Genomic DNA, 57671 nt, shown 5'->3' on the forward strand with positions numbered 1-57671 from the left:
CTGGTCGGCGCCGGCGACGGTGCCGAGCGTCCAGCGTTCCTGCGCAACGCCGTCCGCGTTCGTGTTCGACGAGCCGGCAAAGACGCTTCCTCCACCAGCCGTGACGTGGAAGTTGACTGCCTGGCCTTGAACCGGCGTCCCGTTTGCGTCGACCACGCGGACGACGAGCGCGGTTCCGAGCTCTTGCCCGACGACACCCGACTGCGCGTCGCCCGAGACGATGACGACCTTCGAGGGAGGGCCAGCTTGGTGAGGTCCAGTCGATGAGTCTTTGCTGCAGGCTGGCAACGCGAGGAGGAGAGTTGCCAGCGCGATGCGGCCCAGGCGATACGCCAAGGTTGCCCAATGCTTGCCAGGCAAGGTGAAACGGTGCTGCGCATGTAGGTGCATCATTTGGGATCCTGCTCAGCGACAGCGGCAGCGAGGTGCCTCCGCGAAAACCGGCGCGCTAGTGCAACCTCGATATCGCGGAGACTCTATTAAAACGGCCGTTTCCTGAAGCCGCCAGGACCGTGCCGTATGGTGGGGGCAGTCCCTCCCCCACCATATCGACCTTCACATGAGCTGCGGCGGCTCGAGAATGCTCCCCTCTCCGCGCGACTCGATGTCGACCGCTCTCCAGAGTCGTGCGGAGACGCGCTCGATGTCCGCTTCGTTCACGGCGACGCCTTCACCGAGGCGCTGGCCTTGTGGCCCGCACGCGACGAAGAGACGTCGACCGCTCAGGTCGAGGTAGGGAGCTTCGATCACGGTGTTACGATATAACCCATCTGGGCCCGGCTCCGGCGTGGGCGGGGTGGCGGCATTGGCGTGCGCGCCGCCATGGAGCTTGCTCGAGCGCGACGCAGCACCCCTCGGGAATTGAAGGACGCGCGTCATGGCCGCACCTCCTGCATGCCGTACCGGTCCCGAAGGGTGATTAACCAGTGAAGCGCCTCCGCTTGCAGCGTGCGGTCACCCGTGGTATGGACGCGGAGCACGAGTCGCCCCTCCGCATTTCGTAGATCCAGCGTGAGTGCGTCGTCACCTGGGCAGAGGGCATAGAAGCCACTGACACCAGGCGCGATCGGTTCGCCATCGCGTTCGGGGGTCCCGTGCTCGTTCGTTCGGCACTCCCACCCAAGTGACGGGTCACTCTTGGGCCCTTGGCCACAACCGAGTAGCTCATTCGCATAGTCGCGGCGCTCCTTCTTGAGTGCCGCTCTTTGAAACCGATTGCGCTCGTCGATATCAGGGATCTGGCGCGCCCGCGCTTCGATCTCACTCAGCCGAATAAGGCACTCGGCGTTGACGCCATCCAACGATTTCTGCACCTTGGCGTCCCGACTGCCACGCAGCTCATCCAGGAACTGACCATACTGCCTAACGGTAGATCGCGCCTGTTCGTCAGGAGGCAGAGTGATCGTCCGCACGGGCGCGGCGAGCAGTTGCTGGCGACGCGGCATTAGCTGGCCCTCCGCACGTCCTGCATGTTCTGGGACGTCTCGGCGAGCGCGCTCCTGCCTTGCTCCGTTACGGCGAAACGAAGCGCGCAGCGATCGCGGTAGTCGTTCTCGCGCAGCGCCTGACGATGGTCGATCTCGATGAGGTGCCGCTGTGCACGGCGCGCTGTTTCAGCGTCGGCGACGTAAACACCGGCCGCGTAGAACATGCCCCACCACGGCTGGCCATCGCGGAAAATGACCGCTCCGTCGAAGGGCTGATAGAAAGGCGACTGATGGACTGCAGGCGGAATCGCCGCGACACAGATGCGCGCTTGGTCGAAGGCGAGCCGCTGCGCTCTCGCAGACGCGGCAGCCATTTCGCGGCGCACGTGCTCGGGCTGTGGGCCGTCAGTCGAGATCGGAAATGCGTTGGGCGCGATCTCGTTGACGCGATCGGCGAGCTCGAGGTCTTGCTCAGTTGGATCGTGCATGGCTCCTCCTCGGTTGCGCCCGAGGCCGGGAGCGCACTACGTTGCGCGTGCAGGCCTTCGGGTCTGTGCGAGGGGCAGTCCGGAGACTTTCCAGGGTAGCCGGCTGCCCCTTGGTCATATCTGCGTATTGCCGAATCTAGGCAATACGTCGGCTATTGTCAAGATTCGGCAATTGCCTATATTCGGCAGTATGCGACTTCGCGTTGCCGAGATCCTCGATGAGCGCGGAATTACCGCCTACGAATTGGCGCGGCGCTCTGGCGGCCGCATAAGCTTATCAGCCGCCTATCGCTTCGGCCGAAACGAGTGGAAGTGTTTGTCCGAGGCCGTGCTCGAGGCGCTGTGCGACGTCCTCGACGTGGATCCGGGTGAGTTGCTCGAACGCGAAAAGAGGAAGCGGCGGTGACAACATGGATTCAGAGCGTGGCTTCGCTGGGCGTCCTTCCATGGTGGTGGGAGATTGTGCGTTCAGTCTTGCCCGGACTGTTCGCTCTCATCGGCGCGGCCGGCGGCGGCATTTTCGCTTTGCGACGTTACAAGGGTGAGCGGGCAATCGACCGACGTCTCGATTGGCATGAGCGGATCTGTCGCGCGCTTTATAAGCTGCGTTGGCATCTCGAGGTGTCGCTCAGCCTGGGACGCGCGAGCTCATGACGCGCTGGGGCGTCGGCCGTGCGACCGTCCTAGCGCGCCGGTTCAGAGCCGATCTTGGTTGGCCACGACTTCCTGATCGGGTCCCTTCGGCCTACGCCGACCAACCGAATATCCCTGAGGTCAAGAGCCAACTGCCGTCGGCACTCGCTGACGCTGGCGTGACGCGACAGCACGAGTAGTTTCGCGGCATGTCGACGATCGAGATCGCGTTGGCGCTGGCGCCCGAGGAGTGGGCGCAGCGGCGTGTGGCTGCGTTGCGATTGACGGCGTCGGAGATCTCGCGCCGGCGCGCAGGTTCGCGTGTGATCGACGTAGTGACTTCCGACCAGGTACTCAACGGTGAGTGATTTGCCAGCTTGGATCCAGGCCGGCGCTGCTGGCGTTCAGGCGGTCGCGGCGATCACGATTTACGTTGTCACTCGGCAATACGTGGCCCTTACTCGAGAGCTTGCCGGCGCTGCGAACGAGCAATTGAAACTGAATCGCCTTAGCCAGCTCGCCGAGGATAAGCAGCGTGCTGGCGCACTTCGCGGCCGGGCAGCGGGCATTGAAGCGCGCGTTAGCGACTTGCCGGAGCAGCCGGACGATACGGCATTCCGCACGCGCGCACTATGGACTGCCGATGAGATTGATGGCCTTCAGACTGCAGCAGCTCAGGTTTTCGGATTGGCCGCTGATGCAGCAGGCAAAGCGGCCGTCGAACTGACATGGTTGCGAGACCAAATCCAAGCGATCAGGGACGTTCCGATCAACATGGGGTACGATTACCCTCGATCCTTCCCAAACGAAGAGTGGCGCACCCGCCGCGCAGCCGCCCTTACGAGCCTCCGTGAACTCATGCAGCACGCGCTGATCTCTGCCGATCTCGCAGACAGTCAGGGAAAGCAGCTATCAGCTGCGAGCGCATTGCCGGGCAGGAGCGGATGAAGGATAGCCCTGGCGGATGTGGCGTCGTGTCGCGAACAAAACACCGATCGCCGGTATCGACCGCCGCGCTGTAGCTGAAACCATGATCGAGGTTTGGTGGACGGATGACGAGGGCCAGCGCTGGCGCGTGACCGACGTCGTCGCCGAGACGCGAGACGGCAAGCGTGTGCCCTGGCCGGTGCAGCTCGGCGACTCCTACGCGAAGTGGCGCGTGTTCACGCGAGATGATGGGAGCGCGCGCCGGGTCTATCGATTTCGCGACGAGCAGCACGGCGTGACCGGGCCAACGAGGCGGCGGCAGTTCCTGGCGAGCGAGCCGCAGTGAAGATGAGAGCGCTCTAATCTTGTACGCCTGGCGAAGCTATCCGCGGCGCCACATGTTTGGGGACCCACCTCATCGGAGTTCGCTGCAGTATGCGTCGCCGTCTCGCTATCACGTTTCTGCTGCTGCTGGCCGCTTGCGTCCTTCCCCAATACTCGCCACCGGCGCCGGCCGCGCCGCGAACCGGCACTACCGTCTCGGCGTCGTTCGGCAAGACGTGGGATTCGATGATCGATGTCTTCGCGGCCCGCAACATCCAGATCAAGACGATCGACCGGGCATCTGGCCTCATCGTAGCAGAACGCCAACGGGTCAGCGACGCCAACCCCGATGCGCTCGCTGACTGCGGCACGATGTCAAATGGCGGCGCGCATCTCTATCCGACTAACGCCGTCTGGAATGTGCTCGTCCGCGGCGACAGTAGTTCAGCAACCGTGAAAGCAACAGTGCGCTTCGCGTGGATCAATTCCGCTGCGGTTTCCGCACTTCATGTATCCGAGACTGATGCGACAAAGGAATGCGAGTCGCGCGGCGTGTGGGAGAGCGCGCTCGAACAACGCGTGAAGGCAACAGCCGAGGCCAAAAGTGCTAGCCGATGAGCGAGTTCACGTTGGATACGGGAGCGCCCTCGCAGAACTCCGCGCCGCCGCATCGCAACACGAGAGCCAGCTCCAGGCCGCGAGCTGGCTTGGGACGCGCGAGCTCATGACGCGCTGGGGCGTCGGCCGTGCGACCGTGCTCAGAATCCCGCGCGAGCAGTTGCCGTACCTGGAGTTCGGCTCGTCGAAGATGCGTCGGTATGCGCCCGACGATGTCGCGCGCTTCGAGGCCGAGCAGAAGTGCCCGGCGCAGGAGAAGGATTAGAGCGCTCTCATTTTCGCTCTCCCTCTCGCGCTGCTCCGGGTCGACAGCGTAGGTTCTCGCGACCGTCGACCCGGAGCTACTCGAGATCATGCCTGATGCGCACGAGGAGTTTTACCGCAGACAGCGTCAGGAAGATGAGAAAGAGAATGCATTCGCTCGCGAGCTATTCATCCGTGGGGTCGCCTTCATCCTGGATCTTCCAGGCGGGGTAAGCGCGCTGCTCAGCCGAGCGTTCGGCGAAGCGTCCAGTTATCTGGCGACGAAGCAAACCGGCCAGCTGGCGAGCCGCGTAGAGGACGTCGAAAGTCGTCTCGCTCGTTATGATGGCGGGTCGACGACGAGAATTAGCGGTGCGCGGGTTCAGCTCCTCGAAGTGACTCTGAACGCTGCGCTCCAGAAAATCTGGGACGGGGTTGACTCTGGTGAGGCAATGATAGCGCTGGGTCTCACTCCCGATGAGTATGGTGAGGCCGCGCACGAGCTCGAGGAACTCGGCCTCGTCTACGCGGATCCGAGCGCGACCCATGCGGCCGGCATTGTTCGCACGCGGATCCGCGAAGCCGCAGCGCTGCAAGTCGGTCCGACGCTACGACCGGATATCGACTGGGAGCGTGACGTTGCGAAGATCCTGATTTCAATCGTTCGCGATCGCACGGAGGGTTACCAGTTCGCGGTGCAGACCCTCGCTGAAAAGACTGAGATCCCGCCTCCAAGGCTCAGCCTTCTACTTGATGCGCTCGAAGCGTTAGGTCTGATCGAGGGAGGCGGGCCCGGGAGCTATGAGTTTGGCTCCTTCCATTTCGTTGACCTCACGATACGCGGCCGCCGTGTCCTCCGCGGCGACGCCTCCGTCCTCTAGCGGCGCGAGACCTGATGCGCAGATGAGACCCGCACAGTCGTTGGAGTTTTGGGCAAAAGCTGAGCATGTCCTCTGTGGGAGCTAACCCTCTCGACTATTCGGCGCACTGACTTCTGATGGTCTCGGGCGCCGCCTGTCGCGCGTCGTCTCGAACAGCTACGACGTTCGCGCGCATAGGCACGATCATCGATCGATACTGGCGCTCCTTGCGCGTTGTCTTCGGATTGTAGCGCGCGAGCCCCCGCTCTGTCCACGCATCGAACCGCGATCGGAACCACGCGACGCTCTTTCCGGACCGGAGACTTGCCTCACCCTCTGATAGGAATTCTCTATACTCACCACTCGCGTTCTCGATTTCGCGAAGCATGCGCTCGCGGGCGTCCGCCTCGGCGACGTATCCGTTGCGGCGAAGCATCGCAGCTTCGGCATGATGGTCGCGCAATACTTCCTCGAGAGTCTTCATGGACCTGTCAACGCTGGGGTGCAGGGATGCGAGTGCCGTCGTCGTTGTACCACGGCGAGCGCGCGAAGCCCCACGCCTGCCACATCACGTGAAAGAGCGTCCGCGCCACTGCTGGCGCTTCATCCCAGCCTGAAAGGAGCATCGGTTCGATTGGGACTTCGCCGAGACTGCTCGTCTTTTGCCCTGCTCTTCGCCCTGAGACGAGCATGACGCCGCTGACTCCGTGCAACCGCAGGCTTACGACAAGTGGCGTAGTGAGCAAGTCCTCAGCCGCGAGCTGTTGAGCTTCATCTAACGCATGGAGCACGTCGATCTCGACGCCGAGCCCAGACAGAGAGCGATTTCCTTGGCCATCGCTCTCTGTGTTGTCGATCTGAACGCATTCGATTCCGCTTTGACGAAGCAACATCGTCCATGCGTGAGCGCCGCCTTCAACGAAAGACCCGTACTCGGCCGCCAACCCATCAAGGCCGATACGAACATTGTTCGTCGTCCATCGAAAGGCACTTACATTGTTCCATCGCTGCTGGATCGCTCGAGGGGAAAGATCCATACCGCCGATCGGCGGGAAGAGTGGAATAAGATGAAGTGCGATGAAGTCTGCGCCTGCGCTTCCCTCCGGTTTCGCTGTGCTTAGAATGTTCGCACGATTCTCTGCGTACTCTCGAATTGCTCCCACGCGTTGCGCGATAACTTCCCGGGCGCGATCGTAGGCGGTCTCGCTTCTCATCGCGACCTCTCGGATCTGCTGGGCGTTCATCGGATCGTTGGACACCGTCCCGCGCATGTAGAACCGAGGACGATGGCTCTTCATGGTGATCATGTGCGGAGCTCGCGGACTCGCCGGCACTCGTATCACGTAGAGATAAGTGCCGTCGCCAGTAGGAATCGCTCGGTGTTGAACGTTCAGTATCCGCTCGTCGACACTGTCGCGGAGCAGATTCGTTACAGTCAGCTCGATGCGATCAGGCTGGAGCGGCATACCGCGAAGGTCGACGATTAGCCCGCGGTCTTCGCCCTCTCCCTCGACGGCGCCGTAGAGGATCGTCCCGCCCGAAGCATTTGCCATCGCGGTGACGTCCTGAAGGAGATCGAGCTTGCCAGAGTCGCTCACGTCGAGAACCTCCTTGTAGTCGAGCGTCCGATCCTCGCGCACTCGGCGTTCGATCATGTTCCGCGCGTGCTCAACCTTCAGTTCCGTGATGGGTACGGTGCGGATTGGCATTCGAGAAATTTACCCACAGCGTTACTCCGAACGCTGTGGGTGAGTCGAGTGGATAAGCGAGTTCTCACCCGACGAAGACGGCTGGAGAATGCCGTACAGCGAAGCTGCGATCACCAGTCGGCAGTGCACGGCAGCTCGAGAGGATGGTAACAACTGTCGCGCCTGGGCCTGCTGGGATGACCCTGAGCAGCGATTGTCAACACCGGAATAGAATTGCGCACTTTCACCGGGAAGAATTGCACACTTGGGGTCGGGGGCGAGCCTAGTTCGCTGTGACCTCCTGAGTGGCGTTCCGCCGTTTGAGAGCGGAGCGATCTGGTACATTGTGCCGGGGGTGAAGCGCCGACCGGAGCTCCGCATGTTGTCGCATCCGATAGCTGTTGCCGCGGATGTTGACGATGTGACAGTGATGTACGAGGCGATCGATCAGCGCCGCCGCCATCACCTCGTCCCCAAAGATCTCGCCCCATTCCTCGAAGCCCTTGTTCGACGTGAGTACCGTCGACGCGCGCTCGTAGCGCCGCGCGATCACCTGGAAGAAGAGCATCGCGCCGGTGCGCGTGATCGGCAGATAGCCAATCTCGTCAACGATGAGCAGACTTGGAAAGCTCAGCGTCTTGAGCCGGTGGATGAGGTGCCCCGCGGTCTGCGCCTCCTCAAGCGACGCGATCAGATCGCCTAACGTGCCGTAGTAGACCCGCCGGCCGCTCTCCGCCGCCGCAATCGCGAGACTGATCGCGAGGTGCGTCTTGCCGACCCCGGGTGGTCCGAGAAAAACGACATTCTCCTTGCGCTCGATGAAGCCTAACGTGTGCAAGCTCTCGAGCTGCTCGCGTTTGACGCTCGGCTGAAAACTGAATAGCTCGTTAGGCCCCGGCGCTCGACCGTAATGCCCGGGAGCGCCGAGAGCATCTCTGGCAGGAGCGGCCGGACGAGACTGCGCCGGGTCGTCCGCTCCACGGGTAGCACGAGCGGCTGGTATCCATGCGGGGCGAGCGGCTGCAGCGTCCCGCGCTCGTCCGCGTCAAAGCGCTCGCGCGGCACCGCGTTGAGCGTGCGGTGCACGCGCACATTCGCCACCTCGTCGAGCCACCGGCGTCGCTGCTCTTCACTCAACCGACCGGGCGATCGCCCGTCTCCGGGCAATTACGGCGGTCGCTTTTCAGCACAAAGCCCTATCAACGCTTACTGCACCGCTGGTCGGCGCGAAGTCTCACCCGAGTGTGCAATTCTCGCCGGTGATTCCGTGCAATTTGAACCCGGTGCTAACAGCGATGCGTCGCGCACGCTGGCCGCGGCCATCGCGGGCCGCGCTTGGCGATCACAGAGCGGAAAAGCGAGAAGACGCGCGCGGTCGCTTGCAGCTGCTCGGCCTTCGACTTCCCGCATCGGCCTGGCAGCGGCGCCTGCACGTGGCCGCACGAGTCTCCCGCCGTGGTCGAATCAACCACAGCGGTAACTGCGGAAACCACGGTGAAAACCACGGTCGTTATTGAGAGTGATGCTGAGGTCGCACGTGCTCGAGCAGCGCGACGCGAGCGGCTGCTCCGCTTCGTGCGTCAACCGGCCTCGGAAGTCATCTAAATAGTCAACATCTTCGCTGCGAAAACACCGTCGAAAACACCGTCGGCAAGCTGCAAAAACCTGCGCGAAAAGATGCGGGTGGCCCATGAAGGAGCGGTGAGCGTCGCGAACCCCATGGGCTTCGATCCAGTCAACGGTCAGCTACCATCCGCAATTACGTGTTGGCGTCTGTGGTACTGCACCGAGGACGACGTTGGGACTTAGGACGATCCCATCTGCGAACACACAGCCAATCGCGTATTCAGTTGCGCCTCCCAACTTCGCGTAGTCGAGGCACACGTTAATGGACCAACTCTTCGGAACGACTAAACCGTCGGCAAAGTGATAGGGCCAGTCGACGTGACATAGCTTTTGGCCTTCTTCCAAAGAACCGAGCGAGCGCTTATTCGCCGCTTCGGTTTGGATCACGCTGACGGCAATTGAACCGAGCGCCCCTATCAACGCCGCAACAGCCACCCAGTACGCACTGTCGCGACCCCTTTCGTTTGGCATGGCTGTCCTCCTCCGAATTCGCTTCCAGCGCACGAGGGCGGCGACCGTTCCGAGCGCGCCGTGCTGGTATAGACCTGCGCGAAATGAGTGCATTAAACAAGGGCAGAACCGCTAGGTCGACAGTGCATGAGAATTTTCTTAATCTGTTGTCGCACTCAAGGCGCCAGCGGCGCACGCGCCACCGGTGGCCCCATGCAGCGCGCCGTTACAGGGATTTTCTCCCTTTCTTCTTGGCCGCTGGGCCGCTGGCAGTCGGCGCACCAACCGCGATTCCGTAGAGCGAGTACTCCCAGGCATCTCCGGTCGCCGGCGCGGCCTATCGAGCACGTGAGTGCGAATTGCGCGTCCTCGACGACGAAATGCCGGCGACGTCGTGTGAGGTGGCCCATGGAGAATAGGAGATCGCGCCAGGACCCTATGCGTTGGGCACGACAAGCCAACGAGCTAACTCACCGGTAGCGCGCTCAAGCAGATTATGCACAGCCTATGTGTGCAGGCTTCTGGCCGCGCGATAGGGCAGGCTTACTTGTGCCTAGGCCCTATCAGCCGAATGGTTGCAGCTGGGGAATAGGACCGCGTTTTCAAGAAGCGCCGCACATGCGTCGCGAGTTCACGGCTCTGGGCAGGACTAAATCCGCTCAGCATTGCCTGGTGGATCAGACTCTTCTCCGCGATGAATTCGCGCTGGTCTTGAGCCGTCAGGAGCTCCAGCACTCGCTCGCCACGGCGCTCATTGAGCTTTCGCGCTATGCGCTCCTCCCACCAGTAGCGGACGAAGTCACTCAGCAATTCTGAGGACTCCGGGATTAGAGAGACGGCGAGTTCCTCGTCGCCCGATTCTGCCGTGCGCTCGATCTCATCAAGCACGTGACGTCGTAGGGCATCTGATAGCGCGGCTTGCGGGCGATCAGCCGAATGGTTCTCCGGACCGCCGCCGGTGAGCAGCCAATTGATGCTCAGACCCGCGCGAGCGAGTTGCAAGAGGGCCGGCGATGTTGGGGTGCTCGGATTCTTCGCGAACCAAGTCGATACGGTCGCCTTGCCCACGCCGAGTTGTTCAGCGAGGTGTTGTTGCGACTTGTAACGGGGATTCGCGCCCCTCAGGCACCACTCGCGCAGACGTTCGCGGATGGCCCTCGCCTCCTTCACCGGCAGCGACTTGATGCCTCCCTTGAGCTGCGTGCTCGAGGGCGTCCTCCGCGTTCGTGTCATTGGTTCGGTTAATTAGTCAGTCAGGTTTAGTGATCTGTCCGACTAATCTACATTTTGTCTTTCTTTCTACAAGCGTAGCTTTGCTCCGTTCGATCTTCACACGGAGGAGATATGGCAGACGAGAGAGTGTCGATCATGCGCGCGGCCGCCGCGCTGCGCCGGTCCTACAACCAGACCCTTCGTCTCGTGCTCGTAGGCGAGTTGCGGGGCGAGCAGGACGATCGGGGCCGCTGGTGGATCGACGCCGACGATCTCGCTCGTTATCTCCGCGAGCACTCGCGGCCCCAGGCCGCTGCTGTGGCCTAACGGAAACGCCATCTCGGGCGGAGATGGCGTTTCGCCATTCACAATTTGGTCGGCGTGCTCTGTCGAGGGCGAGCGCCGAAGGAGCAAAGATCGTGCGGAATACTACCAGCAAGGCTTTACGCTCGCAAGCGAAGCCTCACAGCGCCACGCCACTTTGGCCTCAGCACTCGAATCCGAAGTGTCCTTTCACAGAACTCTATCGGCGCCAGAGCGGACCAGCCTCTGAAGCTCTACGCTGGCCCGATCACACGGACCCGTTATGCACCTTCAGCGAGTTATTTCGTACCACGCGCCGACATCCCCCCAACCAGCGCCGCAGCTCGGTTCGCACGCTGCGCGAACTGCTCACCGAATCGCCTGTAGTCTCGAAGAAGCGTCGGCGCCGATCGCTGCGGTTGACGGTCGGCGATCTCCTCGGGCCCGATGCATTTCCCCTAACGACGACGGGAGCATCGAGTGAGGCGACGACGCCCAGCGCGGACGGAGCCGCTGCACTGCACGTGCGCGGTTCGGCCAGTGGCCCACGAGCAGCACGGAAAGCCGCAGAATCGAGCGGCGGATCATACGAATCCCCGTTGCCCGCACTCCGAACTCAGACGGACCACTCGAGAGAGCGAGCGCAAGAAGAAGACGCGGAATCTCCGGCTCACGTTCGAGGAACTGTTTTGAAGCAAGCGAGAAGTTGATGGGCGAGACGCTCAAGCCCTCGTACCGCTCTACTTTCGAGTCGCTCGCGGATGACGCGGATTTCCAGGAGCTCACGCCACTCGCCCAAGCGGTCTTCTGGTCGCTGAAACTGAAGCTTGGCCAGTATGGCATCGCCGTGTTCTACAAAGAGGCGTTGCCGGCCATGCATCGCCGCGCGACTGACCAGCAGATCCAACAGGCGCTGCGCGAACTGGAAGCGCCCAAGCTGGGGCGTTCGCATGGTTGGATCCGAACCGAGCGAAACGTCGTGTGGATCGTGAACGGGCTCAAGTTCGAACCATCGTTCACGATTACTAATCCGAATCATCGAACCGGCGTTGTGCGATTCGTCCGCAACCTGCCCAGGCTACCCATCGTGGAAGCGTTCATCACGCATTACGAACTTGACGCTACACCGGCGGGGGAATCTCCTTCACCGTCCCCTCCCCCAACCCATCCCCTATCCTATTCCCCATCCCATGGGGAATCACAAGAGAAGACGAAGACGGAGACAAGCCCAGACAACACAAGTCCATCTTCTTCTCCCGCGCGCGTGACGCCGCTGCACGGTCGGCTCGCCAGCGAGAACGACCGCGCGGCGCTCGACCTGCTACTCAGCGCTGTCTCGAATCCCAACACGTGGGTTGCCGACCTTGCGGCGTCCCTCGACGGCATGCCAGGCCACCGGCACGTCACGCCGATCGAGCTCGGAATCGCGCTGCGCGCCTACGCCAAAAATGGCGCCCTCAAGAATCCGAATTCCGCGCAATTCGACGGGTATCTCCGTCGCGCGAAGTCGAGTGAGCCAGATCGCGCGAAGACGCAGAACGGCGCCGTGCCCAGATCGACGGCCGCAGTCCCGTCTGCATACGGAAAACTTCTCGGCGGCTGAACGAATGTCACTCTCTAAGCTCGATACTCACATCGCATCGCGGCCTGCCGTTTGTCCGAACTGCCGAGGTGCATCGGTCGAACTGCAATTCCATCGCGAGTGGCGTTTCATCCCGATGCGCTGTGCGAGCTGCGTGTCGGAAGAGGAGGCTCGGACTGAACGCGAACGGCACGAACAACTTTGCCGCGAACGGCTGGCCGCACTGGTGGTCCCGTCGCTTTACGGGACGGTAACGTTTGAAAACTTTGAGATCCATGGCGACGCCGAATCCAGAGCTGCGCTCGCTCGTGCTCTGGAATACGCAAAAGCTTACGTGGTGTCGTGGCCTAACGCCCCAGTGATCAGCGTGTTCTCGGGTGCGTGTGGAACGGGGAAGGGCCACCTGGTCTGGTCGATCGCGAAAAGGCTTGCCGGTGAACGCGCCGTGCTGAGTCGCGTCGTCGTCCTTTCGGACGTTATTCGCGATCTCCGTGAGGCGTGGGGCACACACGAGAGTGGCCCCAGTGAGGCACAGCGCCTCGCGAAATACCGCTCGCCCGAATTCCTCACCGTCGACGAAGTATCTCGGCACGCCTTCTTTGGTCAGCCGCAACAGCATCTCTATGATCTGATCGCATGGCGCGAGGAACGGCAGAAGCCGACGATCCTAACGACAAACGATCGAGGAGAGGAGCTCGTGGCTCTGCTCGGACCGGCGATCTCGAGCCGAGCGGCCGGCTGGCGTGGATTTATCGATTTCGGCGGTGCAGACTATCGCGTTTCCTACGGGCTCCGCCGATGATGCGCCGCTGGTTACCCCGTCGTCCGAGCCCCACGTTCAAGGATCTTGGCGCGATCCTCGGCGAGCCGATCGACGCGCCCGACAGAAGGGCCGCAGAGCGGCTTGCGATCTTCCGCTACGGCCGTCCCATAATGGTCGAGATGCTCGCGCGCACTGGCGCGCAGACGGCGACCGAATCAGGGGAGCCGCGGCGCTGATGGCCTCACTCGCACAACTTCCGCTCCGATGGCGTGAGCGAGCTGCCGCGCTCGATCGCTACGCGCCTGGCGCCGGTGTCGCGCTTCGCGAAGCGGCCGTGGAACTCGAGTCGGCCTTGCAGACCGTCGAGGAGGTCCGTAGCGCGAGGGTTGAACGGGCCGAAGAATTCGTACTATCTCAACTCGCAGATCCGACGAGAAGGCACACAACTTCTGAGCTGCGCACGGCTGCACGCGGTCGCCGGATCTCGAACGCGGCACTCGCGCGCGCGCTGAAAGTGCTTGGTGCACAGTCCACAATTCGATTCGACTTGGAAGCGCGCGGCGCCAAGCACTGGCATCTCGCGCGGAGTGGCGAATGACGACACTCACGCTCGAGCAGGTCCTTGCCGACGCGCGCGAACACGCGAGCACGTTGAAAATCACTGGGAACTCGGGTCAGGCGGCGTATCTCGAGCAGCTTCTCGATTGCGTCGCCAGCCTCACTGAGGACGTGCGGATGTTCGTCGGCGAATCGGATGCGGCGCTCGCGTCGGGCCTGGCCGAGAGGACGCTGCGGCGACGCTTCAACGAGTGGCTCGAGACGGGGCACGCGCGCTACAATGTGCGCAATGAGCGCGAGTACCGGCTCGATATTGTGCGGAGAAAGCCGGGTCGTGAACGCGCGATCCGCGCACGCGTGCGCCGTCGCCTAGGCCGGAGTGCGGTGACATGAGCCCGAACCGGAAAGAGCTCGAGCGATTCGGCCGCCGCGGCCGCAAGGATTACGTGCGCGTCGTGCGCGAGCCGGTTCGTCGCGTCTCGCATGTGCGCGTGCTCTGGAAGGATGCGACCGGCCGGAAGGTTGAGTCGTTCCCTGATAACCGCGCGGGCATTGCCGACGCGAAGCTATTCGCCGAAACGCTTCACGAGGAGCTGCGCGCCGGCCCGTGGCAAGCCGCGCCAGCAGCGGCCGCTGAGCGACCACGCCTAACGAATCGCCAAATTCGCGAAAAGTACGAGGATGCGCACGCCGCAGACTGGCGGTCGAAAACGCTCGTCGGATTCCGGCGACAGTGGTCGAAGTACGAGCTCTTCGCCGATCGCGACGCACCGGCCGACGCCACAACGCGCGAGTTGCTCGACCAGTTCAAAGCGCAGCTCGTCGCGCGCGGCCATTCGGTGAATCAGGTGCGGCATATCTTGCACGCGGTCATCCATGTATTTCGTTGGGCTGTCGATCGCGATCTGATCGAGCCAACGAAAGTCACGAATTACGTCGTGAAGTTCGGCCGCGATGCGCAGCGCCAGCGCGCGGTCATGACGGAATTCAGCGCGGGCGAGCGAGAACGGATCCTCGCCCAGCTGTCGCCGCGCGAGAACCGGTTATGGCGACCGCACGTTGCGAATACACTCGTCGGCTACTGCGGCGTTCGGATCAATGCCGCCCTCCACCTGACATGGCCTGACGTCGATTTCGCGGGCGAGCAGATCCGCTGGCGCGCGGAGACCGACAAAATGGGGAAGGAGCGCTGGCAGCCTATGCCGACGCCCGTGAAAGAGGCGCTCTGGATCGCGTATGGCTGGCGGTGCGCCGAGGAGTACACGGGACCGTTTGTGCTCTTTGGCGTCCAGCGCCGCACGCGCGGTCACGCGCTCAAGCGGCGGGACACGCATCATGCGGTCGCCAGGACGACGCTGGAGGGCGTGACGGTGCGGGAGAAGCCCTGGACCTACTCCGCGTATGTCGCGGCCCTCCACGCGGCCGAGCGGCGCGCCGGGATCGATCCGGTGAAGTGGCGCGGTGCCCACGGATTCCGCCGCGGTATCGCCGGCGACCTGTTCGCGCGGACCGGTTCAGAGAAGACCGCAGCAGAGTGGTTAGGCGACAAGGATGTGCAGATCGTCCGCGATCACTACTTGCTCACGCGCAAAGAGGAGATGCGCAAGCTCGCGGCGCTCGTGAGCGCGCCGGCGCCGAGCCCCGAAACAACCCGAAAGGGCGAAGCTCAAACGCTACCGAATGCAAACACCCTCGCTGTGGACGAGGGCGGAGCAGGGTTAACCCCTGAATCGACCACCTTAACAGAGAGCCAGCGGTCGGGATTGAACCGACGACCGCTCGATTACGAATCGAGTGCTCTACCACTGAGCTACGCTGGCGTTAGCAACTGCTCAATGCCCTGGCGCGGACTCGAACCGCGACGCCTTGCGGCACCACCCCCTCAAGATGGCGTGTCTACCAATTTCACCACCAGGGCGCATTGAACATCTTCTAAACATCTATGCTACGGAGCCGACGGGGCTCGAACCCGCGACCTCTCGAGTGACAGTCGAGTGCTCTAACCAAGCTGAGCTACGGCTCCTTGCTCGCTTGCGCTCGCAGGAGCGCTTACCAGCCTAACGATTCCTTATTCCCCATCCATTCCCCTAAATAGCCCGTACGGGAATCGAACCCGTCTTTGCACCGTGAAAGGGTGCCGTCCTAGCCGATAGACGAACGGGCCCTGACGGGCCGCAGTGAAATAGCGGTAACGGGATTCGAACCCGTGTTTGAGCCTTGAGAGGGCTCCGTCCTAGTCCCCTAGACGATACCGCCAGATGCAACCGCCGGAGGCGGTTGCCTCTGGCAGTAGTTGCTCGCTTGCGCTCGCAACAAGCCTATATGGTGTCGCGCGCGCTTCGCTTGCGCTCCTCCCGCTTATCAAACAGCCCTAACCCCTACCACCCTAAACCCTAGACCCTCGTTGACAGGCCGGGAGGGACTTGAACCCCCAACCGCTGGTTTTGGAGACCAGTGCTCTACCAATTGAGCTACCGACCTAAGGGTGACTGAGGGGACTTGAACCCCCAACCCCCGGAGCCACAGTCCGGTGCTCTAACCGGTTGAGCTACAGTCACCATGGCTGCCATTTGCGGCAGTACAGAGACCTGGAATTTTAAGTCCGTCGGAACACCTAATCAACCCAAGTCCTTATCCACCAAACACCAATCACCAACCACTCTACTTCGCTCGCTCCTGATACTCACCCGTCGACGGATTCACGCGAACCCTGTCACCCGTACCGATGAATTCGGGCACCTGGATCGTAACGCCATTCTCGAGCTTCGCCGGCTTTGTCGAAGACGTCTTCGTCGCTGTCTTCATGACCGGCGCCGTATCGACGATCTCGAGCGTCAGGGAATTCGGCATGCGGATGCCGACCGGCCGACCGTTGTAGTACTCCGCCTGGATCTTCATCCCCGGCTGCATCCACGGCGCGTTTTCGCCGAGCGTCTCCTCGTCCATCTCGAGCTGGTCGTAGTTCTCGGTGTTCATGAAGTGATACGTGCCCGCCGCGTCATACATGTACTCGAGCTCGTGGGTTTCCATCGACGCCGGCTCGATCGAGTCGGCGGCCCGAAAACGATGCTCGAACGACGAGCCGTTTCGCAGGTTCTTGAGCTTCGCCTGCACCATCGCGCGCAGATTCCCGGGCGTGTGGTGCCGGAACTCGACCACGCGAACCGGATCGCCCTCGAAGACGATCACCATGCCGCGTCGGATTTGGGTTGCCGGAATTGCCATACGGATGAACTCGATCTGAATAGTTTGCGACTGCCGAGAGCAGCCTTAAAAGCTAGACACGTGCTGGCTTACGGACCAGTGGCGTTGTCATGCTGAGGGAGCAACAGATGCGAGATCGCTCGCGGCTCGAGCTCAATCTCGCAACTCGTTGCTGCCTTCTCGCGGCTCGGAGCTGGGCTCGCCGATGGTGGGTGAGAGGCGTGCGTGCCACATCGAAAAAGCCGGAGCTCATTACTCACCTCTCGCTTCTCGAGCTCGGCCTCGACGCGACTCGTGCCGAAATTCCGCGAAGAATCCATATAAGGGCTTCGCTCAGGATTACGGTTTGGCTCTCAGCACCGGCTCCAGACTCCTCCACACATTGTCAGCCACGATGTGCTCGCCGCGCTGATTGGGATGCATCCCGTCAGCTTGATTGAGACTGCGGTCGCCCGCTACGCCTTGCAGCAAGAACGGCACGAGCGTCGCGCCCGTTTCGCGTGCGACCTCACCGAACAGCGTGTGAAACGCCGTCGTGTATTCCTGACCCATGTTCGGCGGCGCCTCCATCTGCACGAGCATCACGTGCGCTGCCGGACGCGCCGTTCGAATTCTCGAAAGAACCTCCTCGAGGTTCTGCCGCACCGCCGCGATCGGCGTCCCGCGCAATCCATCATTTGCTCCGCTCTCGACGAGTACCACATCGAAGTTGCCGCGAAGCAGCCAGTCGAGCCGGCGAAGCAGCCCCGCCGTCGTCTCGCCGCTCACACCGGCGTTCACCACATCAAACGGCAGGTGCGCTGCTTCGATCTTCTCCTGAATCAGCTGCGGATACGCGCTGTCCGGGTTCAAGCCGAGTCCCGCGGTGAGACTGGTGCCTATGAATAGAACCGTGCGCGCACCAGCGGTCGGTGCAACACTCGACGCCGTGGCGCGTACGGAGTCCGTGCGTGCCGAGGTGCTAGCTTTCGCTACCGTATCGGCAAGCGCGGCGCTGTCATCGCCCTTGGCGCCTTTGCAGCTCGACGCGAGTGCTATCGCGAGGACGACCAGTGGTGTCGTCCAACGGCCTACCAGCTTCGTCATTCTCATGCTCGTTGCTCGTCACCTCACAAAACAATATCGCAGCGGCGAGCATGAGCTCACCGTTCTGCGCGATGTGAACTTCAGCCTGCCGCAGGGCGCCTTCGTGGCAATCGTCGGTCCGTCCGGCAGTGGAAAGACGACCCTACTCGGGCTGCTCGCCGGATTGGATACCCCAACGAGCGGCACCGTGCTCCTCGACGACGACGATTTCTCGGCGATGGACGAGGACGCGCGCGCCCGGCTGCGTGGGGAGAAAGTTGGTTTCGTCTTCCAGAGCTTTCAATTGATCCAGACGCTGACCGCGCTCGAGAACGTGCAGGTGCCCCTCGAGCTCCGCGGCGACGCGGGCGCTGACGTCCGCGCCCGCGAGCTGCTCCGACGCGTCGGACTCGGCGATCGGCTGCACCATTTCCCCACGCAGCTTTCCGGCGGTGAGCAGCAGCGCGTCGCGATCGCGCGGGCGTTCTCCAACGCGCCACGCATTCTGTTCGCCGACGAACCGACGGGGAATCTGGATAGCGACACCGGTGGCCGAATCGTCGAATTGCTCGAAGCGCTCAACCGTGAATCGAACTCGACGGTCGTGCTCGTGACGCACGACGCCGCGCTCGCGGGCCGCGCGCAACGGATCATCCGACTCAGCGACGGCCGCGTGGTATCTGACAGCGCAGCGGAGCAGGCCGCATGAGCGAGGGGAGCGAGGGCGCGGCGCGAGCGACTCCAAACCGCTGGTCCCGGCTCATCGGCCTCGCCTGGCGCGAAAGCCGGACGGCGCGGCGGCGGTTGTTGCTCTACATGTCGTCCATCTCGTTAGGTGTGGCGGCGCTCGTCGCGATCGATTCCTTCGCCGCGAACGTCACCGACTCCGTTCGCGACCAGTCGAGGGCGCTCCTCGGCGGAGATGCTTCGCTCACGTCCGGTGATCGCTACACGCCGAAGCTGCTCCACATCCTCGACTCCCTCAAAGCGCTGGGAATCGCCGAAGCGCAGTCGACGAACTTCGCGTCGATGGCGCTGGTGCCGCGCTCGGGTGGAACGCGCCTCGTGCAGGTCCGCGCGGTGAGTGAGGGCTATCCATTCTACGGCAACATCACGAGCGATCCCGACTCGGCCTGGCCTGCGCTGCAGCGTGGACCGAACGTCGTCGTCGATCCGGCGCTCCTCGTCTCACTCGACGCGCGCATCGGCGACACGGTCACGTTAGGTATGGAGCGCTTCGTCATCACGGGAACGCTCAAGAGCGTGCCCGGTGAAGTCGGCATCAGCGCGACAATCGGGCCGCGCGTCTACATCCCCGAGCGGTATCTCGAGAAGACGCGACTGCTCGTGTTTGGCAGCCGAGCGGATTACGAGACGCTTTTCCGATTGCCTAACGGCGGCGACCAGACGAAGTTCGCGGCGAGCCTTCGCAAAGCGATCGGCGGTGAACGCGCGCGCGTGCGCACGGTGAAGGACACCGAGATCAACCTCACGCAGGCCATCGATCAGCTCCGCGACTTTCTCGGTGTTGTCGGACTCGTCGCGCTCTTGCTTGGAGGCATCGGTGTGGCGAGCGGCGTACACGCCTTCGTGATGCGCAAGATCGACACGGTCGCCGTACTGCGCTGCCTTGGCGCAACCAGTTGGCAGGTCCTCGCGATTTACGTCGTGCAGGCCGCCGTGATGGGCCTGCTCGGTGCGGCGCTCGGCGGTGTGCTTGGCATTGGTTTCCAATTGCTCCTGCCGCTCGGCTTGCAGGATTTCCTTCCAGTCGATGTGTCGGTGCACCTGGCACCGGCGTCGATCGGGCTGGGTCTCATCGTTGGCGTATGGGTCGCGCTGGTTTTTTCGCTGCGACCGCTCGTCGCGTTGCGACGCATCTCGCCATTGCAAGCTCTTCGGCGCGAGGCAGACGCAACCGTGTTGCGGCTGCGGGGACTCGACCCTCTTCGAGCACTCGTCTCGCTGGCGATCGTTGCGAGCGTCGTCTTGCTCGCGCTCTCGCGGGCCGGCAACGTGCGCCGCGGGATTGGTTTCAGCGTCGCCATCTTCCTCGCGGTCGGCGCGTTGTTCGGAACCGCGGTGCTGTTCTCCAGCCTCGCGCGACGGATGGTGCGGCCGCGCTGGCCCTTCGTGCTGCGCCAGGGCATCGCAAGCTTGTACCGACCGGGGAACCAGACGCGCGCCGTGGTCCTGTCGTTGGGTTTTGGTGTCTTCCTGATGAGCACTCTCTATCAGGTTCATCACAGCTTGCTCAAGACGCTCGACGTGAAGCTGACCCAGGCGCGCGCGAATCTCGTCTTCTTCGACGTGCAGCAGGATCAGGAGACGGGCATTGATTCGATAATCCAGGCGAATGGGTTCGGCGTCGTGCAGCAGGTGCCGCTGGTGACGATGCGTGTCGCCGCGATCAATGGGCGCACCTCGGCGCAGCTCATGGGCGATACCGTTGCGACGGCGAGCGGCCGACGCGAGCGCCGGTCGGTCTGGCCGCTCCGTCGCGAATATCGCTCGACCTACCGCGACGAGCCCACACCCTCGGAACGGATCGTCGAAGGCAAGTGGTTCACCCCAACGACCGACTCGACGACGCTTCCGGAGGTCTCGATCGAGGTCGGCGTCGCCCGCGAGCTGCGGTTGCACATCGGCGACACGATCACGTGGAATGTGCAGGGCGTGCAAGTGCCGACTCGCGTAACGAGCTTCCGCGAAGTGAACTGGGCGCGGTTCGAGCCGAACTTCTTCGCGGTCTTTCAATCGCGCGCGCTCCGGAACGCGCCGCGGCAGTTCGTGATCCTCTCGCAGGTTCCGGGGGCCACGGCCGTCGCCCGCGTCCAGCGAGGCGTCGTACGCGCCTACCCCAACGTCTCGAGCATCGATCTCACGCTGGTCCAGCGGACCGTGATGGACGTGCTCGGCAAGGTGACGATGGCGATCCGGTTCATGGCGCTGGTGAGCCTCGCGTTAGGCATCCCGGTGCTCTTCAGCGCCGTCGCCGCAACGCGTCGCGAGCGACTCCGCGAGGGCGTTCTTCTCAAGACCCTCGGCGCCACTCGCCGGCAGATTGGTCGGATCATGCTCGCCGAATACGCGGTGCTGGGTGCGCTCGGGAGCCTCGCGGGCGTCGCGCTGTCATTCGGAGGATCATGGGCGCTCACGCACTGGATCTTCCACGTCGCGTTCGCGCCGTCGGTGATTCCGGTGCTGCTGGTGGCGCTCGCGATGGTGCTGCTCGCCGTCACGATCGGTCTGGCGACCGGTCGCGAGGTGTTCAGGCAGACGCCGATGGTGGCGCTGCGCGAAGCCTAACGATCAAGGCTGGAAGGAAAAGCCGGACGGCGCGCTCGGAAACGACGACGTCGTCTCTGACATGCGCGCCGCGCAGGACAGAAAGAGGCCGGTCGTGAACGCGAGGAAGGCGCGCTGCCAGAACTTCGAGTCGAACTTCATTGTAAGCGGCGAACTGGGGGCGGGAGCGGTGGACCGGACACGAAGATGCCGGGCGGCCGGCGCGTGTGGGAGTGCGCACGGCGAGGACGATCGAACCCCGGTCGGCGAAACCTACTGGCGGGACCACACCCTGTCAGCCGCCGGATAGCCACCGCTGGATGGCATTCAGCAGGAGCGACTCGTCGACGATGGGCTTCGTGATGTAATCGTTGAAGCCCGCGTCGAGAAAGCGTTCGCGGTCTCCTGCCATCGCGTGCGCCGTGAGCGCGATGATCGGGAGATGGCGCATCCGTCCATCACGGCGAATCTCGGCGAGGATCTCGTTCCCATCCATTCCGGGCAGCGAGATGTCGAGCAGCACGAGATCGGGGAGAGCGCGGGCGAGGCCATCGAGTGCTTGGGGCCCATTGTCATACTCGACTATCTTGTACCGATCGCCGAGGATGGCAGTGAGCAGGAGTCGGTTGTCAGCGTTGTCTTCGACGACGGCGATGGTAGGCTTGGACATTCGGTGAGCGGTGAGTCGACATCAAGCAATTCCCGCTGCACCGTCGCGAGCGAGTGAAATTGGTGGTTGGGAAGTCCGATTCACCAACAACCAATAACGAACAACCAACAACCAATCACGCCTAACAAGTCTACTGCTGGCGCGGTCGAAAGCGATTCGGCAGGCCGACCAGATTCTCGCAGCGAATTCCAGGAGCGAGCGTAGAGTCGGCGCGTTTACGATAACAGGTTGCGACGAGATCGCGTATGCCAGCGCCAAGCTCTCGTTGCAGTATCGCGGTATGCTCCGGGTCTGGATCGAGGTCCCGCACGATGGGTAGCTCGCTCGCCGCCTTGGCGAATTCCTGCCGCGCTCCGCGCGCGTCCCCATTCTCGAATCGCTCCTTCATGCGCGCGATGTGCGCGCGAATTTCAGCGGCCGCCGCGCCGGCGCCTATTCCCCTCCGTTCTCCGGCGCGCTGAGCGCGCTCGATGTCGGGCTGGATTTGCGTGAGCATCGAATCCATGCGCGACAGCTCGGCGAGTGGAATTTTGTCGACCATGCGTCTCACCGAATCGGCGAGCTTCTGCTCGAACGTGGCCGGTGCGGAAGGGTGTGTCATGTGCAGCGGAGCCGAGACCGAGGGCGTTGACATGACCGGCGTGCGCGACATCGAGTCGGCATGCACGACCGACGGAGGAGTTGGCGGCGTAGCGACACTGGCAACGGCAGTCGTGTCAGTCAAGCTCGTGGAGCTCGATGCCGAGTCGCGAGATGTCATGACGGCAGCATCCGGATGACGCGCGTACACCTGTGCGACAACGGCGACGGCGACGAGACACGCCGCCGCAATCGCCCACGGAAGCGCACGACGGCGCGCCACTGAATCGTCGACTCGAGGAGAAGCTGACCGCTTCACGTTAGGCGTCTCGGGCGCCACGGCGACGGGCCGAGACACGCCTGCTGTCGTCGCGACTGCCGTCGCCGCGGCTGCCGTCGCCGGTTGCCCGGCCTCGGCGACCCGCAGCACTTCACGCCCAAAGTCGGCAACGCTGTCGTAGCGATCTGCAGCCTCGGGCGCGATGGCGCGGTCGAGGGCCTGTTGCAGGCCCGCCGGCCACGCGACGTCCGGCCGCACCTCGGCGAGCGTATTCGGCCGCGACGTCAATCGCCTGACGAGCGTCTCTTTCGACGTGAGCTTCGGGTACGGCAGCTCGCCGGTGAGCATGTTGAACAGCAAGAGACCGAGCGAGTACACGTCGGTTCGATGATCGAGCTTCTCCCCGGCGAGCTGTTCGGGACTCATGTACTCCGGCGTGCCCAGCGATACGCCGGCCGTAGTCACAGTCTGCGAGCCGGTGCCGTCGCGTTGAATCGTCTTCGCGATCCCGAAGTCGACGACCTTCACCCAGTCGCTACCGTCGAGATGGCGCGCGATCATGACGTTCTCGGGCTTGAGATCGCGATGCACGATTCCGAGATGGTGCGCGGCATAGAGCGCGTCGGCGATCTGCTTCGTGATCTGCGCGGCCCGAACCGGCGGGAGCGCCCCCGTGCTCGCCACGACGCGGTCGAGCGTTTCACCGTCGATGTACTCCATCGCGAGATACAGCGTTCCGTCCGCCATCTCGCCGAAGTCGTAGACCTGAGCAACGTTCGGATGGTTGATCTTGCACGCGTTGGCCGCTTCGCGGTTGAAGCGCGAGATCGCGTCGGCGGTGGTCGCGAGCGCGGGATTGATCACCTTCACCGCACTCTTCCGTCCCATACGCACGTGCTCGGCGAGATACACGCGTCCCATCCCGCCCTCGCCGATCACCGAGAGAATCTGATAGCGATCGGCGATCAGCTGGCCGATGAGTGGATCGTTTGACGCTTCCGGAGTCTCTCTCATTGGCGTGTGGTACACTGTCGTGTCGCCAGTGTGTCCACAAGCGGCAAGCCGAAAATGAAGGCTACTCGCAGCTGAACCCTACCAGGCGAACAACGTCCCGCAGTCCACCTGCGCGGCGAATGGGTTGAGCGTGTCCACGTGCGCGGATTGGCAGGCTTGCATCGCGTCGCGTTGAGCAATACTGAGCATCAAGTTGATGCGCTGGTCGAGCGATCGGTCGCCAAGCGCCAGCCCGCGGCCTTCCTCCGTGGCGTCGCGATACGCGGCGCGCGCGTGCGCCACGTCTCCGCGCGAGGCGTATCGACGGACGAGTGCAAGATGGCCTTGCACCTCCTCCAGGCGCATCTGACGCAGCACGTCTGGCGCGACGCCTTCGTCGGCCAGACGAGGAGCGCCCGAATCACCATTGGCGCGCAGCCACGGATGGCGAAGGAGCGATCGCGACGTCAGCGAATCGCTTCGCGTAGGTGGTAGTGCGGTGGATTGCGTCGCGGTTGGTTGAGCTGTCTGGGCGACGGTCGTGGTCGTGCCCGCAGGTGCCGGCGATATGTTGGGCTTGTCGGCGTTAGGTTGAGGCGCTGAGCTTTGCGTCGTGTTCAGCACGCCGGTCGACGGTGCTCCCGTCGAGGAATCCGTCGCTTCCCCCTGTGGAATGATGGAGGCCTGCTGGAGTGAGTCGATCGGCGGCACCGTTGCGATAGCAGCTGGCTTGGGGCGAGCTCCCGGCGGTTGAATGCCGAGTCGCTGCTCGATCTGGCGCAGGTACACGAAGCCAGTTCCGATCGCCGCGACGAGGATCAACCACGCGAAGATTGGCCAGATTGGCTGACGCTTCGGCTCGGCGCGCACCGTCGGCGCGGGCTGCTCCTGAACGCTCACGGGCGTCGGCGTCGCGACTGCTGGGCGCTGGACGAGCACGGGCGTCCGCTCAGCCGCGCGGACCACGTCCGCGGCGAAATCGAGCACGCGGCCGTAGCGCTCCGAGGCATCGGGAGCGAGCGCACGATCGAGCGCCGTCTGCAAGCCCGGCGGCCACGGACTGTTCGGACGGACCTCGGCGAGCGGCGATGGATTGCTCGTCAGGCGCTTAACGAGCGTCTCCTTCGACGTCACCTTCGGGAACGGCAGCTGCCCCGTGAGCATGTTGAACAGCACGAGCGCGAGCGAGTAGATGTCGGTGCGATGATCGAGCTTTTCACCGGCAAATTGCTCTGGGCTCATGTATTCGGGCGTGCCCATCGAGACGCCGACGGTCGTCACGTTCTGGCCCATCTCGGGCTCCATCGTCTTCGCGATGCCGAAGTCGACGACTTTCACCCAGTCGGTGCCGTCGTGCTTGCGCCCGATCATGATGTTCTCGGGCTTGAGATCGCGGTGGACGATGCCGAGTTGGTGCGCGGCGGCGAGAGCGTCGGCGACCTGCATCGTGATGCCCGCGGCACGAGGCGCGGGAATTGGGCCGAGCCGCTCGATCGTCGTCGCCAGCGCTTCGCCCTCGATGTACTCCATCGCGAGGTAGAGCACGCCCGTGCTCTCGCCGAAGTCGTAGATCTGCGCGACGTTCGGATGATTGATCCGGCTCGCGTTCGCTGCCTCACGATTGAAGCGACTGATCGCCTCGGCGGAGTTGGCGTGCGAAGGGTTGATGACCTTGACCGCGCTCTTTCTGCCTAACGCGACATGCTCGGCCACATACACGCGCCCCATGCCGCCGACGCCGAGCAACTCCTGGATCAAATACCGGTCGGCGATCGTTTTCCCGATGAGCGGATCATCGGTAGCCTTCAGCTGCAGCGCACTGCCGTCGTTAGGGCAGTGGCGCTGCTCGACACCGAATTGCGTACCACACTGAAGACAGACGCGGAACGTGGACACGAAGGAGGGTAGAGGGCGGTGGGCAGAGAGCAGAGAGCAGAGCGTGGAGGCAGAGTGCGGAGGGCGGTTGGCAGAGGGTAGAGGGTGGAGTGCGTTGGGCAGAGGGTAGAGGGTGGAGGTGGTGAGATGCCCAACTCTCAACCCACGACCCTCTGCCCTCTGCTCGTCAACCCACAACCCTCTGCCCTCTGCCCACAACCCTCTGCCTTCTATGACGCTTCGGACGATGTTGAGTTACCAGGCGCTATTCCGCTCTGATTCGGTCGATATTACGCCCGGCGAGGGCGCGATTCAGAGCCTCCACGTCAGTGCTGATCACGTGCTCCAGCTGCTTGAGCTCGACGTCGAGTTGCGCCGAGAGCTCGCGGAACACGGTGTACGATGCCGCCGTTGGGCGTGCGTCCCCCGTGCTGACACTTCGCCCTAGTGCGCCGATCCGATTATTCAGCTTGATCGGGAAGTTCAGGGGATCCTGCCCGCTCCGATTGCGCACCTGATAGAGGTTCTGCTCGACGGCACTGAGCTTTTGGGTCACGTCGTTCGCCGCGGCGACGATGTCCGGCGACTCCGCGTGAGCGAGGCGGTCAGCGATTGCGCTCTTGAGACGCCGGATCCGCAGCACTGCTTCGTCAGCCGCGGAAAGCTTGTCACGAAGCTGCGTCGCGAGGGCGAACTGTTCGCGCAGATCGGCGATGGTGACGCCTTTGAGCCGAGGGTCCATCCGCACGACCAGTGGCTGGGACTGCGTCTGGCCCGCCGCGGTGACGCGCACTCGGTATTGGCCTGGCACTGCGAGCGGACCCAGTTCGGCACTGGCGCCCCACATGATGAGACATGGGAATGTCGTCGCGCCCGGATAGCGGAGATCCCACACGAAGCGATTGAGCCCGGCGCGTCCGCTCGGACGTGCCGCGCCGGCGCCTCCGCGTCGACCGCCACGCGCGGTCTCGCAGCCGGTGGGATTGAGGATCGTGTCGCTCCGAGTCGCGGTTTCGGCGGCGCGCTGCGCGCTGTCGCGCGGCACTTCGGTGCGCCCAGTCGCGGAGTCGGGGCGTGCGGCGCCACCGCCATCGAACTTGCGCACGATCTTGCCAGATGCGTCGAGAATCTCGATGTGGACGGAGTCCGCCTGCTTCGCGAGCGCGTACTGGATCACGGCTTCATCGACGTCGCGCGTCGCGACGCGTGGCTTCATGACCTTGAGGGGCGAACCGGCGAAAGTTGGACCCAACTCGCGAATCGGCGCGATGTCGTCGAGCACGTACAGCGAGCGTCCATGAGTTGCAATCACGACGTCGTTCTCTTGGACGAGAAGATCCGAAACCTGTACGTCAGGCAAATTCAGCGAGAGCGACTGCCAGCTATCACCGTCGTTCCATGAGACGTACGCACCGTGCTCCGTTCCCGCGTAGAGCAGGCCTCGGCGCTTCGGGTCCTCGCGCACAGCGTGCACGTAATCGTCGGCGCGAATACCGGTAACGATCTTCGTCCAGGTTTTGCCGTAGTCGTGCGTGCGATAGATGTACGGCGCGCGGTCGTCGCTCTGATAGTTCTTCGCTGCGAGATAGGCGGCTCCTGGCTCGTTAGGCGACGCGTCGATCAGACTGATGCGGGCGAACTTCGGCAGACCGGCCGGTGTGACGTTCGTCCAGCTCTTGCCTCCGTCGCGCGTGACGTACGCGAGGCCGTCGTCACTGCCCGTCCAGATCAGGTTCACGTCGCGTGGAGATGGAGCAATCGTGAAAATTGTGCCGTAAATTTCGGGGCCGTTCATATCGTGGGTGATCGGCCCACCCGATTCGCCTAACGTCGACGGATCGGCGCGCGTGAGATCGGGACTGATGCGCTGCCATGTCTGGCCCTGATCGATCGTGCGCCAGAGGTGCTGCGACGACGTGTAGAGCATCGTCGGATCTTTAGGCGAGAAAACGATCGGGTACGTCCACTGCCACCGTTCCGGCAACACGCTCGACGGCTCGCCGGAGAAAAAGCGCGGATAGACCTGCACGTCGCGGATCTGACCATTGCTGCGATCGTAGCGCGTGAGAAGCGCGCCCTGGCTTCCGGCATAGATGATGTTCGGGTTTTTCGGGTCGGGCGCGATGTAGCCCGACTCGCCGCCGCCGACGTCGTACATCCAGTCGCCGAGCGTTCTCGTGCGCGCGCCGCGCAAATTGGACCAGTCGTTGGACGGGAGACACAGCGTCGAATTGTCCTGCTGTGCGCCGCAGACGTGATACGGAAAATCGGTGGTGACCGCGACGTGATAGAGCTGCGCCGTTGGGAAATCTTCTTCTGTCCACGTGCGGCCGGCGTTCACCGAGATCGTGCCGCCGCCGTCGTTGGCCTCGATCATGCGCTGATTGTCGTTAGGCGCGATCCAGAGATCGTGGTTGTCACCGTGCGGCACGTTGACCGTACTATCAAAGCGCGCGCCGCCGTCGTCCGATCGAAAGAAGCTCACGTTCAGGACGTACACACGGTTCTTGAGCTTGGTATCAGCCACGATGTGTGTGTAATAAAACGCCCGCTGGCGCAGCTTTCGTTCGTTGTTCACAAGGCTCCACGTAGCTCCCGCATCCTCCGAACGAAATACGCCGCCGTTCTCCGCCTCGACGATCGCGAACACGCGCGTGGGATCGACTGGTGAGACGGACACGCCAATCTTCCCGATCACTCCCTTGGGAAGACCGGGATTGCGCGTGATCTCGGTCCAGGTCTCGCCCGCGTCGGTTGACTTGAATAGACCGCTCCCCGGGCCGCCGCTCGACATCGACCACGGCGTGCGGTACGCCTCCCAGAGCGCGGCGTAGAGCACGTTCGGGTTGCTCGGATCGATCGCGACATCGATGGCGGCGGTCTTGTCGTCGCGATAGAGAACCTTTCGCCACGTCTTGCCGCCGTCCGTCGACTTGAAGACGCCGCGCTCGGCATTGCGGCCGTAGGGATGTCCAAACGCCGCGACGTAGACGATGTCGGCATTGCGCGGATCGACGCGGATCTTCGCGATGGCCTGCGTCTCCGCGAGACCGACGTGAGCCCACGTCTTCCCGCCGTCCGCGCTGCGGTACACGCCGTCACCCTGCATGATGTTCCCGCGGAACTCCGTCTCACCCATGCCGATGTAGACGACGTCCGGGTTCGACTCCGCGACCGCGACGGCGCCAACTGAGCTCGACTGAATCTGACCGTCGGTGACGGGACGCCAGCTGACGCCGCCGTCCGTGGTCTTCCAGAGCCCTCCGCCAGTTGCACCGAAGTAGTACTCGAGAGGTCGGCTCGCGCTTCCGGCGACGGTAATCGAGCGCCCGCCGCGGTTCGGACCGATCGTGCGCCACTCCATGCCGCGAAAGAGCGTCGAGTCGACGCGAGTCTGGGCCAGGGCAGGCGCTGCGACGCCGAGCAGTGTCGCCCCGACGGAAAGAAAATTCTTGAGCTGCATGGTCCCTTTTTGCGGCTGGGGTGCGTGAATGACGGGCGACGGGATTGTATGTCTCGCCTGGACGTGATGCAATCGGGCCAACCACCGCGCTGAAAGGGGTGTCCAACTGCCTGATCGCGGTATAACGTCCGCGCGCAGTCGGCCTGTCTGGAACAATCCCACGGTTCGATATGAAACTGCAAATCCTCTTTGCGATCGGTGTTATCTGCGCCCTGGGTCACCCGCTGGCCGCGCAATCTGCTCGCGCGGGTGCGAACTTCACCCTCCGCGATTTCCATTTCGCCGACGGCGAATCACTGGCCGAGTTACGCATTCACTACATCGCGCTCGGCACACCGCAGCGCGACACGAAGGGAACGGTCCGCAATGCCGTGCTCATTCTCCACGGCACGACCGGATCGGGCAGCGGGTTCATGTCGCGAAACTTCGCCGGTGAGCTGTTCGGACCCGGCCAGCTGCTCGACACGTCGCGGTACTTCATCGTCCTTCCCGACGGCATCGGTCACGGCGGCTCGAGCAAGCCGAGCGATGGCATGCACGCGCACTTTCCGCGTTACACCTACGACGACATGGTGGACGCACAGCACCGATTGCTCGTCGAAGGTTTGAAGATCGATCATCTTCGCCTCGTGATGGGCACGTCGATGGGATGCATGCACGCGTGGGTGTGGGGAGAACGGTACCCCGCGTTCGTCGACGGCCTCGTGCCGCTGGCGTGCGCGCCGACGCAGATCGCGGGGCGGAATCGGATGATGCGCAAGATGATTCTCGACGCCATCCGCACGGATCCGGACTGGCGCGGCGGCGACTACACATCGCCACCGACGCGTGGCCTGCGCACCGCGCTCGCGATGCTGTTCATCATGACATCGAGTCCGATGCAGCAGCAGAAGACGGCGCCGACGCGCGACGCGGCGGATGCGTTCATAACAAAGTATGTGGACGACAGGCTGCGAACGACCGACGCGAACGACATGCTCTACGCCTTTGATGCTTCACGCGACTACGATCCATCGTCCAGGCTCGAGACGATTCGCGCGTCGGTGTTGGCGATCAACTCTGCCGACGACGTCGTCAACCCGCCGGAGCTTGGCCTCATGGAAAAACTGATGCCGCGCGTGGCACACGGACGGTACATACTCATCCCGACCAGCGACCAGACGCGCGGTCATGGCACGCACTCGTTGCCGGCCGTCTGGAAGAACTATCTCGCCGAGTTCCAGCAACAACTCAACCCTAACGATTGACATGCAAGATATGATGCGGCCGTTGCTGGTGGTCTCGTTATGCAGTTCGATATTCGGCATCCCGGCCGCGGCGCAATGCGTCGAACTGCCGCTGCCGACGAGCGCCAGCACGCGCGGCTTGGCGATGGGGAACGCGAATCTCGCTGGCCGCGACGACGACGTGATCTTCTACGGACCCGCGCAACTCGCCGTGGCTCGCGGTACGAGCGTGGCGGCGGAGCGCTATCTGGACGGCCTGGCCAGCGGCACGGCCGCGACGACATCGCGCCTGGCGAGCGGCGGCATCGGCGTGGGCGCGGAGATCGTCGAAGGCAAGAATTCCGACGCCTGCGTCCAGCAGTTCACGCCGAACGGATTTGCCGCGCGCACGATCTCGCGCAGCGAGGCCGTCGTCGGCGCGGCACAGACCTACAAGCGCGTCCATTTCGGCCTCGCGGCGAAGTACGCAACCGAGGACGCGGAGGATCAGCGGTTGTCGCGCTTTCTCATCGATGCCGGCGTCTCGCACGATTTCACGTTAGGCGATTTCGTGCCGCTGACGGCAGTGTTCTCCTTCCAGAGCATCGGCGGCAACCCAACCGATGCGGCCGCGCTCGGCGTTCCCCGCAGCGCTTCGATCGGCCTGGCGTCGGGCGGACCGCTCGGCGCGTTCGATCTCGCGCTGATGGCCCAGGCCGGCGTCGAGCACAGTGGCGCGGGAAATGTCGGCATCAAGAATCGCCCGTTGCTGCGCGGCGGAGTGGAGCTTGGCTACACCTGGCTCGACGGCTACAGCATCGCCCTTCGCGCCGGCGAACGGACCGCCTCCGATTTCGAGCTGTCCCGACACACAACCATCGGCGCGGGCCTCGTCCTCGACCGCTTTGCGTTCGACTACGCGCTCGAGCAGCTCGCGGGCTCACACGTCGCCAACCGCTTCGGCATTCGCCTGCGCTGAATTTTCGACGCCCCTCTCATGAGAAACCTCTCAACTCTCGTCCTCTCGTCGCTGGTGGCAGGAGCGTGCGCCCAGCCACTCAAGCTCACGCCCGACGACTCGAAGGTGGTGCTCGCGCACCAGCTGCTCGACGCGCCGAACCCGGCCGACAAGGGCCCCTACCCAGTCAAGACTCTTTATTACGGTAGCGGCACGGACAAGCAGCGCCGGTATTACCGCGATTCCGTCGCCATCAAGACGAAATCAGTCGATGCTTCACCTTTCGTGTCCATGACGCCGGACCAGGCGGCGGATCGCAAGAAGTACTGGGGATTCGACGACAAGAAGTTCCCGATCAATGGGCGCGTGTGGTACCCGGCGGTGGGAGCCGGACCCTTCCCGCTCGTGCTCATCGTCCACGGGAACCACAACATGAAGGACTACTCGGATCCCGGCTACGAGTACCTCGGGGAGCATCTCGCATCGCGCGGCTTCATTCTCGCCTCGCTCGATGAGAATTTTTTGAACGGCGCGCTACGCAATGAAAATGATGGTCGAGCGTGGATGATGCTCAAGCACCTCGAGGCCTGGCGCGGCTTCAACGACAGTCTCGCCAGCCCGCTGCGCGGGAAGGTCGACATGCATAACATCGCCATCATGGGTCACTCCCGCGGCGGCGAGGCGGTGGGCCATGCGGCCGCGTTCAATCGGTTGTCCCGCTATCCGGACGACGCGAAGGTCAAGTTCAATTTCAATTTCGACATCAAATCCGTCGTCGCTATCGCGCCGGTCGACGCGCAGTACAAGCCCGCGGGACAGTTCACGCCCGTCGAGAACGTGAATTACCTCGTGATTCACGGATCGCACGACGGCGACGTGTCCGCGTTTACAGGGCTGCGCCAATGGCAGCGCGTGAAGTTCACCGACGGCAAGCCCTGGTTCAAATCGGCGTGGTACGTGTACCGCGCCAACCACGGCCAGTGGAATACCGTGTGGGGGAGTACCGACGCCGGACCGCGCAGCGCGAAGTTCCTCGACTTGCGCGGGCTCATTTCACCGGAGCAACAACGGCAGTTCGGGAAAGTCGTGATTGGCGCTTTTCTCGAGGCGACGTTGCACAATCGCCGCGAGTATCTGCCGCTTTTCCGCGACCACCGGGTCGCCGGCGGCTGGCTCCCGAAAACGATGTACATCACCCGATTCCAGGAAAGCGGGTACAAGACGCTCGCGAATTACGAGGAGGACGTCGACGTCACCACGGGCAGCGTCGCTGGCGTGAGCCTAACGGGAGACAGCCTGTCGACGTGGAAGGAAGACGCACTCAACCTGCGCTGGCAGAACACGCCGATGAACGACAACGCCGTGTGGCTCGGCTGGAATCGGCACATTGCGGGCGACGATACGACGAAGCTCGGCAAGCCGGCCAGCTACACGATTGCGATGACCGATTCGCTCAGCCGCGCGCTCCACATCGACGCCCAGTCATCGGTCTACCTTTCGGTCGCGCCGACCGACGCGAAGCCGGGCCCTCGTCAGGCAGCGCGCGATTCGACGAAAAAGGAAACATCCAAGCCACGTCCCAGACGGTCCGACGACAAGGACAAGAAGGAAGGCAAAGACACGACGACGATCGATTTCACCGTCGAGCTGGTGGACGCGAACAATGTCACGGCGCGCTTGCCGCTCACGCGGTTTGGTGTCCCGCGTCGTCCGCTCGAGACGCACGTGCTCCGTCGGGCCGATCGGGAGCAGAGCCAGTTCGCGAACACCTACGAGCTGGTGCTCCAGACGTATGTGATGCCGCTATCAGACTTCGTCGCCGCGTCGCCGCAGTTTGCGCCCGACAAGCTGAAGGCGATACGCCTGGTCTTCGATCGCGCCGTCGCGGGCACGATCATCCTCGACGACGTCGGCGTCTCGGCGATCGATCCGGCGTTCCTCGCTCAGGCGCGGCCGTGACCGGTTGTCATGGTAGATCTGCCGCGGCTTCGCGCTCGCGCCCGGGCTCCGCGCATTGCAAACATCAACAGCTTTGAAACACGGACAAAGCCGGACAAGGCCGGACACGGCCGGACTAAAGAGCGAAAAACGATTCTCTTAAGAGAAGCTGCGCTTTTTCGTCCGCGCCTTGTCCGGCTTTCTCCGGCCTTGTCCGTGTTTAAACCGTAGATGGCTGTCGCCCCGAGGAATCCAGCCACGGTCTGAGAGAGACATGTCAGAGCCTGTCTGCCGCCGCAACGATACGGGCTGCATAGCTCGATGCGGATTCGTCGGCGAAGCGACCCGGCACGACGAGGCGTCGATCGTCAGGCTGCGACGATTCCGGAGTATTCACGAAGCTGTCTTCGCCAAGTTGAGCGATTCGTGCCTCGAACGTCTCCACCGCATTGACGATGAGCATCACGTCTTCATCCGATTCGTCGCCAGTGAGATCGATGCGCCGCTCATGCAGGCGTGACTCGAGCTCGTCGCGCGTCTGACGCCGCTCTTCGGCCCGGTGAGGATTCCGCTCTTCGTCCGCCGGATCATTCCATCGTGACGTGGTCATGTGACGCTCCTGGCGCGTCGTCGGGTTCGCCCTCTGGTCGGACTACCGAAACAGCATCATCGTATCTGGCACGGGCCGTGCCGCTTACGTAGTGTAGTCGAGCCGAACTCTGGCCGCGCGCTCAACGATCGCATGCTCCTTTCGCTCCTCGTTGCCGGCTTCTCTGCGCTCGCGCAAGGCGGACCGATTCAGACCGTCGCGGCCGCTCGGCGCGACGAAAGCGTGCGCCGTCCAGTGCCCGCGCCAGCGGACTCCCTGCGCGCGCTGCGCTCGGCGCGTAAGGCACAGCAGATCTTCGAGTTCGTCCGAAGAACGTATCTGCCGCGCGAGGCAGGCGTCGGCTCGCATCACTGCGACGTTCGCATCGGTCGCTGGTGCGTGTGGAACGACGAGTCCAACGATCGCAATCCCCCTCCAGAGAATCCGCGTATCAGGGAGGCTCGCGACAAGCTCCTCGCCACGCTCGACTCCGTCGGAACACAATTCCCCGGCGACGAGTGGGTCGCTGCACAGCGCGTACGCTATTTCATCGAAGCGAAGCGATTCGCCGACGCCGCACGCGTCGCCGACCGTTGCACGGAAAGTGGGTCCCCGTATCGATGCAGGACTTTCGCCGCACTGGCGTACCACGATTCCGGCGCTGTCGTCGCCGCGGATTCGGCATTCAATGGTGCCCTCGCTGCGATGCCGGATTCTCTGCGATGCCGGTGGACGGACATCTCCGTGCTGCTCGACGACGACATTGGCGACCGATACGACCACGCGGATTGTGCGGGACGACAACAGATCGCCACGCTCTTCTGGCGCCTAACGACTCCCCTCTACCTCCGCGACCACGACTTTCGCAGCGAGTTCCTCGCACGCGTGACGCGCGGAGACATGCTGCGCGACTCGCGTACGGCGATGGGATCCTCCGACGAATCCGCCTTTCGCGAGACAGCGCTCCGTTACGGATACGACACGTGGTTTGTGCGTGACGACCCGCCACCAGGTTCGATGGGCGAGATTCCGATCGCCGGATATCGCGAGGGAGGATCCGGGTACAACTTCGTCCCGGACGTCGAGGTCTTTAAGTCGCCGGCCGATCTGCACGCCGAGGACTGGGATCTGAGGCAACGGACTGCGCGCACGCTTTATGGCCCGGCGTATGCTCGTCACTTCGAATCGTTCACGCCGCAGATAGCCGTTTTTCGCCGAGGCGACTCGGCGCTGGTCGTCGCCGCATACGAGCTACCCGATGATACGTTGCTCGCGCGGCATGGCCTCGAGGTGGGACTTTTCGCTCTTGCCATCGAGGCCGACACGCTCGGTGCGCCGCACGGCACCATCCTGGGCGATGGCAACCGAAAGGGCGTGCTGGAAACCTCGGCCCCGTGGTTGCCGCTCATAGCGAGCGTCGAGCTGCTCGATGTCAACGCAAGGAACGCTGCTCGCGCGCGCCTCGCCGTGCGGCCGCCCTCGAGCGTCGGGCGCCTCGGCATCTCCGACCTCCTCATGTTCGCCGCGCACAACGGCGATTCGTTGCCACATCGGCTCGATGACGCCCTTCCCGTCGCACTGCATGGCGAGCAGGTGAGTCGAGATCAGCCGCTGGGCCTCTTTTGGGAGACCTACGGCGTTCGTCCGAATGGCGAGTCTATGCTCGTCTCGATCGGCATCGACCGCATTCAGGATGGCTGGATGCGACGCGCCGCCCAACGATTGCACCTCGCTGCGCCGTTCTCGCCGATGAAGCTCCAGTGGACCGAGATTCCCAGCCGTGCCGATGGCGTTGCGGCGCGCGCCGTGAGCCTCGACCTGTCGAGGCTCGATCCGGGGCGCTACGAGGTCACGCTGAGCGTGAGCTCGGCGGAAGGCTTACCCATCGTCTCGAAGCGCGAATTCACCCTGCTGCGTTAGCGCAGTCGTTAGGGCAGGTCAGCGGCGCCGGTGCGTGGATCGAATGTGCTGCCTGCTGGTAGCACGTGCATCTGAATATCCGCAGCGCCGAGAATGGGAGCAGACGCCGACGTCACCACGGCGTGGCGCGCGTCGTAGACGATCGCGGCGCTTTCCCCAATGATGCTCCACGGCTTGCCCGGCTCGACGACGAGCGCCGTCGATTCGTCGATGCCGATGGCCAGAAGCGACGGATGCTCGAGCACGACGCTGATCAGTCGATTGTGACGCTTGCGCCGCAGGAAATGCTGGTCGATGATGGCGCCACTCACGAGCCCGAGGCCGTTCGTCACGACGACGTCCTCGCGTGCAATGGTGATGAAGCTTTGCGTCGTGTCGCGCCGGGCGCCGCCAGGCGCTCGCTCGTCGCCCGTCAGCATCGGCGTCGACATCACGGCCGCTCCCGCCGATGTCCCTCCGACGACAGCGCCCGCCGCATAACGAGCCCGGATTGCCGCGGCGGCTGGAGTGCCATCGAGCACCGCCATGATGCGTACCTGATCCCCGCCGGGAAACCAGATTCCCGTCGCGCTATCGAGCGCCCGAACGGTCTCCTCTCGCATCGCGTCCGCTCGCGTGAGGTTCATGCTCCACGCCCTCACACCGTGCTTTTGGAATTCGTCGACGCTTTCGAGACCGGTTTCCGGGAGCGACGACGCCATCGGCAGCACGACGACGCGGGCCCGACCAGTCCCTCCGGCGAGCGCGATGAACTTCTGTGTGATGGCTTCACCGCGCGGTCCTCCACCGACGATGACGAGACTCCCTCGCGGCGCATTCGTGGTGGATTCCGCGACGGGGTGATCGAGTCGCGTCGTCGATGTCGAGGCGCAGCCGAGGCTGAAACCGAGGATACCGAGGAGGATGCTGCGTCGCATTGGTGGCTGGTGATTGGTAGCTGGTGGCTGGTCGCTGGTGATTGGTAGCTGGTGATTCGGATGGCCGGCGAGAGAAGGTCGCCGGCCTTCATTATTCACCAACCACCAGCGACCAGCCACCAACCACCCGACTCACTGACCACCAACCCCACCAACCACCAACCAGTCACCAATCAAACCTTATTGTCGTTCGCTCTTGAGGGCGTCACGCATTCGCGTCACATTTGCCTCGCCTTGGGCAGCCGTCCTCTCGACCCTGTGGTGCGCACATGCATTTCCTCACTCGCACTCTCGTCGGCGTCGTTCTGTCGAGCGCCATGGTCGTGCCGTCGCCTGCTCGAAGCCAGAGCCCGACGAGCCGCAAGGATTCGATCTTTACCGCCGAAGATGGTCTCGATGTCGTCAGCTATACGGTGCTCGACCTAACGAGAGACGGTCGTTGGGTCGCTTCCGTAGCGGCGTCACGGCGAGACGGCTTGGGCGTCGACTACCGGCGCGATGGCGATCCGACATACGTCCGTCCGGGCGCGGGACGAGTCTGGGTGATCGATACCAAGTCCGGTGCGACACGCGCGCTCTTTCCCGAAAAGCGCATCGTGCACGTTGCACGCTGGTCGCCGGATGATGCGCGGCTTGCGATGTTGGTGTTCGATTCGAAAAGCGCAGCGTTTCAGCCGATCATCTGGGAGCGGGAGAGCGGCCGCCTAACGACCATCGCCGTGCCCGCCGGAACGTACGTCGCCGAGAACAGCGAGCTGCGATGGACCGCGGATGGCAAGCGACTCGTCTACGCGCTACACACGTTCGCGTGGCGCAAAGCCGCGCAGGATTCGTTCGCCGTCATGACGGCGGGTCCCGTGTTCGTGCAATCGAGCGAAGACCCATTTCTGACCTGGGATGCGCTTCGCCGCCGGGCCAATCTGCGCAGCGTCGTCGCCTACGACCTCGCCACGGCGAAGACGGTCCAGCTGTTGCCCGAGACCATGGTCGCGAGCTGGGACGTGAGCGACGATGGATCGACGATCGCCTACACGCAAGACATTACGAAGAAGACGGATTACGACGTCATCTTCGGGACCGAGAACAAGCTCATGGCGCGCGGCATCGCCTGTCAGGCCGCCGACGACACGTGCTCGCATCCGCGCGTGTTGCTGCCGACGCTCAAGAGCACGAACATCGTCTGGTCCGAGGATGGAGCGCATTACGCGTACTCGAAAGAGGGACGCGTCTACGTTGCGGCGATCGGCGACACGGCCTCGCGCCAGGTCGCCGGACCCCCGGCCGATGCGCACCGCGACACGCCGCAGGACACGTCGCGCGAAGCCCGTGAACGGCGCGACCGCGAACGCTTTCGCGTGGTGCGCTACAGCCCCGCGAACGACGCACTGCTCGTCGCAAACTCACAAGGCTACTGGGTCCTCGAGTTGCCGAGCGCGAACAAGCAGCTCGTCGTCGAGAGCTCGGACTCGGCGTCGAGCACCCTGCCCCGCGCCTCGGTCGCCGCCTGGAGCAACGACGGGAAGAAGATCTATTTCACCGTGGCGTCACGCACGAAGTGGGAGCGCGGTGTCGTCCGCTTCGACCGCTCGACGGGAAATAAGCAAACGCTCGTCAGCGACGGCCGCTCCTATTCCGGCATCCGGCTGTCGAAGGATGGACGCGTCGCGACGCTGACGGTTGCAGAGGGCAATCGCCCGCCCACGCCGTTCGTCACGGACGCAGACTTCTCATCGATTCGTCCCCTCGTTAACGCCAATCCGCAGCTGAGCGGGAAGCGATTCGGACCGACGGGCCTCGTGAGCTACCTCGACGCCGACGGTCATCCGAAGTACGCCGTCGTGTACTATCCCGTCGGCTACGAGCGCGGAAAGGCGTATCCAACGATCTTCATCGTCTACGAGGATTTCTTCGACGACACCTTCGATCCGGTTGCGAACGTTCTCACGACGAATGGATACGTCGTGGTGAAGCCGTCAGTCGATTTCGACATCGGCTATCCCGGCGAGGCCTGGATCAAGGGCGTCAGTGCCGCTGCCAACAAGCTGATCGACATGGGCGTCGCGGATTCGGCGCGACTCGGCGTGCAGGGTACGAGCTACGGCGGCTACGCCACGAATCTTCTCGTCACTCAGACCAATCGCTTCAAAGCAGCGATCAATATCTCCGGCAAGGTCGACGTCATCAGCTTCTATACCGATAGCCCGCGCCTGGGGGTGCGCAATGTTCACGCTGCCGAGAAGAGCCAGGATCGACTCGGGGCCACGCTCTGGCAGCAGCCGCAGAAGTACGTGCAGCAGTCCGCGATCATGTTCGCCGATCGGATCCAGACACCGCTCATGCTCATCACGGGCGCGCAGGACTCCAACGTCCCGGCCGACAACACGCGCGAGATGTATTACGCGTTGCGACGGCTCGGGAAGGAAGTTGTCTGGATCAATTACATGAACGGCGGCCACGGCGGCGGAAACGCAACAGCGGAAGATGTGCTCGACATGCAACGACGCATGCTTGCGTGGTATGACGCGAAGTTGAAGCGACCACCGTCGAAGGTTGCGTCGGCGTCACCGTAATCCTTCATTCACTCGACGCTCGCGGCGGGCCCACCCTTGCCTCGCGCGATGCGGCGCCACTAGGTTCGATACATTGACGCCCCATTCAATCAATCCCGAGAGTCCCGACGACACCATCCGCGCGATGAATGCGGTTCGGAGCGTTGTTCGGGCACTGCGCCTCAACACGCGCAGCATCGAAGGCAAGCTCGGCATCAGTCTCGCGCAATTGTTCGTTTTGCAGCAATTGTCCGACAGGCCGGCGGACTCCCTCAATGAGCTCGCTGAGCGCACCGCGACCCACCAGAGCTCGGTGTCGGTCGTCGTGCGACGATTGGTCGAGCGCGGACTCGTCACGCGTGTCGCGTCCTCCGCAGATCGACGGCGCGTGAATATCGCGCTCACTCCCGACGGCGAACGCATGCTTCGTGGCGCGCCGCCGACGGTGCAGAACGATCTCATGCACGGAATGTCGCGCATGCAGCCGGAAAAGCGCGCCATTCTCGCCGAATTGCTGGAGACGTGGGTGCTGGCCAGCGGCATCGATCTGGCCGCCCCACCAATGATGTTCGAGGACGAGCCGGCCGCTCGCATCGCGAGTGGCTGACGAATCACCAACTCCCCTCAACGCCGCCAGCGGGTTACCGGTCGCGCCATCTCTGGCGCCGGCGCTGGCGACGGTCGAGGCGCCGCCCGAATACTCCCCTGTCGATCGACGAGTCGTCGTAATCTCGGGTATTGCCGTACTGGTCGGCGTCGGTGCCGCGCTCCTTGCCATCGTCCTGACGCGGCTGATCGGCCTCATCACGAACGTCGCCTATTACGGCCGCGTCTCGACCGCCTTCTCGCCGCCGAGCATCGTTAGGCTCGGCGCCTTGTCGATCCTCGTTCCGCTTGTCGGGGCGTTCATCGTCGGCATCATGGCGCGCTACGGCGCGGCGGCCATTCGCGGACATGGGATTCCAGAAGTCATGGAGCGCGTGCTGTACGCGCGCAGCCGCATCGCGCTGCGCATCATGTTCCTCAAGCCGCTCTCGGCGGCGATCGCGATCGGAACCGGCGGCCCTTTCGGCGCGGAGGGACCGATCATCGCGACCGGCGGCGCGTTAGGCTCGATCATTGGACAGTACATCCGCATGACGGCCGACGAGCGCAAAACGCTCCTTGCCGCCGGTGCGGCGGCTGGCATGGCGGCGACCTTCGGCAGCCCGGTCTCCGCCGTGCTGCTCGCGGTCGAGCTGCTGCTCTTCGAGTACCGGCCGCGGTCGGTCATTCCCGTTGCGCTGGCGTCTGCTGCCGCGAGTGGGGTGCGGGCCGCATTCGTTGGCTCCGCACCGGTGTTCTCGGTGCCCGGCCTCGCGCAGCCGAATCTCGAGGCGCTCCTCGCGTACACGGTCATCGGCGCGCTCGTCGGCGTCGCGTCGGTGGGGGTAACGCGATTCGTCTACTGGATCGAGGACCTGTACGAGGAGCTGCCGATCCATTGGATGTGGTGGCCGCTCGTCGGCGCGGTGTTCGTCGGCGTCATCGGCTATTTCGAGCCCCGAACGCTCGGCGTTGGGTACACGAACATCGACAACATTCTGTCGGGAGACATCGTCGGCCGCGCGCTCATCATACTCGTCATTCTGAAGTTCCTCTCGTGGGCGATTTATCTCGGCAGCGGTACGTCCGGAGGTACGCTCGCGCCGTTGTTCACGATCGGCGGAGGGATCGGAGCGGCGTTGGGCGCGTTAGGCGTAGCGATCAGCCCATCGATCGGGATCGACGCGAACGTTGCGTCTCTCGTCGGCATGGCGGCGATCTTCGCCGGCGCATCGCACGCGCTTCTCGCGTCGGTGGTCTTCGCGTTCGAGACCACGCGTCAGCCGTTAAGCCTCTTGCCGCTCCTCGCCGGTTGCAGTGCAGCATACCTCGTTTCGTTATTGATGATGCGCAGCTCGATCATGACGGAGAAGCTCGCGCGGCGTGGTGCGCGTATCCGCACCGAGTACGCCGCCGACTACTTGAGTCAGGTGCTCGTGCGGGATGGCTCGTCGCGCGACGTCATATCGCTTCGGTCGTCCGATCGACTCAGTCAGGTGCGCGAGTGGCTCGCGGCTGGTGGCGCTGGCGCCTCGCATCAAGGATTCCCCGTGATCGACGACAAGGGCGAGCTGTGTGGCGTGATCACTCGTCGCGACCTGCTGAGCAACGCGCACAACGACTCGGACACGATCGGCTCCCTCGTGACGCGTGGCGCCGTAGTGGTGTACGACGATAACACGCTCCGCGAGGCGGCCGATCACATGGTGCGCGCTGGCGTCGGCAGACTGCCAGTGGTTTCGCGCGAGGCGCCGCGTATCGTCGTCGGCATCGTCTCCAGAAGCGACCTTCTGTCTGCTCACGAAGACCGGCTCGATGCCGCGCATGTTACTGAAGAAAGCCTTCCCCTCTCCGCACCCTGGTCGCGAGACGGGAAGCCGAAGACGCGCCGCAAGAAGCGCACACCACAGGGTGGCGACTAACCGGGTGTCACTCTCGTTATGCTCGAGATCCTGAATCTCGAGAGCCTCGAGGCGCGCGCCCGCGAGTGCCTCGATCCGATGCTGTTCGACTACATCGCCGGCGGCTCTGGCGACGAATGGACGCTGCGTGAAAACCGTGACGCCTGGTCGCGGCTCCAACTCCTCCCGCGCATGCTGCGGGGCGTCGGCCAACGCGATCAGCGCACGACCGTGCTCGGCACGACGGTATCGTTCCCGGTGCTGGTGCCACCGATGGGCTTTCACGGCTTGTGTCACACGGACGCCGAGCTCGCGACAGCGCGCGCCACGGCCGCCGCCGGCACAATCTTCGTCGCGAGCACCGTGTCCAATCGAAGCCTCGAGGCGATCGCGCAGGCGGGCGGCGGTCCGCGCTGGTTCCAGCTCTACGTCTATCGTGACAAGGTGATCACGCGCGGACTCGTCGAGCGCGCGGCGGCCGCGGGCTACTCCGCCCTCTGCCTAACTGTCGACACGCCCCTCGCCGGACAGCGCGAGCGCGACCGCCGCAATCGCCTGCGCATGCCCGCTCACCTTGGGCTCGAGAACTTTCCCGCGGCGCACGCTGAGCGCAACAAGACGGGCGGCGAAGGCGAGTCGGCACTTGCGCGCTACATCGCGGATATGTGGGACGCAAACCTGACGTGGAAGGACGTCGATTGGCTGCGTTCGATCTCTCCATTGCCCGTGATCATCAAAGGGATTCTCGCCGCGAAGGACGCGTCGCTCGCCGTGGAGCACGGCGCCGCTGCCGTCATCGTGTCGAATCACGGCGGCCGCCAGCTCGACGGTGTACCGGCGCCCATTACGGTGCTTCCGGACATCGTCGATGCGGTCGCGGGGCGGATCGAGATATTGCTGGACGGCGGCGTGCGGCGCGGAACCGATGTGCTCAAGGCGATCGCACTGGGCGCGCGGGCGGTGCTCGTCGGACGTCCGGTGCTCTGGGGACTCACGCTCGACGGCGAGGCCGGCGTTCTCGCGGTGCTGGAGCATCTGCGGGGCGAGATCGATCTCGCGATGGCGCTTGCAGGCTGTCGGACGCTCGACGACATCGAGGCTGCACTCGTCGTTTCCGAGTGAACAGCGCCTGACCGCGAACACGATCTCTCGGAGCGGCACATGGCGAACCGGCATTCGAACAAACATCGAAGCAACGTGGTCGACGTCGTCGACGGACTACGACGTATCGTCCATGCGCTGCATCACTCGCATCGTCTCGCGGAACAGCGATGGGAGCTGAGCGCGGCACAGCTCCTCGTGCTCCAGCGCCTCGCCGAGGCACCCACGCTCTCGGTGAACGAGCTCGCCGATCGCACGTTCACGCATCAGAGCACCGTGTCGGTCGTCGTCGCGCGGCTCGTGGACCGTGGCCTCGTTAGGCGCAGCCGCGCCGACGACGACGCCCGGCGCGCCGAGCTCGCGCTCACATCCTCCGGTCGCGCGCTCTTGCGGCGCGCCATGTCCTCCGCCCAGGCGCAGCTCTTCGACGCGCTCGACGCCATGCCGCCCGAGCGCCTGCGCCTGATCGCCGACGGCGTCCAGGGCGTTGTCGACGCGCTCGGCGTGGCGACCGAGCCGGCGGGAATGTTCTTCGAGGACGACGTCGCCGAGGACGCAGGCAACGGGTCGGTCGCAGCCAAGCGACGTCACGCGCGCTGAGCCTAAGGAAAAATTCGTCGCGGAATTGCGAGACGGAGGTCGCTGAAACCGCTGACACTGCGCTGAAATCGCTGACCGGTTCCGTGTGCGGAGGCAGCTCCGCGCAGTAAGTGTCAGCTTGAGAAGGCGACGAAGGATCTACCGTGCTCGCTCAGTAGCTTGCTTCTAACACGAGTCAGTAGATCCTTCGCTGCGCTCAGGATGACAAGTCTGCTGAGGAGCGACTCAGTGGTCTCAGCGCAGTGTCAGCGGTTTCAGCGAACACTCGTACGGGCTCAGTCTCCAGGATTCTCGACCGGGACCGGATGGTGTGCGACAACACGACGCCCGAACTTCGAGAACACCCATACGCGCCACTCGTCGAGGATCTCGTAAATCGTCGGAATCACGACGAGCGTCAGGACCGTGGACGTGATGACGCCGCCGATGACCGCGCGGCCGAGCGGCGCGCGGAAGTCGGCGCCCTCGCCGAGCCCCAGCGCGACGGGAACCATGCCCGCGATGAGCGCGAGCGTCGTCATCAGAATCGGCCGCAGCCGGATGCGCCCCGCCTCGATCAGCGCTTCGCGTCGGTCAACGCCGCGATCCTTGTATGCCCACTTCGCGAAGTCGATGAGCAAAATTGCATTCTTCGCGACGATACCCATCAGGAGAATCACACCGATGAGGCTCATCAGATTCAGCGTGTCTCTCGTGATGATGAGCGCCAACACGACGCCGATCAGCGAGAGCGGCAGCGAGATCAGAATCGCCAGCGGATCGAGGAAAGACCCGAACTGAATGACGAGAATCAGGTACATGAGCATCACCGCGACGCCCAGCGCCGCGAAGATACTGCCGAACACCTGACTCTGGCTCTCGGCCTGACCGCCAGCCGAAACGCGATAACCAGCGGGCAGCTGCAGCCGACCGACCTTCTTCATCACCTCCGACGAGACGTTTCCGAAGGACGCGCCCTCGACGTTCGCCCCGATCGTGATCACACGCTGTCGCTGATAATGATCGATCTGCGCCGGGCCGAAGCTCGGCGTGATCGTCGCCACCTGGCCGAGCGGCACGACCGGTGGACTGGCCGACGCGGCGTTCGCGCCGGCTGCGGCAGCCGTGGCGGCCGTTGGCGTCACGACAACCGGCAACCGGCCAAGATCGTCAGCGTTCTCGCGCGATTCGGGCATCAGGCGCACGTGCACGTACCGGGAGATCCCCTGTGGATCGATCCACGTGCCCGCATCCACACCGGCGAACGCGAAGCGTAGCGACTGCGCGAGCTGGCTCAGGTTCACGCCTAACGTGCCGGCGAGCCCGCGATTGACGCGCACGTTCAGCTCCGGCTTCTGGCCACGCGTCGACAACCCAACGTCGACCGCGCCCTTGGTGTTGCGAACGATCGTTCCGATCTGGTCGGCCAGTTGCTCGAGCGTGGTCGGATCGGGGCCCTGCAGCTGAAGTTGCAGCTGTTTCTGCGCGCCCCCGAAGCCCGAGGCGAACGTGTACGCGGTCGCGCCGCCTAACAAGCGAAGGCGATTCCGCATCACCTGCCCCAGCGCATCCTGACTCAACGAGCGATCGCTTTTGGGCCTGAGACGAACATAAACGCTCGCGTTGTCGACTTGGCCGGAGCCGCTGCTGCTGCCCACGGTCGTATAGGTGTAGAGCACCTCCGAGCGCGCGCGAAACATGCGCGCGACCTCCTCAGCCTTGAGCGCCGTGTAATCGAGGCTGGAGCCCGGCGGGGTCTCGATCGCGATGTTCAGCTCACTCTGATCGCTCACCGGCACGAATGCGAAGCCACCGGCGACGACTTGCAGTGCAATGGCCAGAACGAACGATACGACCGCCAGCACCACCATCGTCCAACGGTGATCCAACGACCACGCAATGAGGCTCTTGTAGCGATCGGCCTGGTGATCGAACCACACGTTGAACCGGGCGAGCGTGCGCGCAATTGGGTTGCGCCGTTCGTGTGCCTCCAGCTGCGGATCGGGCCAATAGGCTGAAAGCATCGGGTCGAGCGAAAAGGACACAAAAAGCGAAACCAAAACCGCGCACGCGATCGTGAGCGCAAAGGGCTTGAACCACTGGCCGGCGATGCCCGGCATGAAGCCAACTGGTGCGAACACGGCGACGATCGAGAATGTCGTTGCCGCCACGGCAAGGCCGATCTCGTCGGTTCCCTCGTGAGCGGCGGTCATGTGATCGCTTCCCATCTCGACGTGCCTAACGATGTTCTCGCGGACGACGATCGCGTCGTCGATCAGGATGCCGATCGCCAGCGACAGGCCGAGCAGCGACATCGTGTTGAGCGTGAAGCCGAAGAGCAGCAGCGGCACGAACGAGGTCAGCACCGAGACCGGCAGTGCCAATCCCGTGATCACCGTCGAGCGCCAGGAGTTGAGGAAAAGGAACACGACGAGGACGGTCAGGAGCGCACCCTCGACCAACGCCTCCTCGACGTTCCGCACCGAGTGGCGCACCCGGTCGCCCGCGTCACGCACGATCTCGAGCCGCGTGCCGGCCGGCAGTGTCTTCTGGATCTGGTCGATGCGTGCCCTCACCAGATCCGCGACGGCGGTCGTGCTGTTCTCGCGCGACTTCACGATGTCGAGACCGATCGCCTGACGACCGTTGAACAGCGCCGCCGACGTCGGTTGCGCCGCGCCCGCTTCGACATTCGCAACCTGGCCAAGCGTGATGAGGTTGCCGCCGCGTTGCGCCACGACGAGCTGGTTGAACTCCTCCGGATGGTCGAATCGGCCCTCGAGCCGAATCGAACGTTGCTCGAGCGCCGTGTTCACTTGCCCGACCGGCGCGGCGAGATTCTGCGCGCGCACGGCGTTCACGACCTGATCGATGCCGACGCCGAAGGCAGCGAGATCCGTTGGCCGCACATTGACGTTGAGCTGCGCACTGTCGCCGCCGACGACGTTCACCTGCGCCACACCGGCGATCGCCCGGAGGTCGCCCGCGATGCCGGGATCGGCAAGCGCGGTGAGCTGCGGAGGGGATAGCACTGACGAAGTCAGTGCGAGCGAAACAATAGGTAGCTGATTCGGATCGAACCGTTGGATGATCGGTTCGAGAATTTCCGCCGGCAGCTGCGATCGCACCGCGGAGATAGCATCACGAATGTCCTGGGTCGCTTCGTCGACCGGTTTACTATATACGAATTGCACGATGATCTGCGCGAATCCGTCCGTCGATGTCGAGTTGATCTTATCGATGCCGCTGATTCCGGAGATCTTATCCTCGAGGCGCGTGACCACTTCGCGCTCGACGACATCGGGCGAAGCGCCCGGGTACGCGATCGCGACGAACACGATCGGTGCATCGATGTCGGGAAACTCGTCCGTGTCCAAACGTGCTAATGATGCCAAACCAAACACGACGAGCGCGATCATCACCACCACGGTGATGATCGGTCGCTTGATTGCAAAGTCTGATATGAACATGATGTCGCGTTACGGGTTTCGTCGTCGGTTCGTCAGTTTGCAGGTAATACGTCCTACCTTAACTCCCGTTACGCGTCGCCCCCTTCCCTCCCGCGACGCTGACAATGGGCCGTGCCCCACGGTTGGGACGGCACATCGTGTTCCTCCCCACCACCAACGAGAAATCAACATGAAATACGGCAGACTCGGTATGATCGCACTGGCCGCGCTGACCTTTGGCGCAATGCCGGCGCAAGCGCAGTTCCCTCACATGGGCGTCTCGGCAGGCGTCAGCTTCCCCAAGGGCGATTACGGCAACGCCGCCGACATGGGCTATAACGGTGGCCTCCTCCTTGGCTTCAGCGCGCCGATGATCCCGGTGGGCTTCCGCCTCGATGGGTCGATCACCCACTTCCCCGGGAAGGATTACAACGCGGGCGGCACCACGATCAACGCGTCGAGCAACATCTGGATGACGACCGCGAACGTGACGTTCGACCTGCCAGTTCCCTCGCCGATCAAGCCCTACGCGATCGCCGGTCTCGGCTACTACGGCGCGATCACGACCGTGAATGGCGTCCCCGGCAGCTCGAGCACGACGAAGCTCGGCTATAACGCCGGTGTCGGCGTCAACCTGCTTGGGCACTTCTTCGCCGAAGCGCGCTATCACCACATGAACACCGATGGCACGGCGACGACCTTCGTCCCGCTGACGTTCGGAATCATGTTCTAAGCTGACTGTCATCCTGAGCGAAGCGAAGGATCTGCTTTCCAAATTGTGAAAGCAGATCCTTCGTCGCTTCGCTCCTCAAGGATGACAATCCTCATTCCATCACCGAGTGGTCCGCGCCCGCTCCCTTGGTCTGCCGGATCAGGAGCAGCAGCGGTATCAGCGCCAGAATCAATAGCGCGCTCAGCATATAGATGCGTGAATAGGCAATCACGCTTGCCTGCGCCATCACCTGCGCATCGAGCAACGTCAGCGCTTCGCGACGCGCTGCCCACATATCCGCGCCGCGCGCCATCATCCCCTGCGTCAACGCGTACAAGCGACCGAGGCTCACCGGGTCGGTTCTCGTGATGTGCTCGGCCAGCGTCGCGTGCACTTGCGTCGTGTAGCGCGCGAGCAGCGTCGCGATCACAGCGATTCCAAAAGAGCCACCCAGCTGACGAAAGAAATTGTACAAGCCAGTTCCCTGCGGCAGCTCTTGGGGAGAGAGCTCCGCCAGCGTGATGGTCGTCAACGGAACGAACATGAGTCCGAGGCCGACGCCGCGTAGAATGAGCGGCCAGAAGAAGTCGCCGCCGCCGCTGAGCCCCGTCACGCGCGAGAGCTGCCAGGCAGCCGTCGCGAAAATCAGCGCGCCCGCCGTGATGAGCAAGCGTGGATCGAAGCGGTTCGACAATCGGCCAACCACGAACATCGAGAGCGCCGTCGCGATGGCGCCCGGCAGCATCACGATCCCCGTCTGTTCTGCCGTCATATGCAGGTTGCTCTGCAGGAAGACGGGCAGCGTGAACGACATCGCGTACAGTCCCAAGCCCATGACGACGCCGAGCAGTGTGCCGACCGACATCTGTCGGTGGCGAAGCACGCGAAAGTCGATCACCGGATGCTCCGTCGTCAGCTCGCGCCAGAGGAGCACCCCGAGGCCGACGACGCCAGTCACGGTGAGTCCGAGAATGAACGAGGAATCGAACCAATCGTCGCGCTGTCCGTGCTCCAACACGTACTGGATCGCGCCAACGCTCACGGCCAGCAACGCGATGCCGATGTAATCGATCGTCGGTGGCTTCTGTTGATGGATCGAGTCGTGGACGTACGTTGCGATCATCACGCCGGCGAGAATGCCGACCGGCAGATTGATGTAGAAGATCCAGGGCCAGCCGTAGTTGTCGGTGATCCAGCCGCCGAGCGTCGGACCGATCGTCGGCCCGACCATGACGCCGAGGCCGAAGAGCGCCATCGCCATTCCGGCTTCTTCGCGCGGGAACGCCTCGAACAGCACGGCCTGCGACACCGTCATGAGCGCGCCGCCACCCACACCCTGTACGATGCGCCAGAAGATCAACGTCCCCAACGAGTGCGACGCTCCGCAGAAAAAGCTCGCCAGGGTAAAGAGCACGATCGATCCCACGAAGTACCGTTTGCGGCCGAACATCGACCCCAGCCAACCGGTGAGCGGAATGACGATCACGCTGGCGAGGATGTACCCGGTGGACACCCAGGCGATCTCGTCGAGACTCGCGCCGAGATTGCCCATCATGTCGGGCAGGGCGACGTTGACGATCGAGCTGTCGATGACCTGCATCAACGCCGCGAGAACGACAGCGAACGCGATGAGATATTTGTGCGGCGCGCCGCGATCGGGTGCTGCTGCAGGAACAACGCGGAGTGCAGGAACTTCAACCGTCGCGTGAGCGACGGTTTCGCGAACCGGATCAGCCAAGGCGCTCTCTCGCAGTCTGTCGCTTCGCGACCGCCTTTGGCGTGAGACCGCGCTCCTGGCGCGAACCGCCGCGGCGCTCGCGCGATGATGCGGCTTCCCGTTCGCGCTCGCTCCATTCGCGAAGCGCGTCGTCTACCCGGGCAAGAACGAAGGCGTTGACGTCGTCGATGTAGGCGAAGCGATCACGCACAAGACGAGGCAGCTCCTGATCGGCAGTCTGCATCTCGCGCGCGATCCGGTGGAGCGCCGCCCAGCGGCTGAGTCGAAAGCGGATGATCTGGGCGAAGAAGTCGGGAGTGAGACTATAGTAGTCGCGGCGGTCGCCAGGCTTGCCGATGCGCTCGGCGACGCCGCGCTCGACGAGTCGTCGCGCCTCGGTGCTGACGCTGGCTTTGCTGACGGCGAGCTGGTCGGCGAGATCGTCGAGCGATTGCGGCTCGCTATGAAGAGTGAGAGCGCCGAAGAGTCGTCCGGCGATACGGGAGAGGCCGTCGCTCTCGGCGGCGAGTCCCATACGCTCGACGAAGGATTCGGAATCGGTCATGGGTGGGCTGGAAGTATTTGTACGTTCAGTATAAACTGAATGCAAGGAAAAAACGAGTGATCCCAATCACTTGCTTGCAGCGGTTCCAACCGCTATTGCGTATTCTGCACAGCGGACCATGCGATGTTGCAGCCGCGCCACATGCTGCCCCGCACCTGCGCCCGGTATACCTTTGCCATATATGACCGACGCGATCCGCCCCGCTCTCGAACCCGGAGAATGGAAGGTTCGCCGATCAGGCCCCATCTCGCTCGATGTCGTCGACCGAATCGATTACATCGTCATCGAGGGGCCTAACGGCGAGACCGTCAAAGTCACGGGAACCGACGAGATCTTCGCGCTCATCAGCCTCGCGAACGACGCGCTGCCGCCTGATGATCCGCGAAAGATCACGCACGGGTGGCTCGCACGCATCGAGACGATTCGCGACTTGATTCGCGACCTGGCCGACTCCGGCGACGAGCAGCTCGCGCCGCTCCGTCGTGAGCTCGCGACGGGATGGGAACAGATGGCCCAAGTGCTGTCGGCCATCCTGCCGCCGGTCTACGACAATCCGTCTGACGACACGTAGAGGGTAAAGGGTAGAGGGTAGAGGGTAGAGGGTAGAGGGTTTGTGAATACCCTCAACTCTCTGCCCAAAGCACTCATGTGTCGCGCAAGGCAATCACCGGATCGACTCGCGTCGCGCGCCGTGCCGGCAGATACGACGCCAGGAGTGCCACCGCGCCGAGCAACACCGCGATGCCGAGAAAGGTGAGCGGGTCCGAGGGCGTGACCCCGAACAGCAGCGTTCGCATCAATCGCGTGAGGGCGAACGCACCCGCAAGCCCGACGACAATCCCGATCAGCGTCAGCCTTGTCCCCTGGCGCACGACCATGACCAGCACGTCGGTCGCGCGCGCGCCGAGCGCCATCCGCACGCCGAACTCGCGCGTGCGCTGGATGACGCCGTACGACATCACTCCGTAAATACCGACGGACGCGAGCACGAGTCCGACGAGCCCGAACAATCCAAACAGCATCGTGCTCAAGCGGCTCGCGCCTAACGACGTACTCACCAGCTCGTCCATCGTCTCGAGACGCCCCACCGGCTGATCCCGATCGATCGAGTGCACCGTCTCCCGCAGCGAGGTCGCGAGCGCCGACGGGTCGCCCGCAGTGCGAACGACGAGGGTCATCCCCTCGTAGGCGAACTGGGGAAGCGGCCGGTAGATCTCCATGAACGGCTGCTTGTCCACCCCTTCGTGATGCACATCCCCAGCGACGCCAACGATCTGCACGTGCTCTTGCCGATCCCATTGGTAATCGATGAACTTCCCCACTGCGCTCTCGTTAGGCCAGATCGTTCGCGCCAGGGTCTCGCTCACCACGGCGACGTCGGGCATCCCCATCCAATCGGCGGCGGTGAGAGGACGGCCCGCCTTGATCGGAATGCCCATCGCCTGGAAATAGCCCGGCGTCACGGCGCGCATGTCGCCGACCGGCTCGGCCCCCTTGGGCGGTTTCGGCCGTCCCGGCACACTGAAATCGCTCGCCGAGCGTTCGCCCGTGAGCGGCAGGAAGCTGATCGCTCCGACGGCCCGCACCCCTGGCAGCGCGGCAATTCGCGACTCGAGCTCCCGAAAGAATTCCACCTGCGCGGTGTCACTGCGGTACTTTCGCGTTGGGATCGAGACCTTGGCCACCAGCGCATGGCTCGGTTCGAAGCCTAACGGCACGTGACGCAGCGCCGCGAATGACCGAATCATCAAACCCGCACCGGCGAGCAGCACGATCGCCAGAGACACTTCGGCGACGACGAGCGCGGCTCGCAGTCGAGCCGTTCCCCGTGTCGATCCGGCGCCACTTCGTCCACCCTCCTTCAAGCTGCCGTGCAATGCGCCGCGCGAGAGATTGAGCGCCGGAACGATCCCGAAGGCAAGCCCGGTGGCGAGCGCGATCGCGAACGTGAACGCGAGCACAGGCCCGTCGATGCCCACGTCGGTGATCGCCTGCGCCGGGAACGAAGCCGGGATCAGCGCCACGATTGCTCGCGTCCCCAGCGCCGCGAGCCCCAGGCCGAGCAGCGATGCGACGAGCGACAGCAACACACTCTCCGTCAGTAGCTGCCTCACGAGGCGCGTCCTCGTTGCGCCAAGCGACGCACGAATTGCGATCTCCTTCTGCCGTGCACTCGCACGCGCAAGCATCAGGTTTGCCACGTTCGCGCAGGCGATCACGAGGAGAAAGCCGACGGCGCCGAGCAGGACGAGAAGGCCCGTGCGTACGTCGCCGGTGAGATTCTCGCGCAAAGGCTGCGCATTGGCCGTCCAGTTCGCGTCGAACTGTGGAAACTCCGCCGCGCGCCGCTGAGCAACGAGGCGCATCTCCGCATCGGCGCGCTCGACCGATACGCCGGCCTTGAGGCGAGCGATGACCTTGAGGTAACGACCCGACCAGCTGCGATCCTGTGTGCGGAAGCGGATCGGTACCCAGAGTTGCACGGGAGTGAAATAGCGAAAGCCGTTAGGCAGCACGCCGACGATGGTGTACTGCACGCCGCCGAGGCTGAAGGGCTCGCCAATCACGCTGGCCCGCGCGCCAAACCGCTCCCGCCACAGCTCATGGCTGATGACGGCCACTCGCGGCGCTCTCGGATCGTCTTCGGCGACCGTGAACGCCCGACCAAGCTCGGGTTTCACGCCGAGAATCGAGAACACCTCGGCGGAGATATGACGCACGTCGAGCGACATCGGCTCCTGGTCGCCACCCGTGATCGATCCGGGGGTGTCGACCCATGCCGCCATGGCGTCGAAGGAATGCGTCGCGTCACGCCAGGCGAGAAAATTCGCCGGCGAGATCGAGTTGTGAAGCTGCTTGCTGCTGAAATTGTGCTCCCAGAGGAGGACCAACCGCTGTGGATCGCGATACGGCAGCTCGCGTAACAGGACCGTGTTCACGACCGAGAACATCGCGGTGTTGGCGCCGACGCCCAACGCGATCGCGAGCACGGCCGCGATCGTGAAGGCCGGGCTCCGCGAAAGCGCGCGGAGCGCATAGCGAAGGTCCTGATAGAGGAGGTCCATACTCGCGCTCGCAAAGGTTGTGCTGAAATATCAGCAGCAGACGCCGAAAGACAAGCCCTGATGGTGTTCTCACTCGGCGCGGAGCGCGCACATCGGGTCGACGCGCGTCGCGCGCGCCGCGGGCAGATAGCTGGCGAGCACCGCCGCCAGCGCCAGCAGCATCGCAACTCCAGCGAACGTGAGCGGGTCGGTCGGCGTCACACCGAACAACAGCGACGCCATGAATCGCGTCAGCAACACGCTCGCGACGAAACCAGCCGCGATGCCCGCGCCCCCGAGCGCCAGTCCGCGACGCACGACCATTCGTCTCACCTGGCCAGGCGCCGCGCCTAACGCTATACGGATGCCGAGCTCGCGCGTGCGCTGCGTCACGATGTACGACAACACCCCGAACACCCCAAGCACCGCGATCACGAGCGCGATGCCGGCGAACACGCCCAGGAGCGCGGTCGACCAACGCGCCGGCGCGATGGCGGTCGATAATACTGTTTCCATCGTCTGCATGTCGCGCACCGGGAGCGTTGCGTCGATCTCCCGAACGGCCGCGCGCACGGCCGATGCGACCGCAATCGGATCCTGCTGCGTTCGCACGACGAAGGAGAACCGATTCCACCACGGCATCACCGTCGTGGGAATGTAGACCGTAGGCAGAGGGCTGTTCCCGAGTCCCGCGTCGCGCGTGTCCGACACCACACCGACAATCGAGGCGCGCTGAAAGAGGCGATTGTCGGGCGCGCCGAGGTAGATTGGCTTGCCTAACGGCTCCTCATCGCGATAATACTTTCGGACGAGCGCGGCGTTCACGACGACCGCCGGCGCGTCTTTGCTGTCCGTCGACTGAAGCAGACGACCGCGCTCGAGCACGATCCCGATCGTCGAGAAGTACTCTGGCGTCACCACGCGATAGGCCTCGCCCGTTGGATTCACGCCCGCCGGCAATGGGCGATCGATCCGGTTCAACCACGCGCCGATCCCGCGGCCCGTGACTGGCAACTGACTCACGAGAGCGGCGGCGCGCACACCCGGCAACGCCTCGATTCGCGCGAGCGCCCGCGGAAAGAAGGTGGGGTTCGGCTGCGAGAGGCGAATGCTGAAGGTCAGCAGTCCTTCGCGCCTAACGCCGGGATCCACTCGCTGGAGCAACGCGAAGCTGCGGAGAAGCAGTCCGGCGCCGGCCAGCAACACCATCGCCAGCGCCACTTCGGCCACGACGAGCACGCTCCGCGTCCACTGGTGGCTGGAGCTCCCACGCGATCCGTCGCGGAGCACCTCGCTGGACGAGCCCCGAGACAGTTGCAACGCCGGCACGACGCCAAACAAGAATCCCGCGACCATCGATACGACGAACGCAAACGCGAGCACCCTGCCGTCGAGCGCGATTTCACTCGCGCGCGGCAAGTTGCTCGTTACGGGAGCGGCGAGCAGCAGTTCCAGGAACAATTTTCCGATCGAGACGCCGAGCGCTCCACCGATGAGCGCGAGCAAGAGACTCTCCGTCAACAGCTGGCGCGCGACGCGCCCCTGCCCCGCGCCGAGCGCCTGCCGCACGGCAATCTCGCGGCGGCGGATCGCTGCGCGCGCAAGAAGCAGATTGCCCAGGTTCACACAGGTGATGAGGAGAACAAAACCGACCGCGCCCATCAGAACGAGGAGACTCGTTCGCGAGCTACCGACGAGTGTCTCCTGCAAGGGCTGGACGGCGATCTTGAGGTTGGTGTCGAAGACGGGCCAATCGCGACGTAGCCGCGCGGCGACGGTCTCCATCTCGACACGTGCCTCCTCGAGCGTCGCACCATCCGCAAGGCGACCAACCGCTTGAATGAAATACTGATCGCGGTTCGCGCGAAAGCCGGCATCGAAGTGCGCGGGGACGAAGAATGCCGACGGTTCCCCCATGAATGAAAAGTCCGGCGGCATCACGCCGACGATCGTCCGCGGCGTCCCGTCCACGGCGATGCTCTTCCCGAGAACGGTTCGATCCTCGCCGAAGAGATCGCGCCACGTAGCGTAGCTCAACACGATTACCGGCGGCGACGCCGGATCTTCGTCCGCCTCACTGAGGAGGCGCCCAAAGAGCGGGGGCACGCCTAACACCTGCAGCATACCACCAATGCTCTGCGTGCCGTCGAGCAGCTGCGGCTCGCCGTGTACGATCAGAGTCCCGGACCGATCGGCAAAGCCGGCGATGCGCATCGTTCGTGAGCTGCGTTGCCAGTCGAACAGATTGGCGGGCGAGGTCACCGACACCGCGCCTGGCGCGCTCGACGACTGCTCGCCGACAGCGACGAGCCGCGACGGGTCACGAAACGCGAGCGGGCGGAGCAACACGCCGTCCACGACGCTGAAGATCGCGGTATTCGCGCCGATGCCTAACGCGAGCGTCAGTGCGGCAACGATGGTGAATCCCGGACTGCGACGCAGCGAGCGCGCGCCGTAGCGAACGTCCTGGAGCAGCGACTCGAACATGCCCTGGCCCGTCGATCGAGCGCCGGGAGAGAGAGATCGGCTCACTCGTTCGGCTCGCCGCTCGCGGAGCGCGAGTCGCGTGAGGCCGGGCAGCTCGGAAACGAGCGCGCCGATTGCACCCAGGCGGCCGGCTCGCTGGCGAGCCTCGGCTTCCAGCTCGGCAAAGACAGCGATCATCTGATGCGCGAACTTCCGGTGGAAGTCCGCGGGCAGAAGCATCGCGAGAATCGCCCGATACGCGCGGAGTACGCCCGTCAGTCGGTAGTCGGTCATGCGCGTGCCCCCTTGGCGCTGGCGCCTAACGGCGGCAGGAGCCGCTTGGCGCGGGCCATTGCCGCGAGTTGCTCGAGTCTCCGAGCCTCGGCGCGTGCGACATCGCGGCCGAGCCTCGTCAGGCGATAATACCGCCGCCGCGGGTCAGTCGGCGCGCCGGCGGGACGCGTCGTGCGCTCCTCGATCCACCCGCTCTCGAGCAGCCGTTTCACCGCGGCGTACAGCGTACTCGCGGTCAGACGTAGGCCGCCGTCCGTTCGCGAGGCGACGTCCTGGATGATCGCGTAGCCGTGCAGATCGTCGTCGACGAGGGATAACAGGATGTGAAAGACCTGTGTCGAGAGCGGAGCGGGGAGTCGAGAGTCGGTATCGCTCATGGTGTCGTCAGGAGTCGTGAACTAGTGGACGGTGTTCTTCGCGGAATGTCGGGACGAGTCGCGTCGAGGGCGAGCTCCAGAAGCGAGACGTGAGTAATGAGCTCCGGCCTTTTCGATGTGGCACTCAGGCCTCTCACCCACCATCAGCGAGCCCAGCTCCGAGCCACGAGAAGGCAGCAACGAGCTGCGAGATCGAGCTCGAGCCGCGAGCCATCTCGAATCTCAAGCTCACGCCCTTTCCCGAAATTCCGCGATGATCCCAGTGTTGTCATAGTGCCCCGGAGCGACCCCGCTCCTGCTATCGACATGTCGCTGATATACCGTCGCACGGTATATCGCGCCATGCTATAGCGCCGTCAAGAGCCATGTGACAAGTCGGACGCTGGTGGACATTGCCAGGACGCCATAGAATTCTCTGACGGCCGTAAGGGCGGCCGACGGTCCGCGTAAAGGGTCCAACCCACCCGACGACGTGCGTCGACAATTCGAGACCCTGACTTCCAAGCCCGAGTGACGCGGACGCCGGGCGCCACATGGAAGGAAGGCGTCTATGACCAGCCCAGAGCAGCCCCACTCACTGCCCGAGCGCCCCTCGCTCGAGTACCTGCGCAAGGTCGCCAAGAAGCGGCTGCGCGACCTCCGACACACTGATCCGCACGCCAAGCTCGCAACGGCACTCCTCGCCGTCGCGCGTGACTACGGATTCTCCAGCTGGCGGGCCCTCAAAGCCGAGATCGCGAAGCGGGAGAAGGATCGATTCGCTGTCTTCTTCGATGCATGCGCCGAGGGCGACGTCGAGCGCATGCGCCAGCTCATCGCGGAAGATCCATCACTCGTTCGAGTAGCAAACACTAATGAGCCGCACGGCGGATGGACCGCGCTCCACTCGGCGGCCCGTCGTGGCCACCTCGACGCGGTGCTCCTGTTGCTCGAACATGGCGCGGATCCGAATGCACGCGAGGCCGGCGACAACACGTACCCACTCCATTGGGCCGCTGCGGCCAGACATATCGAGACCGTGCGCGCTCTCCTCGACGCCGGCGGTGACGTCCACGGTCTCGGTGACCTGCACCAGCTCGACGTCATCGGCTGGGCCACGTACTTCCATCCCGAGCAGGAGGATGAGCGGCCGGACGTCGTCCCCCTGCTGCTGGAGCGTGGCGCGCACCATCACATCTTCTCGGCAATGTCGATTGGCGATCCCGATCTCATTCGCGCACTCGTCGAGGAGCATCCCGATGCGCTCGACAGACGCATGTCGCGTTTCGAGCACGGCCTCACGCCACTGCATTTTGCGATGAGCCGAAAGCGCTACGACCTGCTCGATCTCCTGATCGAGCTCGGAGCCGACCTCGAGGCCGAAGACGACGGCGGACAGACCGCGCTCGCCGTGGCGATGCTGCGCGGCGATCAGGAAGCGATGCGCCGCCTCCACGCTGCCGGAGCCAAGCAACCACCGACGATCTCGACGCCATCGTTCACACAGGGAATGAGCAAACTCTCAGGCTCGATCACCAGGATCGTCCCGATGATCACCGTGCCAGACGTCGCGACGGCGCTCGACTGGTACACGTCGATCGGGTTCACGGAGGTGGCGCGCTATGGGGATAGTGGCGTCGCCAATTTCGGGCTTCTGTCCTTCGGGGGCGCGCAGCTCATGCTCAACATGCACGGCAAAGTTGGCCG

Annotated in this window: 54 protein-coding genes and 7 tRNA genes (1 of these 61 running past the window's edge); 28 read left to right on the forward strand and 33 right to left on the reverse strand. The window is 63.8% G+C overall.

The genetic code is table 11. The annotated features are described in order from the left end of the window. From VGH98_16620 to VGH98_16635, 4 genes are all read right to left on the reverse strand, one after another. Window positions 1-393: Ig-like domain-containing protein (locus tag VGH98_16620; protein HEY2377605.1), on the reverse strand; the 393-nt coding region annotated here is incomplete at its 3' end. 162 nt (window positions 394-555) lie between these two features. Beyond that, window positions 556-879 carry a hypothetical protein gene (locus VGH98_16625; GenBank protein ID HEY2377606.1) on the reverse strand — a complete coding sequence of 108 codons (324 nt, stop codon included), beginning with the start codon at window positions 877-879 and terminating at the stop codon, window positions 556-558. Beyond that, window positions 876-1445, reverse strand: a complete 570-nt coding sequence (locus VGH98_16630) for a hypothetical protein (protein HEY2377607.1) — start codon at window positions 1443-1445, stop codon at window positions 876-878. The genes VGH98_16625 and VGH98_16630 overlap by 4 nt, the downstream gene beginning before the upstream one ends. Next, the gene (locus VGH98_16635; GenBank protein ID HEY2377608.1) at window positions 1445-1915 is read right to left on the reverse strand and encodes a hypothetical protein; all 471 of its coding nucleotides are present in this window, start codon (window positions 1913-1915) and stop codon (window positions 1445-1447) included. The genes VGH98_16630 and VGH98_16635 overlap by 1 nt, the downstream gene beginning before the upstream one ends. Window positions 1916-2105: 190 nt before the next feature. On the opposite strand from VGH98_16635, the gene VGH98_16640 reads away from it, so the two are divergent. The 8 genes from VGH98_16640 to VGH98_16675 all read left to right on the forward strand — a co-directional run bounded on the left by VGH98_16640 (window position 2106) and on the right by VGH98_16675 (window position 5541). After that, the gene (locus VGH98_16640; GenBank protein ID HEY2377609.1) at window positions 2106-2321 is read left to right on the forward strand and encodes a helix-turn-helix transcriptional regulator; all 216 of its coding nucleotides are present in this window, start codon (window positions 2106-2108) and stop codon (window positions 2319-2321) included. Continuing rightward, window positions 2318-2569 (forward strand): hypothetical protein, encoded by a 252-nt coding sequence (locus VGH98_16645; protein ID HEY2377610.1) that lies wholly within the window; start codon window positions 2318-2320, stop codon window positions 2567-2569. Before VGH98_16640 ends, VGH98_16645 begins: the two co-directional genes overlap by 4 nt. Window positions 2570-2757: 188 nt before the next feature. Next, window positions 2758-2916, forward strand: a complete 159-nt coding sequence (locus VGH98_16650; GenBank protein HEY2377611.1) for a hypothetical protein — start codon at window positions 2758-2760, stop codon at window positions 2914-2916. Window positions 2917-2998: 82 nt separating this feature from the next. After that, window positions 2999-3496 (forward strand): hypothetical protein, encoded by a 498-nt coding sequence (locus VGH98_16655; protein ID HEY2377612.1) that lies wholly within the window; start codon window positions 2999-3001, stop codon window positions 3494-3496. A gap of 16 nt (window positions 3497-3512) precedes the next feature. Further along, on the forward strand, window positions 3513-3821 hold the full coding sequence (locus VGH98_16660) for a hypothetical protein (GenBank protein HEY2377613.1): 309 nt from the start codon (window positions 3513-3515) through the stop codon (window positions 3819-3821). Between the two features lie 224 nt (window positions 3822-4045). Beyond that, window positions 4046-4417 (forward strand): hypothetical protein, encoded by a 372-nt coding sequence (locus tag VGH98_16665; GenBank protein ID HEY2377614.1) that lies wholly within the window; start codon window positions 4046-4048, stop codon window positions 4415-4417. Beyond that, window positions 4404-4682 carry a hypothetical protein gene (locus VGH98_16670; protein ID HEY2377615.1) on the forward strand — a complete coding sequence of 93 codons (279 nt, stop codon included), beginning with the start codon at window positions 4404-4406 and terminating at the stop codon, window positions 4680-4682. The genes VGH98_16665 and VGH98_16670 overlap by 14 nt, the downstream gene beginning before the upstream one ends. A gap of 88 nt (window positions 4683-4770) precedes the next feature. Further along, the gene (locus VGH98_16675; protein ID HEY2377616.1) at window positions 4771-5541 is read left to right on the forward strand and encodes a hypothetical protein; all 771 of its coding nucleotides are present in this window, start codon (window positions 4771-4773) and stop codon (window positions 5539-5541) included. 94 nt (window positions 5542-5635) lie between these two features. Here the strand turns inward: VGH98_16675 and VGH98_16680 are convergent, their stop codons facing one another. From VGH98_16680 to VGH98_16705, 6 genes are all read right to left on the reverse strand, one after another. Further along, window positions 5636-6004 carry a hypothetical protein gene (locus VGH98_16680; protein ID HEY2377617.1) on the reverse strand — a complete coding sequence of 123 codons (369 nt, stop codon included), beginning with the start codon at window positions 6002-6004 and terminating at the stop codon, window positions 5636-5638. A 7-nt stretch (window positions 6005-6011) separates the two neighbouring features. Continuing rightward, the gene (locus VGH98_16685; protein HEY2377618.1) at window positions 6012-7229 is read right to left on the reverse strand and encodes an ATP-binding protein; all 1218 of its coding nucleotides are present in this window, start codon (window positions 7227-7229) and stop codon (window positions 6012-6014) included. 262 nt (window positions 7230-7491) lie between these two features. Beyond that, on the reverse strand, window positions 7492-8046 hold the full coding sequence (gene istB, locus VGH98_16690) for an IS21-like element helper ATPase IstB (protein HEY2377619.1): 555 nt from the start codon (window positions 8044-8046) through the stop codon (window positions 7492-7494). Then, complete coding sequence (locus tag VGH98_16695) at window positions 8034-8345, reverse strand: hypothetical protein (protein HEY2377620.1); 312 nt, start codon at window positions 8343-8345, stop codon at window positions 8034-8036. The genes istB and VGH98_16695 overlap by 13 nt, the downstream gene beginning before the upstream one ends. 609 nt (window positions 8346-8954) lie before the next feature. Beyond that, window positions 8955-9305, reverse strand: a complete 351-nt coding sequence (locus VGH98_16700) for a hypothetical protein (protein HEY2377621.1) — start codon at window positions 9303-9305, stop codon at window positions 8955-8957. Between the two features lie 522 nt (window positions 9306-9827). Next, window positions 9828-10517 carry a helix-turn-helix domain-containing protein gene (locus VGH98_16705; protein HEY2377622.1) on the reverse strand — a complete coding sequence of 230 codons (690 nt, stop codon included), beginning with the start codon at window positions 10515-10517 and terminating at the stop codon, window positions 9828-9830. A 111-nt stretch (window positions 10518-10628) separates the two neighbouring features. On the opposite strand from VGH98_16705, the gene VGH98_16710 reads away from it, so the two are divergent. The 6 genes from VGH98_16710 (at window position 10629) to VGH98_16735 (ending at window position 14095) form a co-directional block, all read left to right on the forward strand. Continuing rightward, the gene (locus VGH98_16710) at window positions 10629-10823 is read left to right on the forward strand and encodes a hypothetical protein (protein ID HEY2377623.1); all 195 of its coding nucleotides are present in this window, start codon (window positions 10629-10631) and stop codon (window positions 10821-10823) included. Between the two features lie 685 nt (window positions 10824-11508). Then, window positions 11509-12402, forward strand: coding sequence for a hypothetical protein (locus VGH98_16715; GenBank protein HEY2377624.1), 894 nt, complete (start codon window positions 11509-11511; stop codon window positions 12400-12402). Window positions 12403-12739: 337 nt separating this feature from the next. Then, window positions 12740-13183 carry an ATP-binding protein gene (locus VGH98_16720; GenBank protein HEY2377625.1) on the forward strand — a complete coding sequence of 148 codons (444 nt, stop codon included), beginning with the start codon at window positions 12740-12742 and terminating at the stop codon, window positions 13181-13183. Next, window positions 13180-13380, forward strand: coding sequence for a hypothetical protein (locus tag VGH98_16725; GenBank protein ID HEY2377626.1), 201 nt, complete (start codon window positions 13180-13182; stop codon window positions 13378-13380). The genes VGH98_16720 and VGH98_16725 overlap by 4 nt, the downstream gene beginning before the upstream one ends. Beyond that, window positions 13380-13742, forward strand: a complete 363-nt coding sequence (locus VGH98_16730) for a hypothetical protein (protein HEY2377627.1) — start codon at window positions 13380-13382, stop codon at window positions 13740-13742. The genes VGH98_16725 and VGH98_16730 overlap by 1 nt, the downstream gene beginning before the upstream one ends. Further along, a complete protein-coding gene (locus VGH98_16735) occupies window positions 13739-14095 on the forward strand; it encodes a hypothetical protein (protein ID HEY2377628.1) in 357 nt (118 codons plus the stop codon). Before VGH98_16730 ends, VGH98_16735 begins: the two co-directional genes overlap by 4 nt. A gap of 254 nt (window positions 14096-14349) precedes the next feature. Here VGH98_16735 and VGH98_16740 read toward each other — a convergent pair whose 3' ends face one another. The 10 genes from VGH98_16740 to VGH98_16785 form a co-directional block, all read right to left on the reverse strand. Further along, window positions 14350-14568 carry a hypothetical protein gene (locus tag VGH98_16740; protein ID HEY2377629.1) on the reverse strand — a complete coding sequence of 73 codons (219 nt, stop codon included), beginning with the start codon at window positions 14566-14568 and terminating at the stop codon, window positions 14350-14352. An 882-nt stretch (window positions 14569-15450) separates the two neighbouring features. Beyond that, window positions 15451-15522: transfer RNA gene (locus tag VGH98_16745), tRNA-Thr, on the reverse strand. A gap of 16 nt (window positions 15523-15538) precedes the next feature. Then, window positions 15539-15620: transfer RNA gene (locus tag VGH98_16750), tRNA-Leu, on the reverse strand. A gap of 30 nt (window positions 15621-15650) precedes the next feature. Beyond that, window positions 15651-15725: transfer RNA gene (locus VGH98_16755), tRNA-Asp, on the reverse strand. 69 nt (window positions 15726-15794) lie between these two features. After that, window positions 15795-15866: transfer RNA gene (locus VGH98_16760), tRNA-Glu, on the reverse strand. 19 nt (window positions 15867-15885) lie between these two features. After that, window positions 15886-15958 (reverse strand) — tRNA-Glu (locus VGH98_16765). A 152-nt stretch (window positions 15959-16110) separates the two neighbouring features. Further along, window positions 16111-16183, reverse strand: a tRNA-Trp gene (locus VGH98_16770). A gap of 3 nt (window positions 16184-16186) precedes the next feature. Beyond that, window positions 16187-16260: transfer RNA gene (locus VGH98_16775), tRNA-His, on the reverse strand. Between the two features lie 103 nt (window positions 16261-16363). After that, on the reverse strand, window positions 16364-16927 hold the full coding sequence (gene efp, locus VGH98_16780; protein HEY2377630.1) for an elongation factor P: 564 nt from the start codon (window positions 16925-16927) through the stop codon (window positions 16364-16366). A 318-nt stretch (window positions 16928-17245) separates the two neighbouring features. After that, complete coding sequence (locus VGH98_16785; protein ID HEY2377631.1) at window positions 17246-17992, reverse strand: arylesterase; 747 nt, start codon at window positions 17990-17992, stop codon at window positions 17246-17248. Between the two features lie 4 nt (window positions 17993-17996). On the opposite strand from VGH98_16785, the gene VGH98_16790 reads away from it, so the two are divergent. Then, window positions 17997-18680, forward strand: coding sequence for an ABC transporter ATP-binding protein (locus VGH98_16790; GenBank protein ID HEY2377632.1), 684 nt, complete (start codon window positions 17997-17999; stop codon window positions 18678-18680). After that, window positions 18677-21280: an FtsX-like permease family protein gene (locus VGH98_16795; GenBank protein ID HEY2377633.1), complete on the forward strand. Its 2604-nt coding sequence runs from the start codon at window positions 18677-18679 to the stop codon at window positions 21278-21280. Before VGH98_16790 ends, VGH98_16795 begins: the two co-directional genes overlap by 4 nt. Before the next feature lie 3 nt (window positions 21281-21283). On the opposite strand, the gene VGH98_16800 is transcribed toward VGH98_16795, so the two are convergent. From VGH98_16800 to VGH98_16820, 5 genes are all read right to left on the reverse strand, one after another. Then, the gene (locus tag VGH98_16800; GenBank protein HEY2377634.1) at window positions 21284-21421 is read right to left on the reverse strand and encodes a hypothetical protein; all 138 of its coding nucleotides are present in this window, start codon (window positions 21419-21421) and stop codon (window positions 21284-21286) included. A gap of 133 nt (window positions 21422-21554) precedes the next feature. Then, window positions 21555-21929: a response regulator gene (locus VGH98_16805; protein HEY2377635.1), complete on the reverse strand. Its 375-nt coding sequence runs from the start codon at window positions 21927-21929 to the stop codon at window positions 21555-21557. A gap of 130 nt (window positions 21930-22059) precedes the next feature. After that, entirely contained in the window at window positions 22060-23802 is a 1743-nt protein-coding gene (locus tag VGH98_16810; GenBank protein ID HEY2377636.1) for a serine/threonine-protein kinase, read from the reverse strand. Between the two features lie 78 nt (window positions 23803-23880). Then, the gene (locus VGH98_16815) at window positions 23881-25677 is read right to left on the reverse strand and encodes a serine/threonine-protein kinase (GenBank protein ID HEY2377637.1); all 1797 of its coding nucleotides are present in this window, start codon (window positions 25675-25677) and stop codon (window positions 23881-23883) included. A gap of 244 nt (window positions 25678-25921) precedes the next feature. Beyond that, window positions 25922-29119: a glycosyl hydrolase gene (locus tag VGH98_16820; GenBank protein ID HEY2377638.1), complete on the reverse strand. Its 3198-nt coding sequence runs from the start codon at window positions 29117-29119 to the stop codon at window positions 25922-25924. A 170-nt stretch (window positions 29120-29289) separates the two neighbouring features. Between VGH98_16820 and VGH98_16825 the strand changes: the two genes are divergently transcribed. From VGH98_16825 to VGH98_16835, 3 genes are read left to right on the forward strand one after another with little or no spacing between them, the layout of a single operon-like run. Beyond that, a complete protein-coding gene (locus VGH98_16825; protein ID HEY2377639.1) occupies window positions 29290-30366 on the forward strand; it encodes an alpha/beta fold hydrolase in 1077 nt (358 codons plus the stop codon). A gap of 1 nt (window position 30367) precedes the next feature. Next, complete coding sequence (locus tag VGH98_16830; GenBank protein HEY2377640.1) at window positions 30368-31303, forward strand: hypothetical protein; 936 nt, start codon at window positions 30368-30370, stop codon at window positions 31301-31303. Between the two features lie 18 nt (window positions 31304-31321). Next, window positions 31322-33241, forward strand: coding sequence for a hypothetical protein (locus VGH98_16835; protein HEY2377641.1), 1920 nt, complete (start codon window positions 31322-31324; stop codon window positions 33239-33241). A gap of 256 nt (window positions 33242-33497) precedes the next feature. Here the strand turns inward: VGH98_16835 and VGH98_16840 are convergent, their stop codons facing one another. Next, complete coding sequence (locus tag VGH98_16840) at window positions 33498-33830, reverse strand: hypothetical protein (protein ID HEY2377642.1); 333 nt, start codon at window positions 33828-33830, stop codon at window positions 33498-33500. A 132-nt stretch (window positions 33831-33962) separates the two neighbouring features. On the opposite strand from VGH98_16840, the gene VGH98_16845 reads away from it, so the two are divergent. Further along, window positions 33963-35729: a hypothetical protein gene (locus VGH98_16845; GenBank protein ID HEY2377643.1), complete on the forward strand. Its 1767-nt coding sequence runs from the start codon at window positions 33963-33965 to the stop codon at window positions 35727-35729. A gap of 8 nt (window positions 35730-35737) precedes the next feature. On the opposite strand, the gene VGH98_16850 is transcribed toward VGH98_16845, so the two are convergent. Next, entirely contained in the window at window positions 35738-36646 is a 909-nt protein-coding gene (locus VGH98_16850; GenBank protein HEY2377644.1) for a cyanophycinase, read from the reverse strand. A 269-nt stretch (window positions 36647-36915) separates the two neighbouring features. On the opposite strand from VGH98_16850, the gene VGH98_16855 reads away from it, so the two are divergent. From VGH98_16855 to VGH98_16875, 5 genes are all read left to right on the forward strand, one after another. Next, a complete protein-coding gene (locus VGH98_16855) occupies window positions 36916-39216 on the forward strand; it encodes a prolyl oligopeptidase family serine peptidase (protein HEY2377645.1) in 2301 nt (766 codons plus the stop codon). A 73-nt stretch (window positions 39217-39289) separates the two neighbouring features. Then, window positions 39290-39802, forward strand: a complete 513-nt coding sequence (locus tag VGH98_16860; GenBank protein ID HEY2377646.1) for a MarR family winged helix-turn-helix transcriptional regulator — start codon at window positions 39290-39292, stop codon at window positions 39800-39802. Then, on the forward strand, window positions 39795-41702 hold the full coding sequence (locus VGH98_16865; GenBank protein ID HEY2377647.1) for a chloride channel protein: 1908 nt from the start codon (window positions 39795-39797) through the stop codon (window positions 41700-41702). Before VGH98_16860 ends, VGH98_16865 begins: the two co-directional genes overlap by 8 nt. An 18-nt stretch (window positions 41703-41720) precedes the next feature. Further along, window positions 41721-42803, forward strand: coding sequence for an alpha-hydroxy acid oxidase (locus VGH98_16870; protein ID HEY2377648.1), 1083 nt, complete (start codon window positions 41721-41723; stop codon window positions 42801-42803). A 39-nt stretch (window positions 42804-42842) separates the two neighbouring features. Beyond that, entirely contained in the window at window positions 42843-43382 is a 540-nt protein-coding gene (locus VGH98_16875) for a MarR family transcriptional regulator (protein ID HEY2377649.1), read from the forward strand. A 275-nt stretch (window positions 43383-43657) separates the two neighbouring features. On the opposite strand, the gene VGH98_16880 is transcribed toward VGH98_16875, so the two are convergent. Further along, a complete protein-coding gene (locus VGH98_16880; GenBank protein HEY2377650.1) occupies window positions 43658-46831 on the reverse strand; it encodes an efflux RND transporter permease subunit in 3174 nt (1057 codons plus the stop codon). Between the two features lie 169 nt (window positions 46832-47000). On the opposite strand from VGH98_16880, the gene VGH98_16885 reads away from it, so the two are divergent. After that, window positions 47001-47543 (forward strand): porin family protein, encoded by a 543-nt coding sequence (locus tag VGH98_16885; protein ID HEY2377651.1) that lies wholly within the window; start codon window positions 47001-47003, stop codon window positions 47541-47543. A 91-nt stretch (window positions 47544-47634) separates the two neighbouring features. On the opposite strand, the gene VGH98_16890 is transcribed toward VGH98_16885, so the two are convergent. Together VGH98_16890 and VGH98_16895 are read right to left on the reverse strand one after the other, a co-directional pair. After that, window positions 47635-49260 (reverse strand): DHA2 family efflux MFS transporter permease subunit, encoded by a 1626-nt coding sequence (locus tag VGH98_16890; GenBank protein ID HEY2377652.1) that lies wholly within the window; start codon window positions 49258-49260, stop codon window positions 47635-47637. Beyond that, on the reverse strand, window positions 49253-49804 hold the full coding sequence (locus tag VGH98_16895) for a MarR family transcriptional regulator (protein ID HEY2377653.1): 552 nt from the start codon (window positions 49802-49804) through the stop codon (window positions 49253-49255). Before VGH98_16895 ends, VGH98_16890 begins: the two co-directional genes overlap by 8 nt. A gap of 181 nt (window positions 49805-49985) precedes the next feature. Between VGH98_16895 and VGH98_16900 the strand changes: the two genes are divergently transcribed. Next, a complete protein-coding gene (locus VGH98_16900) occupies window positions 49986-50375 on the forward strand; it encodes a hypothetical protein (GenBank protein ID HEY2377654.1) in 390 nt (129 codons plus the stop codon). A gap of 73 nt (window positions 50376-50448) precedes the next feature. Here the strand turns inward: VGH98_16900 and VGH98_16905 are convergent, their stop codons facing one another. The 3 genes from VGH98_16905 to VGH98_16915 all read right to left on the reverse strand — a co-directional run bounded on the left by VGH98_16905 (window position 50449) and on the right by VGH98_16915 (window position 55985). Further along, a complete protein-coding gene (locus tag VGH98_16905; GenBank protein ID HEY2377655.1) occupies window positions 50449-52869 on the reverse strand; it encodes an ABC transporter permease in 2421 nt (806 codons plus the stop codon). A 69-nt stretch (window positions 52870-52938) separates the two neighbouring features. After that, on the reverse strand, window positions 52939-55608 hold the full coding sequence (locus VGH98_16910) for an ABC transporter permease (GenBank protein HEY2377656.1): 2670 nt from the start codon (window positions 55606-55608) through the stop codon (window positions 52939-52941). Beyond that, window positions 55605-55985 carry a helix-turn-helix transcriptional regulator gene (locus VGH98_16915; protein ID HEY2377657.1) on the reverse strand — a complete coding sequence of 127 codons (381 nt, stop codon included), beginning with the start codon at window positions 55983-55985 and terminating at the stop codon, window positions 55605-55607. Before VGH98_16915 ends, VGH98_16910 begins: the two co-directional genes overlap by 4 nt. Before the next feature lie 550 nt (window positions 55986-56535). Here VGH98_16915 and VGH98_16920 point away from each other — a divergent pair. Further along, a protein-coding gene (locus tag VGH98_16920; GenBank protein HEY2377658.1) for an ankyrin repeat domain-containing protein crosses the window boundary here: on the forward strand, window positions 56536-57671 show its 5' portion. The gene runs 220 nt beyond the window's last position; only the first 1136 of its 1356 coding nucleotides appear in the window; the start codon lies at window positions 56536-56538; its stop codon lies off the right edge, out of view.

This window comes from Gemmatimonadaceae bacterium (genome assembly GCA_036496605.1).
In the GTDB taxonomy this organism is placed as follows: domain Bacteria; phylum Gemmatimonadota; class Gemmatimonadetes; order Gemmatimonadales; family Gemmatimonadaceae; genus AG2.

Coding starts and splice junctions, on each gene's coding strand:
- VGH98_16730 (HEY2377627.1), top strand. CDS start 13,380: ATGGCCTCACTCGCACAACTTCCGCTCCGATGGCGTGAGCGAGCTGCC.
- VGH98_16835 (HEY2377641.1), top strand. CDS start 31,322: ATGAGAAACCTCTCAACTCTCGTCCTCTCGTCGCTGGTGGCAGGAGCG.
- efp (HEY2377630.1), bottom strand. CDS start 16,927: ATGGCAATTCCGGCAACCCAAATCCGACGCGGCATGGTGATCGTCTTC.
- VGH98_16895 (HEY2377653.1), bottom strand. CDS start 49,804: ATGACCGATTCCGAATCCTTCGTCGAGCGTATGGGACTCGCCGCCGAG.
- VGH98_16915 (HEY2377657.1), bottom strand. CDS start 55,985: ATGAGCGATACCGACTCTCGACTCCCCGCTCCGCTCTCGACACAGGTC.
- VGH98_16830 (HEY2377640.1), top strand. CDS start 30,368: ATGCAAGATATGATGCGGCCGTTGCTGGTGGTCTCGTTATGCAGTTCG.
- VGH98_16715 (HEY2377624.1), top strand. CDS start 11,509: ATGGGCGAGACGCTCAAGCCCTCGTACCGCTCTACTTTCGAGTCGCTC.
- VGH98_16785 (HEY2377631.1), bottom strand. CDS start 17,992: ATGACGAAGCTGGTAGGCCGTTGGACGACACCACTGGTCGTCCTCGCG.
- VGH98_16820 (HEY2377638.1), bottom strand. CDS start 29,119: ATGCAGCTCAAGAATTTTCTTTCCGTCGGGGCGACACTGCTCGGCGTC.
- VGH98_16850 (HEY2377644.1), bottom strand. CDS start 36,646: ATGCGACGCAGCATCCTCCTCGGTATCCTCGGTTTCAGCCTCGGCTGC.
- VGH98_16840 (HEY2377642.1), bottom strand. CDS start 33,830: ATGACCACGTCACGATGGAATGATCCGGCGGACGAAGAGCGGAATCCT.
- VGH98_16870 (HEY2377648.1), top strand. CDS start 41,721: ATGCTCGAGATCCTGAATCTCGAGAGCCTCGAGGCGCGCGCCCGCGAG.
- VGH98_16725 (HEY2377626.1), top strand. CDS start 13,180: ATGATGCGCCGCTGGTTACCCCGTCGTCCGAGCCCCACGTTCAAGGAT.
- VGH98_16790 (HEY2377632.1), top strand. CDS start 17,997: ATGCTCGTTGCTCGTCACCTCACAAAACAATATCGCAGCGGCGAGCAT.
- VGH98_16635 (HEY2377608.1), bottom strand. CDS start 1,915: ATGCACGATCCAACTGAGCAAGACCTCGAGCTCGCCGATCGCGTCAAC.
- VGH98_16875 (HEY2377649.1), top strand. CDS start 42,843: ATGGCGAACCGGCATTCGAACAAACATCGAAGCAACGTGGTCGACGTC.
- VGH98_16805 (HEY2377635.1), bottom strand. CDS start 21,929: ATGTCCAAGCCTACCATCGCCGTCGTCGAAGACAACGCTGACAACCGA.
- VGH98_16660 (HEY2377613.1), top strand. CDS start 3,513: ATGTGGCGTCGTGTCGCGAACAAAACACCGATCGCCGGTATCGACCGC.
- VGH98_16885 (HEY2377651.1), top strand. CDS start 47,001: ATGAAATACGGCAGACTCGGTATGATCGCACTGGCCGCGCTGACCTTT.
- VGH98_16735 (HEY2377628.1), top strand. CDS start 13,739: ATGACGACACTCACGCTCGAGCAGGTCCTTGCCGACGCGCGCGAACAC.
- VGH98_16905 (HEY2377655.1), bottom strand. CDS start 52,869: ATGGACCTCCTCTATCAGGACCTTCGCTATGCGCTCCGCGCGCTTTCG.
- VGH98_16705 (HEY2377622.1), bottom strand. CDS start 10,517: ATGACACGAACGCGGAGGACGCCCTCGAGCACGCAGCTCAAGGGAGGC.
- VGH98_16795 (HEY2377633.1), top strand. CDS start 18,677: ATGAGCGAGGGGAGCGAGGGCGCGGCGCGAGCGACTCCAAACCGCTGG.
- VGH98_16855 (HEY2377645.1), top strand. CDS start 36,916: ATGCATTTCCTCACTCGCACTCTCGTCGGCGTCGTTCTGTCGAGCGCC.
- VGH98_16700 (HEY2377621.1), bottom strand. CDS start 9,305: ATGCCAAACGAAAGGGGTCGCGACAGTGCGTACTGGGTGGCTGTTGCG.
- VGH98_16800 (HEY2377634.1), bottom strand. CDS start 21,421: ATGAAGTTCGACTCGAAGTTCTGGCAGCGCGCCTTCCTCGCGTTCACG.
- VGH98_16685 (HEY2377618.1), bottom strand. CDS start 7,229: ATGCCAATCCGCACCGTACCCATCACGGAACTGAAGGTTGAGCACGCG.
- VGH98_16810 (HEY2377636.1), bottom strand. CDS start 23,802: ATGAGAGAGACTCCGGAAGCGTCAAACGATCCACTCATCGGCCAGCTG.
- VGH98_16650 (HEY2377611.1), top strand. CDS start 2,758: ATGTCGACGATCGAGATCGCGTTGGCGCTGGCGCCCGAGGAGTGGGCG.
- VGH98_16675 (HEY2377616.1), top strand. CDS start 4,771: ATGCCTGATGCGCACGAGGAGTTTTACCGCAGACAGCGTCAGGAAGAT.
- VGH98_16630 (HEY2377607.1), bottom strand. CDS start 1,445: ATGCCGCGTCGCCAGCAACTGCTCGCCGCGCCCGTGCGGACGATCACT.
- VGH98_16640 (HEY2377609.1), top strand. CDS start 2,106: ATGCGACTTCGCGTTGCCGAGATCCTCGATGAGCGCGGAATTACCGCC.
- VGH98_16625 (HEY2377606.1), bottom strand. CDS start 879: ATGACGCGCGTCCTTCAATTCCCGAGGGGTGCTGCGTCGCGCTCGAGC.
- VGH98_16710 (HEY2377623.1), top strand. CDS start 10,629: ATGGCAGACGAGAGAGTGTCGATCATGCGCGCGGCCGCCGCGCTGCGC.
- VGH98_16845 (HEY2377643.1), top strand. CDS start 33,963: ATGCTCCTTTCGCTCCTCGTTGCCGGCTTCTCTGCGCTCGCGCAAGGC.
- VGH98_16665 (HEY2377614.1), top strand. CDS start 4,046: ATGATCGATGTCTTCGCGGCCCGCAACATCCAGATCAAGACGATCGAC.
- VGH98_16900 (HEY2377654.1), top strand. CDS start 49,986: ATGACCGACGCGATCCGCCCCGCTCTCGAACCCGGAGAATGGAAGGTT.
- VGH98_16880 (HEY2377650.1), bottom strand. CDS start 46,831: ATGTTCATATCAGACTTTGCAATCAAGCGACCGATCATCACCGTGGTG.
- VGH98_16680 (HEY2377617.1), bottom strand. CDS start 6,004: ATGAAGACTCTCGAGGAAGTATTGCGCGACCATCATGCCGAAGCTGCG.
- VGH98_16825 (HEY2377639.1), top strand. CDS start 29,290: ATGAAACTGCAAATCCTCTTTGCGATCGGTGTTATCTGCGCCCTGGGT.
- VGH98_16910 (HEY2377656.1), bottom strand. CDS start 55,608: ATGACCGACTACCGACTGACGGGCGTACTCCGCGCGTATCGGGCGATT.